Source organism: Nocardioides sp. REDSEA-S30_B4 (genome assembly GCF_001627265.1).
Taxonomy (GTDB): domain Bacteria; phylum Actinomycetota; class Actinomycetes; order Propionibacteriales; family Nocardioidaceae; genus Nocardioides.
This window is the reverse complement of record NZ_LUPI01000001.1, coordinates 1-56,861: the sequence shown is the minus strand read 5'-3', so window position 1 is coordinate 56,861 and position 56,861 is coordinate 1. Positions and strand designations below refer to the sequence as shown.

Below are 56,861 nucleotides of genomic sequence, written 5' to 3'. Positions count from 1 at the left end.
GGTGGCCTCCCGCAACCGCATGATCGTCGCCGCCAACCGGGGCATCTCCGGCTCACGTTCCTACGGCATCCTCGCCAGCATCCAGAGCAACTGGACGCCCAACAGCATCGGCATGGTCGGCCTCGGCGACATCGTCATCAACGACGTTCGGAACTACGCCGACGACCACGGTCGCACCACCTCCCGCGAGGTGTTCCGCGCCATGCTCGACCACCTCTCGGCCTGGGCGGTCGAGACGAGTAGCTCGGCTTCCCTGATCTACGGCCCCGGGTGGACCGCAGGTCTCAGCGACGGCACCGCTGGGCGCACGTCGACATCGCCTGGACGGGCGACGCCTGCGCCATCCGGGTGAGGTGTGTGAACGGCGCCGGGGCCAACGTCACCGTCACCGACACGGGCACCGGCACCGGCACCGGCACCGGCACGACGGTCGCAACGTTCTCCACGGGCGGCTTCCGCGACACCTTCACTGGCGCCATTGTGATGTCGGGCTACGGCGACGGGGACCACACCGTCCGTGTCTCCGTCTCGGCGGCAGCCACCGTCGCAGGCGTGAACCCGCTCATGGAGTCGCCACCGCTCATCGCTTGGATGAAGCCCGGCCCCTACGTCAACGGCGGCGCCGACCAGCAGGCCCGCCTCGCCCTCTACCTCGCCGAGCTCCAGACGGTCGCCGACGACTGGGCGAACGTGGTGTCCATCGGTCACGACGCCGACTGGGACATGGACACCATGCTCTACACCGACGGCTTCCACCCCAACGACCTCGGCAACGCCTACTACGCCGACCGCATCAACACGGTGCTGGCCGCGCGGCTGGGCGACGACTTCGAGCAGGGCCTGAACGCCGTGGTCGGCACCTCAGCAGGCACCTATACGCCGCCCGTCCCGGTCTACACCGCCCCAGGCGCGACAGTGCCCGCTCAGGTCACCGGACTTGCTGCTACCGGCCAGCAGGGCGCGGCCGTGCTCACCTGGACACGGGCGAGCGACGGCGGCTCCACCCTCACCGGCTACTCCGTGCAGTACCGCGTCAGCGGGGCAGGCTCGTGGGTGGATGCTCCTGATGCCACCGGCACCGCCACCGGGGCCCTGACTCGTGCCACTTGGAGCGGGATCGCTGATCGAATCGATGTTTGTGCAGGTCACGGGGTTGCCGGCGATGTGTTTGACACACCCCGCTGGCCGATAGGGTCCGCCGGTGGTGTTCGTGCGGAAGGCTCCGGGTCGCACGGGCAGTACAAAGGTCCAGCTCGCTGAACGCCGCGACGGGCGCGATGTGGTCCTCGAGCATGTGGGCACGGCTCGCGACGAGGCCGAACTCGCGGTGCTGATGTCGGTGGCACGACGACGCATGCACGAGGGCCAAGAGGCTCTCGACCTCGAGATCGTCGGGCTCGAGGATGAGGGTGTGCCAGCCCGGCCAGCCCCGATCACCAGCAAGCGTTCAGCGCTGCTGTGGCAGGTCCTCACCGAGGCCTACACGCGGCTGGGATTCGGCGCCGTCGATGACGAGGCCTTCGCTCAACTGGTGCTGGCCCGGGTCATCGAGCCGACCTCGAAGGCCGACTCGGTCAGGGTGCTTCACGAGATCGGAGCCCCGGCGGTCTCGCTGCGCACGATGTTCCGTGCGCTGCAGCGCGCCCAGGAGCGTGACTACCGAGCCACGATCGCGACCGCGTGCTTCCAGCACGCCATGACCAACGGCGATGTCTCCCTGGTCCTCTACGACGTCACCACGCTGTACTTCGAAGCAGAGGACGAAGACGCCCTACGCAAGGTGGGCTACAGCAAGGAACGCCGCGTCGACCCCCAGATCGTGGTCGGACTGCTGGTCGACCGGCGAGGGTTCCCCCTCGAGATCGGCTGCTTCGAAGGCAACAAGGCAGAGACCCTCACGATCATCCCCATCGTCAAGCAGTTCCAAGACCGTCACGGCATCGCCGACATGGTCGTGGTCGCCGATGCCGGGATGCTCAGCTCGAAGAACCTGCGCGAGCTCGACGAGGCGGGCTTGAGGTTCATCGTCGGGTCGCGGGTAACGAAGGCGCCCAAGGATCTGGAGTCCCACTTCCGATGGCACGGCACCGCCTTCACTGACGGCCAGGTCATCGACACCATCACCCCACGCGACCAGCGCGGCATCCTGGTCAAGTCATCGGACCCCAAGACCAAGGCCGAGCCGGTCTGGGACCCCGCGGTGCACGCGAAGTCGTGGCGTGCGGTGTGGGCGTACTCGACGAAGCGAGCCGTACGTGACAACAAGACGCTGACGCTGCAGGAGAACAAGGCCCGCGCGGTCGTCGCGGGCGAGAAGGCCGCCAGGACGCCACGGTTCGTCAAGACCCGCAACGGCTCCACCGTTCTCGATGAGGCCTCCCTCGGTCGGGCGCGTGAACTGGTCGGCCTGAAGGGCTACGTCACGAACATCCCCGCCACCGTGATGCCCCCAAGCGAGGTCATCAGCAGCTACCACGACCTATGGCACGTGGAGCAGTCGTTCCGAATGTCCAAGACCGACCTGGCCGCACGGCCGATCTTCCACCACACCCGCGACGCCATCGAGGCTCACCTCACCATCGTGTTCGCGGCGCTCGCGATCGCTCGCGACCTGCAGAACACCACTGGGATGAGCATCAAGAAGATCATCACGACCCTGCGACCGCTCCAGCAGATCACCGTCCGCATCGCCGGCCACGATCACCTCGCCGCCGACCCACTCACCCCGACCGCCAAGACGATCCTGGACTCGCTACAAACCGGCCCTCACTGACACACCCCGGTGGCACGAGTCAGGTCGAACGCCCTGTCCTGCATCGCCATCTCCGGGTCCCAGCAGCATCTGCTCGTCAACTCCGGCGCAGCCTATGGCACGTTCCGCTGGGTCCGGGGCTCCTCCGAGATGATCCAGGTCGGCATCTCCTACGGCTTCTCCTCCGGCACCGGCACCACCGGCTACATCCTGTACCGCACCAGCACGTTCTACCGGCTGGTCAAGCAGACCGCCAGCGGCTCCTACACCACCCTCGCCGACACCACCGGCGTCACGCCCGCCGCTGGTGACGTGGTCGAGGTCGTGTGGAACGGCAACTCGCACAAGGTGCGCGTCAACGGCACCGAACGCGCCAGCGCCACCGACTCGGCTTACAGCGGCACCTGGAACGGCGCGTTCAACATCAGTGCCACCCACGCTGGCGCGTGGGACGAACTATCTCACACGAGCGCGACCGCTTGAGAGAAGCGACTGTCTGAGATCACGCCGACTCCGATGCCGGAGCGACCGCATTGGCTGGCGCGCGCTGAAATCTGCTCTTCAACGCCAGGAACGGCGCTTCGATGAAGCGGTAACTAGCTGCAGCCACCAAGAGCGCAGCGATGGGGGCAAACACTGTTTCGCCGATGACCGGTAAGGCGTCGGAGCCACTCGCAAGCAGTGGCTCTTGCCAGAGATACAGGCTGTACGAGATCAAGCCAACGTAGACAAGCGGCGGCCATTCCAACGGCCTGCGCAACGGGCTCTTCCTATTTTGCAGGACGGCAACTAGGACGGCTGCGGCGGCGAGATTGTGTACCGTGTACCCAAACGGCAGAAGCCAGATTCCTCCGAGGTATATTCCCGCCGCCGAAGATGCCAAGATGACAGGCAGCGCGACCAGCTCCAGGCGATACCGGATGACGGCGGTGACGGTGTACGACCACGCTTTCGGGTATGCGATAGGCAGAAGAGCGACCGCGCAGCCGATCAGAAGCGAGTCGGCTCGTGTGTGAAACATGATACCGATCCTCGGCTGAAGATCGGGCGTCAAGACATAAGTTGCGACACGCAGTATCGGGAGAACGACGATCGCGGCGACAGCGACCTTACATGCGAGCCGCGTGTTCAATGCGAGGAGCGTCAGCGGCCAGAAAATGTAGAATTGTTCCTCTACAGACAGTGACCATGTGTGTCCCAGGTGCCAGCCGGTCGGAAGGTAGTCCGAGACTAGTAGGCTGGCTCTCAGAAAGTCTGCTCGTGGAATTTCAGCCGCGCCCACCGCCGTCAGGACGCCCATAGCCATTAAGAAAAAGGCAAAGGCTGGAATGATTCGCAGAAAGCGGCGTACATAGAAGTTGTAGATACTAATCGTTCGAGTGCGCTCTCGTTCTCTAGTCAGAATTCCCGTGATAAGGAAACCGCTGAGGACGAAGAACACCAGCACGCCGAATCCGCCGTCGAAGAAGACGTGGCCCACGTCGTTCCATCGAGTTGAATCGATCGCCATCGTCATGCTGTGAGAGATGACGACGAGTAGGACCGCCACCCCTCTGAGACCTTGCAGCGCAGCGATCCGACTCTCAGACATGGCGTGATCCTAGGCTGCAGACGCCAGAACTAGGATGCGAAACATGGGCGCCGTAGCGTGTTGGTGTGGGGATCAGAGTAGCCGCCGCCGTCGTCCTCTCCCTTCTACCGGCTCTTGTTGCCTGTTCGACAGTCGATGACGCTGCGCAGCCGGTGGCGACTCGACACGGAATCGCCGTGTGGGGCGACTCGATGTCGAGCCGATACCCGCGTTACCTGCAGGAAATGATGCCTGAGAGCACGATCTACAACGGTGGGGTCAGCGGCGAGTTCTCGGGCTCGGTCGCGGTGCGCCAGGGCGGCGTTGTGGCCGCGTTCCGCGTCGAGTCTGGAGCCCTCCCCACTAGCGGCGAAGCCGGCCTGGCGTTCACAAATGAGGATCGCGGCTGGGCAAGTGAGTATCCCGGCATCCGGCTGGGTTGGCAGCCCAACGAAGCGTCGCCGATGCCCGGGACCTTAGCTGGGGTGCACGGAACCCTCACCGCCTACGCGGAGGGAACCGAAGAGTCCATTCGCTTCGGATTCACTCCGGATAAGCCGGGGGAAGCAGCGCCGGTGGGCGAAGACGTCACATTCGTCCCTGACTCCGCCGAGGCGCAGGCCGAGGCGGTCCACATCATCATGGTTGGCCGCAACAATCCGCAGAACGTCGGCGATGTCCTCGAAGACATCGCCTCAATGGTCGCGGCGACCTCCGATGACCGCTACCTGATTCTGTCTACGATCAACGCCACCGATGAGGGCGAAGGCAGTGGGGCCACCTACTCCCGGATCGTCGAGGGCATCAACCAGGGGCTGGCCGAGACCTACGGCGAGCAATACCTCGACGTGCGACGGCTCCTCATCCAGGAAGGCCTGGACCGAGCCGGCATATCGCCAACGCCCGCGGATCGGGCGGACATCGCGGCTGACACTGTCCCGACATCACTGCGCGTGCCGAACGACGTCGTGCATCTGAGCTTCGCCGACCCGCCGCAGATTGGACAGAAGTCCGGTGATGAGGTGCTTGCCGAACTAGTGCACGAGAAGCTAATCGATCTCGGATGGGCCGAACCGGCCTGAGCTCAGACGATCAGCCGGCGCCTTGATTGGGCTGTGCAAAGGACCGAACGAGGTTCTCAGGCTGATTGAGCATCGGCCTGAGCCATTTGGACGGGAATGACCCGTCGAGCAACTCGACTACCGCTGTGCCACCCTGATCGCGAGCCCACACAAGGGCAGCGCCACGAGCACGACGGCCACCTGCCCGACCCAAGCCGGCCCAGCCACGAACGCCAGCGACACCACGTGCCCGAGCAGCGCGATCGGCACCCACCGCGCAATGACGTCGGTGCCGGCGCGCCACAGCGCGATCGCGAGCAGCAGCTCCCCGAGGTAGAACGCCCCGACCCAGGCGAAGACGAAGGTCATCAGCCCGTTCTCCTCCGCGGCCGCCTCCAGCGCCGTCGCAGTCAGCGCCTCGGTGACGACGAGCGCCCGGAAGAAGATCAGCAGCGCGGCATAGCCCGCCGTCCCGAGATATCCCACCGCCAGCACCACGCACGCCGCCATCGCCGTACGCCGCCCCCGGCCCTGCACCAACACGATGATCGCCGGGAGCCCCAGGATCAGCCCGACGGAGGCGAGGAAGTACATGAACGCCCCGCCTAGCCACCGCCCGCCCTGCGCCTGCACGGTGCGGAACATGTCCTGGGTCGTGGCGCCGTCGGTCGTCAGCACCGTGGCCAGCAGCAGCGCCATCGCGCCGGCCACCAACGAGGCCGCGCTGACGGGCAGCCAGTCGTCGTTCCGCATGGGCGGACTGTGGCAGATCGCGGCCCCGCCCACGAGACCCGACGGGTATGGACCGGGTGACGAGCGTCCCAGCGCGGAAGCGTCACCACCTTTACACTCGCGGCCGTGCGCCGTGCTCCCGGTTCGTCCTCCCCCGGCTTCTCCCCCGCTGTCGTCCTGGTCGTCCTCCTGGCGATCGTGGTCGTGGGTGGCACCGCCTACGGCTACCAGCAGTGGCAGGACGACATCGCCGCTGCCACGGCGACCGACACCACGAACCCCGGCGCGTCCTCAGGCGGCGGTCTGCCCAGCGCCCCGTCGAGTGACGAGGCCAGCAAGGACGCAAAGGGCGGCAAGGGTGACGACGACAAGGCGGACCCTTACGAGCCGCCAACCTTCGACGTGCTGGAGCCGACCGACAACCGGCCGCAGCCGGTCGTGCTGCTGGTGGGCGACGGGTACGCCGACGGACGCGGCGCCTCTAGTCCCAGCAACTCCTACGCCAGCTTGATCAGCAAGGAGCTCGGCTGGGACGTCCGGCTCGCCACCGCCCCGGGCGCCGGTTACCTGTCCGGCAACTCGCTGCTCGACCTGTTCACCGACTCGCCCGACTCGGTCGACCCGGACCTGGTGATCATCCAGGGCGGGTACGGCGGCGACGGCTCGAACGACGCCGCCAAGACAGCCATCGAGGAGCTCGACGCGGCCATCGCCGAGCGCTATCCCGACGCCGACGTCGTCGCAGTCAGCCCGTTCTGGCCGGGCACGCCCAACAAGCAGGCCGAGACCCGCGAGCGCACCGTCGCCCGCGCATGGCGGGAGGACCCCGACGTCCTGGTCCTGCGCCCCCAACCCGACGGCTGGTCCACCTTCGACACGGTCAACGGCGCACCAGACGACGCCGGCCACGAGCTCATCGCCACCTCGATGATCGAGTCCTTCCGCGACTCAGGTCTGGCACCGACGAGGTAGAACCTGGACCTCGTTCGGGCCTCGAGGTCTTACCTCTTGGGCTTCACAGCGAGGTGAACCGGGGCGGTGTATCCAGCAAGTCGGAGACTTACCGAGATTCCTCTACGCCCCAAGTGCCTCGCAGCCCTCTTCGTCAACCGAACGCGCCCCTTCCAGACATGGTTGGCTGTCAATTCGATTCGCCCGGTCTTCAGCCGCATTTCCTTGACATCACCCCCCTCGCTCGACAGCAACAGTGTGGGCCACCCGCGGACTGGGGCATGAACGGACAGGCGCAGTTTGACCGTTCTCGTCCCACGACGAAGGACGGCAGATGGGACGACCGCTTGCGTGAAGCCGCGGACAGTGACGAACGACGTCCGATTTTCAGCCCCTAGCCCGAGGACCACTGCTTGCCGATCCTGCAACTCGTGCCCGAGATGAATCGAGTCAGCCTCACCCTGCCATCCGGCGCCGATGATGCTGTGGCGGTCCGGAGCAACGAACGTCGAAGAGTGGGGGCTCTCGCTTGCTGGACGCGTGTTCACGAAGTTGCCGACGACAAGCCTTGAGGTGGCGCCAGTGGTCGCTTGCAAACAGGCAAGTCCCACCACCCGCGGCGTCGATGTCGGCGACGCGAACCCGAAGTCCCACGACCTGCCATCCGCCACAGGCCGTGCCATGACCGGAGCGCCGTCCTCCGACTTCCACGATGGGGCGAGTCCGATCGTCCCGACGGGGCAGGCCACACTGCGGCTCGTCTCGCCTGGCTCCAGTCGCTGGTTCGGACCGGCGGTCACCTCGAGGTTGCCGCCACCAGATGTCTCACGGCGCAGACAGGTAGCTAGCAACTTGACTTGCGCCTGTCCTGAGGTGTTGTTGCGAACAGTCACTCGACGCTCACCAGGCAGCATCAGCGGGTCACCCACCACTTCAGTCACGACGACTTTGCGAAGGTCTTCGCCTTGGTCGACGTGCTGGACAAGGGGGCTGACGTCGCTCAGCAAGGCACCCTGAGGGCAGGTGATCGCCTCCGTCAAGGTTTGGCCTGCCTGCAGAGTCACGTGACGATCCGCGCGCTGGTAATGGATGTGATCGTCGACTTGGTCGGCGGCCGCTTCCTCCGTGGGCCCGCGCTCGAACTGCAACACGACGCTGATCGGACGGTCCACGCGAGCGATCTCAGAGGTGACGCTTTGTGCAAGCGATCCGATTGTTGCTGTGACCTGAACAGATGTGCTGTCTTGTTCCAGCAGGCTCGTCACCAGCCACCCATCAGGACCAGTAGTCCCACCCAAACCGTTCGCCGACGACGAGGACGTCACCACACCAGGCGCCAAGGTGATCGGACCCAACGAGGTATACAACCCAGAACTCACCTGCGCCCCCGCCACCGGACCACCCGCACCATCCACCACCCGCACGGCCACCCGATGCAACGGCACGGTCAAGTCGAGCACCACACCACCGCCAGAACTCGGCACCAACTCCACCGGCGCCGACAAACTGAAGAAACCCGCCTGCTCCCCCACCGGAGTCGACTGACCACGACTCACCCCCAAAAACCGCGCGTCAGCAGGCACCACAGCCGAATACCGTCCCAACTCATCAGTAGAGGCGCCCCCAGCATCCGTCCCGTCGGAAAAACCAACCGACACCCCCACCAACGGAACCCCATCACCATCACGCACCACACCCGAGACAGCCACGAAGCCGTTGATGGGCACCAAAGTCACGTCCACAGTTGGATTTGCGGATGTATCCACTCCTTCGACCCGGATCGGATTCCATCGCGAACCCTCGGGCGGGGTGAAGACGACATCGACGACCGACGAGGCCACCATGAGTGAGTAGGTCCCATCGGCAGTCACCGTCGACGAGCCCACCAGAGAGTTCCCATCAAGCGCTTGCACTTCGGTACCCGGCACGGTCCCTGTTTCACTCGGTGCGAAGATTCTGCCTGTCACCTGGTGCCAGGCCTGAGCACTGGCCGCAGGCGCCACGAGACCAAGCACCAACAACGCAGTCGCCGCCAGAGTGATTGATCGCCTGGCGGCAGAATCGAAAACACGCGCACGCGTGAAGAACATGGCTGGCCCCCCAATGCCATCGCTGATCTGTCAGCGGTTTCATCATGGGTGGGCTTACGCAACTCGCGAAAGCAGTTCCTGAGAAAATGCTTTACTGTCTAGAGCGCCTCTCCCATCCCAAACGCTCGGTCGGAGGGATTCACCATGCGTGGTTGAGACTCGCACGCCTACTCGCGTCCGCTAAGTAGACAAGCGAGCAGGGACGACGCCTAACCGACCTCGCGCAGGTCAGCCGCGTGCTCGCGGTACCACGCGACGGTGGACTCCAGTCCCTCTCGCATGCCGATCGAGGCCTCCCAGCCGGCGTCCCGAAGCTTGCTGACGTCGAGCAGCTTCTGCGGGGTGCCGTCGGGCTTCGAGGTGTCCCAGTGGGTCTCACCCTCGAACCCCACGACGGAGGCGACGGTCTCGGCGATCTCCTTGATCGTCGAGTCGCGGCCGGTGCCGACGTTGACCTGCTGCGGCCCGTCGAAGTGCTCCATCAGGTGCAGACACGCAGCGGCCATGTCGTCGACATGTAGGAACTCCCGCCGGGGGGAGCCGGTCCCCCAGTTCGTCACTGACTCCGCGCCCGAGGCACGGGCCTCGTCGTAGCGCCGGATCAACGCCGGCAGCACGTGGCTGCCGGTGGGCGAGAAGTTGTCGCCGGGGCCGTAGAGGTTGGTCGGCATCGCCGAGATCCACGGAAGCCCGTACTGGCGTCGCACGGCTTGGACCCCGAGGATGCCGGCGATCTTCGCGATCGCGTAGGCGTCGTTCGTCGGCTCAAGGTGTCCCGTGAGCAGAGAGTCCTCGTGAATCGGCTGAGGCGCCATGCGTGGATAGATGCACGATGACCCGAGGAAAAGCAGCCGCTCGGTCCGCACTTCCAACGCCGCATCCATGACGTTGGTCTGGATGCGCAGGTTGTCGGACAGGAAGTCGACCGGGTAGGTGTTGTTGGCCAAAATGCCGCCGACCTTAGCTGCGGCGAGCACGACGTAGCGCGGTCGCGTCTCGGCGAAGAAGTCGAAGACCGCCTCGCGGTCACGCAGGTCCAGCTCGCCGGAGCGACGGCCGACGAGAGAGTTGAAGCCCTCGCCCTCCAGCTTGCGCCAAATCGCGGAGCCGACCAGACCACGGTGCCCAGCGATGAACGTTGTGGCGTCGCGGTCCAGCGGACGGGGCTCGAAGGCCCCCTCAGACACCGGTGATCCCCGGGTTGCCGACCTTCGGCCAGCCCTCGAGCGCCACCTGGTCGTACCACGGCCGGCCCTCGTGCTCGAGCGCGGCGATATCGGCGTCCACCATGATCCGAGCCAGTTCGTCGGTCTGGACGCTCGCCTTCCAACCGAGCTTGGCCTCGGCCTTCGACGCGTCACCGATGAGGGCGTCGACCTCGGTGGGGCGCAGGTAGCGCTCGTCGAAGCGGACGTGCTTCTCCCAGTCCAGACCGGCGTGCTCGAACGCGGTGACCACGAAGTCGCGTACGGTGAAGTTGCCGCCGGTGGCCAGCACGAAGTCATCCGGCTCGTCGGCCTGCAGCATCCGCCACATGCCCTCGACGTACTCGGGCGCGTAGCCCCAGTCGCGGACGGCGTCGAGGTTGCCGAGGTAGACGTGGTCCTCCAAGCCGGCCTTGATACGGGCGACCGCGCGGGTGATCTTGCGAGTCACGAAGGTCTCGCCGCGGCGGGGGGACTCGTGGTTGAAGAGGATGCCGTTGACGGCGAAGGTGCCGTAGCCCTCGCGATAGTTCTTGGTCACCCAGTAGGCGTAGACCTTGGCCGCACCGTAGGGCGAACGCGGGTAGAACGGCGTCTCCTCATTCTGAGGCGGCGGCGTCGCGCCGAACATCTCCGAGCTCGAGGCCTGGTAGTAGCGGCAGTCGACGCCAGCCAGGCGAACCGCCTCGAGGAGACGCATGGCACCGACCCCGGTGGTGTCACCCGTGTGCTCCGGCTCGTCGAAGCTGACCCGGACGTGTGACTGGGCTGCGAGGTTGTAGACCTCGGTGGGCTGGATCTCGTGCATCAGGGTGACGAGGCGGGCGCCGTCCGAGAGGTCGCCGTAGTGCAGGAACAATTTCGCCTCATCGGAGTGCGGGTCCTGGTAAAGGTGGTCGATCCGCGAGGTGTTGAACGTGGAGGCCCGGCGGATGAGCCCGTGCACCTCGTAGCCCTTGCCGAGCAGCAGCTCGGCCAGGTAGGAGCCGTCCTGGCCGGTGATGCCGGTGATGAGTGCGCGTCGCATCGATGTTCCCTTCAGAGTTTCCGAACTGCCCGGAGGCTATCGGACCTCTTTAACGTCACCCACCGGCCGGGTGTCCGCCGTGTAACGATCCGCTGCCTCCCGCCGGTCGAGACGCGAGCGGATGAGCCACCCCCACCGGTCGAGGTGCGAGCGAGGGGCGCCTCGACGCTCAGCGGATCTTGAACGGCGTGTCACTGACGTCGTAGAAGTAGTTCCCCCGCGCCTCGACCATCACCCACGCCGCGTCGGCGGTGATGCCGGCCGGCAACCGGACCTTCTTCTTCCCGTCGTTGCGGGTGTTGTTGGCCAGCACGGTGCCCCAGGTCTGTCCGTCGTCGGTGGACAACCGGATGCGGACCTTGCGGGCCAACTCCTTGGTTCCGTTGACCTTCCAGCGCACGCCGATCTTCTGCCCAGCGTGCTCGGTGCGACCGCTGTACTGCGAGCGCAGGAGGAAGGGGCCGGCCGAGCGCTGCACCTTGATGGCGACGTCGGCGTAGGACGTGCCCCCGCCGACCGGGTTCCCGTCGCGCGACGTGAGCCGGAAGTGCATGGTCCGTCGGCCGATGTGCGCGGCCCCTCGGTACTGCCCGGTCGGGAGGAACTCCGAGTAGCAGTCCAGCACCTTGTCCCGGGCGGAGCTCCCGGAGACCCCGGGGCACTTGCCGGTCTTGGCGTTGGTGCGACCGCGCAGTACCTGCTCGAGGTCGGGGAACCATCGGGTGGGCTCGGTCGAAGCGGTGTTCTGCCCGGGCGAGGGGCTTTCGAGGGCACCGCTGCCGGTGACGCGCGCGTTGTCGCCGAACTGGCGGAACAACGGGCCGAACACCTTGCTGTTGTTGAACAGTGCCGTGCCGATGCCTGGGTCGTCCTGCTCCCAGGAGTAGGTCATCGGGTCGCCGTCAGGGTCGGTGGCCGACCCGCGGAGCGTGAAGGGCGTGCGAACCGGGATCGTCTTCCGCGCAGGCGCCGCGACGACAGGCCGCAGGTTGCCGGAGGCCTCCGCCTCGCCACCGTTCCGGGCCGGGCCACCCCGTGCGACCTCGACGACCTCGGCTTCCACTCCGGGTCCACCCGTGGCGACCAGCTCCGGGCGGTCCTGTCGGACTCCGCCCACATCCGGCTCGAGGCTGGAGGCGTAGACGATCTGGAACCCAGCGTCCGAGGGCTGTCCCGGGGCGGCCGCGGACGAGGAGACCTGCCCGAGGTAGGGGTCGTAGTCCCATCGGGCGACCCGGACATCACTGCCCACCAGGTCGCCGACCGCGGACTGGACGGCCGCCCGGGTGTAGCCCGTCCCACGGGTGAGGGTCGTGCTCTTCTCACCCAGGCTCAGGGTCACGGTGTCCCCGTCGGTGACGAAACCGCTGAGCGAGACCTGCTGGACCTCGACCACGTCCACTTGGTCGCCGCCTACGTAGCTCCCGATCTCCTCGATGGAGTGCTGGGAGAAGTACGGGTCGGTGTGCGGCTGCAGGTCGTCGGCTCCGCAGATGCCGGCGTAGGCCATGACCGAGGAACCGGAGCCGGGCTCGACGGAGGCGTCGGAGCCGTTGGCGCCGCAGAAGTCGCCCGCCCCGTTGAACGTGTGCTCGGCGGAGAACTGGTGACCGATCTCGTGGGCGACGTAGTCGATGTAGAAGACATCACCGCGCGGCTGGGTGAGCCCGGTGCAGCCACCGCCGGCGTAGTCGCGCCCGGCGACGCCCAGCCACGCCACTCCTCCGCCGTCGACGCCCAGCGTCAGGTGACCCACGTCGTACGCCGAAGCGCCGATGAGGTTCGCCAGCACGAGCCTCGTCCGCCCGAGCGTGTCGGTCCCGCACCGGCCGAGCATCCCCTCGCTGTCCTCGATGGCGTCGTCGAAGCAGGGCGCGGACCCACAGGGCCCGTCAGGGCCAATCGCCTTCGCGTCGGAGTCGAGGTTGAGCTCCTCGGAGTCCTCGACCAGCAGGAAGCGGATGGCGTGGTCGTCGTTGTAGATTTGGTTGAGCCGGGTGACGAGCGCGACCTTCGCCGCCAGCACGTTCTCGCTGCCCCAGTAGTCGGCGTACGTCGGGTCGTTCAGCAACGCCAGCCGGTACGTCCGACGCACCACCTGCCCCTGAGGTGGTCGAGCAGCCGAACTGGGCTGGTCGAGGTGCGAGCGAAGCGAGCCACGAGACCCCTCGGGCACCAGAACATCGACCGGTGGTCGAGCAGCGACGGCCGTCTGACGGCCCGAGCGAGCGTCGAGACCACCCACCGCAACGACATGCCGAGCGCCACCGGACGTCCCAGCCGGCTCGACCACCCACTCCTGGGCCCCGCGCACGGACGCCGACACTCCAAGTGGCGTCACCGCCACGGAGACCGTGGTGGTCGGGTCGCCCACCGATCGCCCGGCATAGGCGGCGAGTTCCGGGTGACGCTCAGCCAGTCGCGGCTCCATCACCTCGACCGGCTGGACCTCGAACTCCACGACGTCACCACCTGGGGCGGGCAGCTCCAGTAGATCCCCGCGCAGGTCGCGCTTCACCACCCGTTGATCGACGCGCACCACCTCACCGTCCCCGAGGCCGGTCGAGTCCGACAGCCCGGATGGTCGAGCAGCAAGGAGCGCCAGCGACGAGCGAGCGTCGAGACCATCCTCCGCGAGTTCAGCGGCGACGGCCACCGAGGCCTGAGCGTCATCGAGACCCGGTGACGCAGGCACGGCCGCAACCGCCGGCGCCCCGACAACGGACGCGGCCAGGACAGCGACAACCAGTCGCCGCACGCTCAGCCCCCGAGCGCCCAGCGCCCGAAGAGGGTGCCGGAGTCTTCCAGCAGCATGGTCAGCTCGAGCGGCACGTTGATGGGCGCACCCTCGGTCGTCCGCGGATAGGCGCCAGCCACGAGGCGCGGCACCGTGGTGGCGGCGACCTCGTCGACGCAGCCTTGGAAGACCATGTCCCGCGACAGGTGCGGCCCGCCCTCGCAGAGCTGAGACATCCAGCCGCGCTCGGCGAGTGTGGCCTTCAGTTGCGGCAGGTCGACCCGGTGGGAGCCGAGCTCCAGGATGTGGTCGTCGCCCAGGATTTCCCGTGCCGCCGGCAGCCCGTCGGAACGAGAGCAGGTAGCCAGGTGGACCGACCCGGCCGGCGCCCCTTGGAGCGACTCGGGCACCTGGGCCTTGCGTGACACCAGCACGATCGGCACGTCGGTGGGTGCGTACTTCTCTGCCTTGGCGGTGCCGGCTCCCACGATGATCACGTCGGCCAGCGAGCGCAGCGCCTGGAAGACGCGCTGGTCGGCCGCGTTGTTGATCGAGGCAGTACGTGCGTCGTCGCCGGTGGCAGAGCCGTCCACGGTGCTCACCATGCCCACCCTCAGCCAGGGCTGCCCTGCCGGCGGAGCGTAGAGCTCGGCCAGGTCCGCGTCGGTGATGTTCTCGTTCGGCGTTGCGCCGGTCAGGACTCGCATCGTTACCTCGTCACCCGGTTGAAGACGGCGGGGTCTCCCGCTGGCCCCTAGGTTCGCACCCCGGTGTCACGCCGCGCGGCACCACCCCCGCTCGAATCGGTACAGACCAGCGGACGAGCCCTTCGGGAGGACGAGGACCCAGTGCTGCCAGGACTCGCGAGGCTGCACCCTCAGTGTTCAATCACGCGTAACACGGACGAGATGCACCGCAGAGTGAAGAGAAGTAAAGTCAGGCGTCGCGTCCGGTCGGGCGGACCACAATCCAGCCCCTCATCGTCGAGGGGGTAGCAATACCACGCCGCACGCGCGGAAGCATGGGACCAGCAGCGATGACCCTTCTGTCGGAAACCACGAGCCGGTGGTCTGGCGCCCGCAGTCGCTATCTCCGCGCCCTGCCGCTCACGGCTCTGGCCATCGACGTCGCCCTCATGGTTGGCATCGGGCTGATCGCAATAGTCGGGCGGCGCGAGCTCGACATCTTTACCTCTTCGGCCAGTGTTGAGAGTAGCGCGAGTGTTGCGGGACCGATGATCATCGCAGGATGGATCGCCACAATCGCGCTCGCAGGCGGCTACAAGAAGGATGTCTTCGGCGCAGGCACCGACGAGTACCGTCGAGTTTTCAACGCCAGCATCATTGCCGCCGGGCTGTCGGGCGTCGGTTGCTACCTCGCGAAGTACGACCTCTCACGGGGGTTTTTCCTGCTCGCGTTCGGCGCGGGCATCCCCACGCTGCTCGTCGGCCGGCTTCTACTCCGCCGTGCGGTACAGCAAGCGCGCAAGCACGGCTCACTGCGCCAGCGAGTACTTATCGCTGGCAGCCGCTCGCATGTCGACGAGATCGCAGCTGTCCTTCGACGGGAGACCTGGCTCGGCTATGAGGTGATCGGGGCCCTGACCCCCGAGTACGACCTCGCGGAGGAGACTTCGTCCGGAGTTCCAGTCCTAGGGAATACGAGCGACGCCACCCAATTGGTAGCGGCAGCCCGAGCCGATGTCATCTTCTACGCGGGTGGCTCAGTAGGCGCGTCAAGCCAGTTCCGTTGCTCATTATGGGACCTGGAACTGCACGACGTCCAAGTGGTTGTCGCCCCTAGTGTCACCGACATCTCGGCCGAGAGAATTAGGATTCGTCCCGTAGCGGGGTTACCGCTGATCCATGTGGACCCGCCGACCTGGTCCGACGCGAGTCGATGGGGAAAGCGCCTATTCGACATCATAGGCTCGTCTCTGTTGCTGATCGTCTTCTGCCCACTTATGGCCGCCATTGCAACTCAAATCAAAGTCAACGACCAGGGTCCGGCGCTTTTTCGACAGACACGCACCGGCAGGGAAGGGCGCGAGTTCTCTTGCTTGAAGTTTCGCACCATGGTCGTCGACGCCGAAACTAAATTGGCAGCCCTACACCAGCAGGCCGGATATTCGGAAGGCCTGTTTAAGATTCATGACGACCCCCGGGTGACTTCACCGGGGAGGTGGCTGCGCCGATTTTCGCTGGATGAACTGCCACAATTGATCAACGTCTTGCGCGGCGAGATGAGTTTGGTCGGCCCACGGCCACCTCTCCCGCACGAAGTCGCAGCCTATGACGACTACACATCCCGCCGACTGCGTGTACGGCCAGGAATGACCGGCCTCTGGCAGGTATCGGGACGATCCGACCTGACCTGGTCAGAGACCATCCGACTGGACCTGTACTATGTGGATAACTGGTCAATGCTGCAGGATCTGACAATTCTGTTTCGGACGTTAGGCGCTGTCCTCGGGGCCCGCGGCGCGTACTGACGCCGCCGACCTGAATCCCTCATGCCGGCGCAACACAACCTCCGAACAACTCAGTGGGAGACCAGCATTCTCAAAGCGCATCAGAATTAGATCTACTAAGCGGCTTTGCAGGACTTATGGCTAGTAAGTCACGTCAAGGACTCCAACATGGTCCTTAGTTAGAAGCAAGCGAGGAGTAGCAGTCATTGAGCCTTCGTCACAATATTCGCCGCGCGATTCACCGCCTTTTGGGCCTCATGGCTTCAGTGCGCTTTGCAGGCGCCGAAGGACTGCGCTCAGAGGGATTTCCCCGAATCGTTAGGTTGCGAGGAGGAACTGTTCGCCTTGGCCGCAACGTAAAACTGCACCGCAAGCTACTGCTTCACTTGTACACCCCGTTCGCATTGGTTGAGATCGGGGATGACACTTACCTAAATGAGGACTGTAGGCTTTATTGCTTCGACAGAATTTCAATTGGAAAGTCGTGTGCGATCGCCTGGGGTGTGCATATGACTGACAGCAACCATCACGAACTCGATGACGTGCCGAAGACTCTTCCTATAACGATTGGCGACGGCGTTTGGATTGGCGCTCGCGTCACCATTCTCCCAGGTGTCACTATCGGCGATGGAGCCATCGTCGGTGCAGGTAGTGTTGTTGCGAATGACATCCCGCCCCGTTCGCTGTGCTTGGGTACCCCTGCGCGAGTCGTACGCCAAGGTGTCGAATGGAGGTAGAAGCGGATGCGGTGCCGAGATTCGCCTTCAAGGTGTTGACGATGAGTCCGCCTGACGGCACGCCTCGGAGAAGCCACTTGTAAGTACGCATCCTCGGCGATACCGGAGCGTCGACGGGCTCCAGTAGTCGAAGCGACACCGAGGAGAGGGTGTCGTGGCAAGACGGACGTATGACCCGTTGGTAGTCGAAGAGTACCTAGCGCTGATCGCGCGGGGCGTGGGCTACACCGACGCCAACGCACGTCATTCGGGCCGGGGCTGCGGTGGTGGGCCAAGTTCGCTCCCATCGACTTCCCCGAGGTCGCCTTCCACCACGGCCGGCCGGCCGGGCTTCGCGGGGCACCGGCCCCGGCCGGGACTGGCAGATTTCCTGTGTAACTGGCCTCTGGCGTTCCTGGTTGTCCGAGGGGTTGATGCGTCCCCCGAAGGTGATGGCGAAGGCGTTGAGTGCTGACTCCCATCGGATGACCCATCGTGCCTTGCCGGTGCCGGTGGGGTCGAGTGATCGGGTCACCAGGTAGAGGCACTTCAAGGCGGCCTGGTGCTGGCACAGGCAGAAGCGAGCAGTGGTCGATGATCGCGACTCTGGAGCATCTGCTGGCGCGTGAGGTCGAGGCCACCGAAGCCCGCAAACTCGCCGGTCGACTGCGGTTCGCCTCGTTGCCGACACCCGCCACCTTAGCGGACTTCGACTTCGACGCCGCCCCCGGCGTCGACAAGAAGCTCCTCGACGAGCTCGCGGCCTGTCGCTACCTCGAGTCCGCCACCAACGTGCTCCTCATCGGCCCGCCCAGGGTCGGGAAGACCCACTTGGCTGTCGGCCTCAGCCGAGCCGCAGCCGAAGCGGGCTACCGGACCTACTTCACCACCGCCGCCGACCTCGCCGCCCGCTGCCACCGCGCCGCGATCGATGGACGGTGGTCGACCACCATGCGGTTCTTCGCCGGCCCCACTCTGCTGATCATCGACGAGCTCGGCTACCTCCCGCTGCCCGGCGAGGCAGCGTCCGCGCTGTTCCAGGACGTGTCCCAGCGCTACCTGAAGACCAGCATCGTCCTGACCACCAACCGCGGCGTCGCCTCCTGGGGCGAGGCCCTCGGCGACACCACCGACGCCGCCGCCGCCATGCTCGACCGACTCCTGCACCGCTCCTTCGTGCTCAACCTCGACGGCGACTCCTACCGCCTACGCGACCACCACGCCGAGAACGAAGCACTCCGAGTTACCGCGTCCGGCACCCGCCGACCGCTACAGTGACCACCGCCCAGGGTGGGGACTTTCGATGAGCATCCCTGGGGAACTTCGGCGAGCGCCATCAATCAACGCAGTCGTTTGCTCGCCACCGGCGTCACCAACGAGGGCCACCATGAGGTCCTCGGCATGCGTTTGGCCATCGCCGAGAGCGGTCGGCGTGGAACGAGTTCCTCGCCGACCTGGTGGCCCGCGGCCTGCCCGGCGTGCGGCTGGTGACCACCGACGCGCACCGCGGCCTGGTCGAGGCGGTCGCCGCGAACCTGCCCGGCGCGGCCTGGCAGCGCTGCCGCACCCACTACGCCTTCAACCTGATGGGAGTGACACCCAAAGGCATGTGGCCGGCAGGCATGGCGATGCTGCACAGCGTCTACGACCAGCCCGACACCGCCGCGGTCTACGCCCAGTTTGACCGGCTCCTGGACTGCGTCGACCAAAAGCTGCCCGAGGTCCACGACCACCTCGACCGTGCTCGAGCCGACCTGCTGTCCTTCACCGGCTTCCCGAAGGAGATCTGGACCCAGATCTGGTCCAACAGCCCCACCGAGGGACCCAACAAGGAGATCCGACGCCGCACAGACCCGGTCGGGATCTTCCCCACCCGCGAAGCCATCGTGCGCGTGGTCGGTGCCGTGTTGGCCGAGCAGACCGACGAATGGGCCGAGGGCCGCTACCTCGGACTCGAAGTCCTTACCCGCTCGCGCGTCAACATTGTCCCCACCAACGACACCGAGATCGGAGCAGAATACCTACCCGCCCTGACCGCCTGACCCATCAGCGAAGGAACGCAGCGCTACACCACTCCCGGGGACTTAATCCCCACTACTCGACCCTGATGATTAAGAACTTAGCATCATACTGGTCTACAGTTCCACGGCCGCCCTAGATCGCAATGCCCGTGAATTCACACACTTCAAACTTCTTACCCGACCCAACCCTAGGTCTTTGACTTGGACGACTCATCATTTGATCGGCCCATTTCCCACAGGTACATCTCTATCAGGCCATCGTAGAATCCCAGCAAAGATGCCACAACCAAACCGCGACTGCCGTCCAGAACCCCGCCCCTTACGGTAAGCTTCCACACGGTGCGGAGAAATGGGCGTAGCAGAAGACGCCACACCTTAAAGCGACGACCCATAGCGTATCGCTCTTGCGCTTCTTGACGCGCATACCGCATCAAGCTGCGTTCCACGAATTCAGATACTTCATCATAGTCAAGATGGATCATAACCCCATCTCTAGGCGTAATCGTCGCGACGGGGCCGACCACTGCCACCTGTTGGTGGATTGTGTTGCCCCAGGAACGATCCCAACTGTCCGCACGAAACAGGCCCACCTGCCTCGCCTCCAGCCAGCCGCCGTGACGCACTGCTCCACCGAACAACACGTTCAACCGGGCGAAGCGTACAGCGGACACTTCCCCCGTCGAGATGAACGACCGGAGCGATCGCGCCAAGTCGTCAGTGACGCGCTCGTCCGCATCCATACGAAGAATCCACCCATGCCGAACCAGTGAGAACCCTTGCTTAAACAGACGCTCTACGTTGCCCGAAGCCTCAGGCTGGGCCTGGACGACCCATGCCCCGGCGCGACGGGCGTACTCGGCGGTCTCATCGGTACTGAAATCGTCGATCACGATAACTCTGGTCGCAAGGCTGGCCGCAGAACGGATAGCATCAGCTATCTGCGCAGCCTCGTTTCTCGCGGCAATTACTGCAACTACCTCGTCATCCGACATATTTAAGACCTTATCACTCGATTGCGGAGACTTCGTAGAACCATGCGCAACACTGCACCCACGCGGGCTGCCGCGGAGAAGCCGTGACCGCGAGTTCCCAACATCCAGACATAACCAACGCCAGACGATATGGACCTGAGTTCGGTCATTTCTTCGGGTGCCGTGTTCGCGATCTGCATGATGGCTTCCCCATATTCGCGCACAGGCCGTCGTGAACTGCCGACTGACTTTGAACTGAACTCAAACCGCGAGAGGCTTGTGTCAGCATTTTTAAGCAGCCAGCCACGGCTCGCGAACAAGAATGAAGATTGAGGCAGATACTCCACCGGTGCGCAGTCCCAGCCTAGGCTGGCAGCGAAGATCACCGGCAGACCCGTTTCCTGCGCCTCGAAGACCGTATTTCCAAACGTTTCGCCAATACGCGAATAATGCACGTACAGATCGGCACCTCTATAAATCTCTGAGAGGTCGTCCTGATATGGCAGATCCTCAACCCTCACGCCAGCCACACTTGTCACAGCGTGGGGACCTGGATAGCCGACGCGCACAAGACGTACGGGCCTGCGTGTCTTTCGATGGAGCGCAACAGCATACTCAAGTTCAAAGTTCGACCACTTGATGGGGTCGGGCCTACCTATCCTGAGAAGAGTTAACTCCCCTCTGTCAGGCAGCGACCTAATTGTAGAAGTTCTACCAGAACCCCACCTGGGATTAGGGAGCACAAAGCAGGACGACGTTTGTTTCAGCCCCTCGAGCCGTGACCGGAGCTGGTATCTCATTTGTCCGTCCCTACTCATCAGGCATATTCGGTAGTTCCGGTGCACCGGGCGATTCACACTTGGCATGGCGAAGACGTTCTTTTCAACAATCACGGCCCCCAGTTCAAGACAGTGCTCGAGAGTCCGCCTCTCAGACATAGATATCTCTGCGGAAGATTGCCAAAAGATGACACAATCCGACACGTCCATGGCGTTGAGTTCTTCCAATTGGGCAACAGAGACTGAGTAGGCGAGAGATGTACCTGACTCGGCAATCGCCTCAACAAGCAATTGCGTTCCTCCTCGTCCGTAGGCCCCAGCAGCGGACGTAACCAGAATGAGTTTCTTCACCATTGCGACTCTCTCTCGTAATCTTGAGGCAGTAGACTGGGGTACGTGCCCCGTGAGACCCGTCCCCCCGTCCTAGTCGCAGGCACTCTCTCCGTGGCTCTCCTGCTGGGAGGAACACGATGGGGAGCCTACGTCGGAGTGGGTCCTCTCTACCTGTCTGATCTATTGCTGGCGTTCGCGGGCCTCGGAGTTCTCATTCGGGCGCAGTTGCCAGCCTACCGCGAACTTCGCAAAGGGCATGCTCCTGCTCACGGGCGGGACAGTCAGGTGACATCACTTGCCTTAGTTTGCTGGCTATTGTTGGCCTACACGATCGCCAGGCTGATCATAGGGTCGTCCTTGTCCATTGATGTACTTCGGGATGCCGCTCCTTATGGTTACGTTGTAGTCGCCCTCTTAGCTGGCAGCAGAGTTGGCGGCGCCGACGCGAGAAGCACGTTGGACCGCACCGGCCGCGCACTCACTTGCGTCCTGAAATTTCACGCAGTTTGGGTCCTGGCGGCAACAACTAGCCAAGTTTTCGCGAACTGGCACTTCCCCGTGAACCCAGCGGCTGTACACATCTGGCTGTTCCAGACCCGGAATGATATGGATACCATGCTACTCGGCGTGCTTGCGTCTATTCTGGTTTTTCGGGTTCTGAGTGGGCGTCGATCCGGGTACCCGTTGCTCTGGCTTGCAGTCTGCTTGATCGGCACATTGAGCACTGGATCGAGAGCAGGACTTGCATCAGCCATCTTGCTCTGTTGTCTCTCAGTCGTTCTCGCGTACAGACGAGGTCTAACCCGCAACGCCGGCTTGATCTCCGCGGCCTTAGTGCCCATGTTTCTCATCGGCATGATGGCCGTGCTTCCCCAAACCGACATCGGTCAGCGACTCGCAGGCACACTCGGCGCGTCGGCGGACGGCAGTGAACTCGGTTTGGGGGCTGCCGGCACGACCGAAGCCAGAAAGGAAGCATGGGTCGCTCTGTATAACTACTCAGTCGATGACGCATTCCGGGCAGTTGCTGGAGTTGGGTTCGGCCCCGACGTTCTCTTCGATTCAGGCGCCCGGAGGCTTTTGGTTGGCGCAGATCCCTCCGAAGAGACAATACCGCGAGCACCCCACAACTTCTGGTTAAACACGCTCGCGCGACTTGGCGTCATAGGCCTCATGCTGTACTTTTGGCTGATATTTTTGGCATTGCGGGAGGCGATTCGAGCATGGCCACGCGGAAACGAACTCGATCTCCTAGTCGGTTCTTTGATTCTAGGAACGTTGATCATCGCAACTCTGGGTGTTGTTATGGAGTCACCTTTCGGCGCCGTGCCGTTTTACTACTGCGTAGGCCTACTGATGGCGCAGCAGCGAGCACAGCGGCACACACGACGTAAATACCCTCACTTAGAGAGCGCGATAGCATGACTACCAGTCTGGAAGTATTGACCCCATCATTCGGCTACGGGCGCTACATCACCGAGGCAGGGTGCAGCATCGCTGGTCAAGGCAACTGGGGCGTCACGTGGCGCGTTCAAGATGCTGGCTCCACGGATGAAACATTGTCGGAACTCGCGAACTTTGAGCGCCCAGACCCCGTTTTGGACTTACACGTGCAGCGGGATAATGGGCAGTCTCACGCATTGAACTTGGCTCTCGCCCGTGCTTCGTCGGAGTTCATAGGTTGGCTGAATGCAGACGAATTCTATCTCCCCGGCGCTTTTGACAAGTTTCAGCGCACCGCCGCTGACGATTCGGCCGCGGATGTGATTTACGGTGATTGCGCCTTCGTGGACGCCGATGGCGCGCTTCTTCGCCTCGTCCCTGGTCACACATTCGACATCAGCGTCCTGCGCTACTACGGATGCTTTATCAGTTCATGTACCACGTTCGTCCGAGTAAGTGCGATAGAAGCTGTAGGCGGATGGAATGAAGATCTGCGCCGAAGCATGGATTGGGACTTATGGCTACGACTAGCCGCAAATGGAGCTCGATTCAGATACATCCCCGCACCACTTAGCGCCTTTCGAGTCCATGAGGCACAGGTGACAGCAACTCCGGAAAGTGCCGACGCCGACGAATTCTCGACACTAGATGGTATGCATAACATCACGAGGAGTAGGCGGAGCGCGCGAGCTGCCAAACTTCGACACAGACGTCTTAAGTTGGCTGAGGGCGCATATGTACGAGAGTTGCGAGCAAAGAGGTTAAGGCCGGAGCGCGTGGCATGGACTTCTGATGGGCTCCCTACTGCAGCGGCTACGGCCTTGGCGCACCTCTGAGAATGCGGATCTGGCCGCGCAGTGCTGCAGCTCCTGCACTCATTTCAGATCAACTGCTGTTTTCTGCAGGAAACTTTGGTTGCTCTCTTGTCGCTCTTCATGCTCTAGATAAGGGCAACTTCGGGATCTTCGCATTTGTTTGGGGCGTGTCTTGGGGCAGCTTCGCCGTCCTCTCGGAGGCAACGATCACCCGCTCGCGGATCGCGGATGACCAAACCGGCAGTTCACAATTGGCCGTCCTGAAGAACGCGTATCAAAAGTGCTATCTACTCTTACTAGCACTACTCCTCCCTGTGGTCCTTCTCGGCGGCGCAGGGGCGGCACACGCGTCGGCGGCACTACTCCTGACGGTTTCAGCGTGCTGTATGGGTGCCTCCCGCCAACTCCGCGCGCAACAGCGAGATTGGCGACGCTTAGTCGAAGGATCATGCCTTTACGCCGCCCTGAGCCTTAGTATTCTCATCGGAGTCGCATGGAGCTTCGAAGCGAGCCCAGAAGCGCTAATCGCTGTGTCATCGTTGACACTGTTCGCTGCCTCGGGAGCTAGGGGGGTCGTCGCTTCGCGATTGCGAAATGGCTATTGGGAGGCACTAGGCACTGTCATTTTTCGCGTCGCCTCGGGAGTTGCTTTCGCAACTTCAACAGCGGCCCGAGTTCTGCTCTACACATACTTGCTCACATCTGCTGCCGTTTTGTTGCGGGGGGCTGAAGAATATGCTTACTACGCACAGCTTCTCCTCCTCGTTGCCCCAGCGCAGATTCTATCCGCCAGCCTCCCCTGGCTGTCTATTGGCCGCTGGGGAGCTAGTTCCAGCAGGCCTGAAACGCTCCGAGCAGAGACCCGAACGCAACTCTTCTGGTACTTATCTGCTTCGTTGGTCCTAGCAGTCCTCTACGCTTCATGCGGTGGCTGGGTAGCCGGTCTCGTCGGAATGGAGTTCTCGGGCGATGGCGCCTACCCGTATTACGCTGGGTTGTTGGTTTTTGGCATAGTGATGAGCGTTTGGTCCTCACTACTTAGCCAGGTTGCGAACTGTCCTCGTCGGCAGCTTATTTCCGTTATCGTGGCCGGAGTCGTCGCCACTGCCGCACTCTTTCTGGGCGCGCCTATTGGTCTTGTTGCTGGGTTGCCGTACCTTGCCGCCGGTACCTCCGCTTACATATTGTATGGTCGTCACATCGTGATGTGGGGCGGCTTGGATCATGGAAGGCGGATTCTCGATGCCTGAATACATCTGGCTAGCCGACATTCCTTTCCTGCGCTTTCCTAGCGCGGACAATGCGGCGGACGACATAGTAAAGTCCGCTGCAAGACGCTCGTTTGGGCGAAACGTTCATTTAGCAAATGCGTACACGAGCGTCTGCGCTGCCAAGGACCCGGCTTTTCTTTCGATTCTGCAGCATGCTTGGAGGGTCTTGCCTGACGGTCGCTCGGTGGTTTTGGCCGGGAAGCTACTCCGGGCAATGCGCTTGACTCAGGTGCCGGGACCTTCTCTCTTCGAGGATGTGCTGGACTTTGGTCGTGGCGGGGGGGTTCGACACTTCATGTTAGGGACAACACCAGAGACTCTTGTTAGGCTGCGTGAGAGTCTCGAAAAGAAGTTCCCAGGGGTGCTTATAGTGGGACAACTGGCTCCACCCTATCGAGACGACTGGGACCGGATGGAAGTGCAGGACTGGATTGTACAGTTTGAGGCGGTTAACGCCGACATCGTTTGGATCGGCCTGGGGACCCCGAAACAGGACCGTGTCGCTGGACTCCTCGCTCAACAGTCGGACAGGATCTTCATTGCAGTGGGGGCTGCGTTTGACTTCAGCAGCGGTACGAAGCGTCGCGGTCCACGCATTCTACGAAGGCTCGGGTTGGAGTGGCTCTTCCGCCTGTTAAGCGAACCAAAGCGGCTGTGGCGTAGATATCTGCTCGGGCTTCCGGAATTTGCGTGGGTTCTGCTTCGCGCGGAAAGGAGATGTCGCCAGAGATGAAGATCCTTGTGGCGCATAGCCGCTATTCAGGGAGTCAGCCGAGCGGTGAGAACATCGTTGTCGATGCACAGGTTGCGGTGTTGCGGACTCGGTTTGATGTTGTCACCTATACGAGCCAGACGCCTACTCGTCCTACCTTGAGCAACCGGCTCATTGCCGCGCATTCTATGATGACAAATGGCAGCAACTCGGATATTACGGAATGCATCGCGGACGAAAAGCCCGACTTGGTTCACGTACATAATGTCGTGCCAAATTTGGGTTTGGGGTGGCTAGATGACGTTTCAGTCCCGATTGTCGCCACTCTGCACAACTTCAGGACTATGTGCATGAAGGGAACCATGATGCTCAATGGGAAACCCTGCGCCAAGTGCCGAGCTACGTCGCTGCACGGCGTAGTCAACGGATGTTATCGAAATTCAAGAGTACAGTCGGTGCCGATGAGTGTTCATCTTAGTGGGCCTGTGGCTGATTATCTCTTGGTGCAGCGAGCAACTTGCCTTCTTGCTTTGTCCGAGCGCGCCCTACGTATGCACGTGGAGAACGGGATTCCGCGGGCCAAGATCGAACTTCTGCCGAATTTTGGGCCGGCTAGCACGGTTGTTGACGACGCGGCATCTGGTAGTTGGATCTACACTGGTCGACTGTCCGAGGAAAAGGGACTTCGTCGGTTGATGGAGTATTGGCCACTTGAGGCACCGCTTCAGATCGTTGGCGACGGCCCAATGCGTCGTGAGATCGAGTGGTGGAGCAGCTCGTCCGAAGCGGTCGACTACTTAGGCGTGCGCACGCATGAGGAGGTCCTTGAACTCCTGACTAGTAGTAGAGGGGTCGTCGTTCCCAGTATCTGGGCAGAGGGAGCTGTGCCACAGGTGTATCTTGAGGCGATTGCAGCTGGACTACCGGTGCTAGCACAGCAGGGAAACGCAGCTGCGGATGACATCCATGCGTCTGGCACCGGGGCTACTTACACGGACGCTGCTTCATTGAAGATGGGTCTGGATTACATCCATCGTAACCAACTTACCCTTAGGCGAGCCTCCCGTGCGCGCTATGCAGAGCGGTACACGCCGGCAAAGTGGCTTGAGAGTATTTCCGGACTGTACACAGGAGTTTTGGGAGGCGCTGGGCGGTGAATCACCTGAAAAGTTTCACCTGCGACTGGCATGCGAACCGCGGAAATCCAAAGGCGATATTGATTTTGACGTTGTTCAGAATGGCCTCCACCGCTAGGCAACCGCGCGACTTGCCGCCTCGAGTGGCCGCCATTCCTATCGGGGTATTCTATCGCCTGTTGGTTGATTGGCTACTTGGGGCGGAAATTCCCTGGCGACTTAGGGTTGGACCTGGCCTACGAATTCCTCACGCGAACGGAATAGTTGTCCACGACGACGCTGTGCTTGGCTCCGGGGTCACGCTGCGCCAGCAGGTGACTATCGGGAAACGAACAGATAACGGATTGCCGCCAACTATTGGTGACGACGTTGATTTCGGGGCGGGTGTCCGAGTGCTTGGAGAGGTGCATGTTGGCGCAGGTGCCAAGTTGGCTGCTGGCGCTATTGTCCTCAGTGACGTGCCGGCGGGGGCTACGGTCGCGGGGGTCCCCGCCAAAGTGGTGTCACAGGCAGTTTAGCCTGATATTGCATCTGTGAGAGTGAATCGCCTGTAAGTCTTCGTCGCGGCTGGCCTGGGGCTGGCTGTCAGGGTTAGCGCTGGTCCGCCGGTGCGCGATGTGACTTCTGAATCGCCTGACCCCCTCGGGGGTATCAGCCTGGGATCTGTCCAGCGGACACAGGGTGCCGGCGCCGACCCTGGCCACAACGATGGCCTGATCAGACCTGACTCGTGCCACCGAGGTGTGTCGCGGCGGAGTACCTGGCCTTCACCGCAAGATCGATCTTCTTCGGCATGGCTGCATCCTCCTAGACTCAAACAGGAGCGACGTCGAAACTGGGGTGGTTCAGATACTTCCACATCGTCCGACTTGCCGGCCACTCGCTGAACCGGTCTCCCGCCGGGACCCACCGGCCACCCCCGGGCCGCCGGGCCCCGAAGGGCGACCCGCTACACCTCACGACGCATCCGGTTGACTGCCAAGCGCCTGTCTACAGGCCAGGGAGTGGCTCACAGAATCATTCCCGCTCCCACCGTCACGCCCGTTGCCTCGTCAATGAGGATGAATGAGCCGGTCGTGCGATTCTTCGAGTAGGAGTCGCAGAGGAGGGGGACGGTCGTGCGCAGTTGGACTCGCCCGATCTCATTAACTGCGAGTTCGTGGGTGTCCTGGTCGCGGTGAAGTGTGTTGACATCCAATCGGTACTGAATGTCCTTCACCAGTGCGCGAGCGAGCCGCGTGGTGTGCTTGATGGCCAACTTCTGCCTCGGTTTGAGCGGAGCAGTAGTCATCCAGCACACCATGGCGTCAAGGTCTTGCGTAGGCTGTGGTGCATTCTTGACGCGGGCGATCATGTCCCCACGAGAGACGTCCACGTCATCGGCCAGGCTGATGGTGACGCTCATGGGGGGAAATGCCTCGGGCACCTCCTGGTGGAAGAGATCGATCTTGGAGATAGTCGAGGTCATCCCACTAGGAAGTACGACGACCTCGTCGCCTGGCTTGAGTACGCCCCCGGCCACCTGGCCGGCGTACCCACGGTAGTCGTGGAATTCGTCCGACTTGGGACGCACCACGTACTGGACAGGGAAACGTGCGTCAATCAGATCGCGATCCGAGGCAACGTGGACGTGCTCGAGATGGTGCATCAGCGTGGGGCCGGAGTACCACGGCATGTTCTCGCTGCGGTTGACCACGTTGTCACCCTGGAGCGCCGAGATCGGAATGACCTCGAGGTCGGGGATCGATAGCTTGGTCGCGAACTGGGTGAACTCGTCGTGGATCTTCTCGTAGATTTTCTCGTCGAAGTCAACGAGGTCCATCTTGTTGATGGCGAGCACCAGGTGGGGGACGCGCAGCAGCGAGAGGATCACCGCGTGCCGGCGCGACTGCTCGGTCAGGCCCTGACGGGCGTCGACGAGCACGAGACCCAGGTCGGCCGTAGAGGCGCCGGTCACCATGTTACGGGTGTACTGCACGTGACCCGGGGTGTCGGCGATGATGAACTTGCGGTTCGGCGTCGCGAAGTAGCGGTAGGCCACGTCGATGGTGATGCCCTGCTCGCGCTCGGAGCGCAGACCGTCGGTCAGCAGGGCCAGGTCGGTGTAATCGTAGCCCTTGCCCTTCGAGGTCGCCTCGACGGCCTCGAGTTGGTCCTCGAAGATCGACTTCGAGTCCAGCAACAGGCGTCCGATGAGCGTGGACTTGCCGTCGTCGACCGAGCCGGCTGTCGCGAAGCGCAGCAGGTCCATGTTCGTGGTGACGTTCTCGACGGCCTGCTCGCCGGCGGTGGGCGTCTCGACAGGCTCGACGTGCGAATTGGTGGCCATCAGAAGTAGCCCTCCTTCTTGCGGTCTTCCATGGCGGCCTCAGAGAACTTGTCGTCACCGCGAGTGGCGCCGCGCTCGGTGACGCGGGCGACGGCGATCTCCTCGATGATCTCCTCCACCGTGCTGGCGGTGGACTCCACGCAGCCGGTCAGGGTGATGTCGCCGCAGGTGCGGAAACGGACGGTGCGCTCCTCGGCGACCTCGCCGTCTTTGCACGGGTTGAGCGGCGTCTCGGTCATGAGCATCCCACCGCGCTCGAAGACCCGACGCTGGTGGGCGAAGTAGATCGAGGGGATCTCGATGCCCTCGCGGGCGATGTAGGACCACACGTCGAGCTCGGTCCAGTTCGAGATCGGGAAGATCCGCATGTGCTCGCCCTCGTGGAGGCGGCCGTTGTAGAGACTCCACAGCTCCGGCCGCTGATTCTTCGGGTCCCACTGGCCGAACTCGTCGCGGTGGGAGTAGACACGCTCCTTGGCGCGGGCCTTCTCCTCATCGCGGCGCCCGCCGCCGAACGCGGCGGTGAAGCCATTCTCCTCGATGACGTTGAGGAGGGTGCCGATCTGCAGACGGTTGCGCGAGGTCTTGCCGTCGTCGACGACCACGCCGTTGGCGATCGCGTCGTCGATGCTGGCGACCACGATGTTGACGCCCAGGCGGTTGACCCAGTTGTCACGGGTCTGGAGCACCTCGGGGAAGTCCAGGCCGGTGTCGACCTGCAGCATCGGGAAGGGGATCTTCGCCGGGTAGAAGGCCTTCTCGGCCAGTCGGAGCATCACGATGGAGTCCTTGCCGCCGCTGAACATCAGCACCGGCTTCTCGAACTCCGCCGCGACCTCGCGGAAGATGTGGATCGACTCCGCTTCCAGCTGGTCGAGTTGACTCAGCCGGTAGTCGGCGTGGGTGTCGGGCATGCGAAACAGACCTCTCCTGTGGGAAGCAGGCCTCATCGTAGCCATGAGCATCCATCGTGAGACATCACCGAGCGCTGGACAGCCGCCAGCGTGCCGTGCGCCACGATCACATACGTCTCAGATGTCGTGCGCGTTGCGCACCGGTGACGATCCCGTGCGAGGTCTGTAAGTCGGCTCGGGTCGCCCTAGAGTGCCAGGGTGAAGATCGCAGTCGCCGGACTCGGGTACGTAGGGCTCTCCAACGCTGTCGTCCTAGCCCAGCACCACCAGGTGTGGGCTGTGGACCTCGACGAGACCCGGGTGGAGATGGTGAACCGGGGTGAGTCCCCGCTAGTGGACCCCGAGCTCACCGACTACCTCGCCCGTGGCTCACTCGACCTGACCGCCACCACGGACTCGCACGCGGCCTACGCCGGAGCCAAGTTCGTCGTCGTTGCCACGCCCACCGACTACGACCCCGAGAGCAACTACTTCGACACCACCTCGGTGGAGTCGGTCATCAAGACCGTTCGCCAGGTGAATCCCACGGCGGTGATCATCATCAAGTCCACGGTCCCGGTGGGCTTCACCGCACGGATGCGGGGAGAGCACCTAGGGGCCCACATCGTCTTCAGCCCCGAGTTCCTCCGCGAAGGTCGCGCGCTCTACGACAACCTGCACCCCTCGCGCATCGTGGTGGGCGATCGAACCGAGGACGGCCGCGCCTTCGCGCACCTCATGCTGGAGGGGGCGATCGAGAAGGACGTGCCCGTCCTGCTCACCGACTCCGCCGAGGCAGAGGCGATCAAGCTATTCGCCAACACCTACCTTGCGCTGCGGGTCGCCTACTTCAACGAACTTGACACCTACGCGGCCCGGCACGGTCTGTCGACGGCGCAGATCATCGAGGGTGTCGGGCTCGACCCCCGCATCGGTTCCCACTACAACAACCCGAGCTTCGGCTACGGCGGCTACTGCCTACCCAAGGACACCCGCCAGCTTCAGGCCAACTACCAGGACGTACCGCAGAACCTCATCAGCGCCATCGTCTCGGCCAACACGACCCGCAAGGACTTCGTCGCCGACGACATCCTCAGGCGCCAGCCACGTACGGTCGGCGTCTACCGACTGGTGATGAAGGAAGGGTCTGACAACTTCCGGATGTCCTCCATCCAGGGCGTGATGAAGCGGATCAAGGCCAAGGGCGTCGAGGTCGTCATCTACGAGCCGACGCTCGAGGACGACCTGTTCTTCAACTCCGAGGTCGTGCGCGACCTCGACGAGTTCAAGAAGCGCAGCGACGTGATCATCGCCAACCGGCGCGCCGAGGAGCTCGACGACGTCGAGGACCGCGTCTACACCAGGGACATCTACGGGCGGGACTGATCCGTAGGGCGAGGGGGTCTCGACGCCCGCTCGCTGGCACTCGCTGCTCGACCACCTCAGCGCGGATGAGACGGCGCTCACCCATGCCTGGGACACGACTGGTTTGATGTCCTGAACCCCGATCGTGGAGGCAGGACACGTGGTTCCCAGCAGCACCGACCGGCGCAGGCGCGCACTCATCACCGGCATCACCGGCCAGGACGGTTCGTACCTCGCCGAGCTGCTGCTCGGCAAGGGCTACGAGGTGCACGGTCTGATGCGCCGCTCCTCGTCGTTCAATACCTCGCGCATCGACCACCTCTACCAGGACGCCCACGACCCCGATGCGCGGCTGTTCCTCCACCACGGCGACATCACCGACACCAGCCGACTGACCAGCCTGATCCAGTTCGTGCAGCCCGATGAGGTCTACAATCTCGCGGCCCAGTCGCACGTGCGAGTCTCCTTCACCGAGCCCGAGCACACGACTCAGGTCACGGCGATCGGCGCGGCACGCATCCTGGAGGCGCTGCGCCTCTCCGAGGTGCCCGCACGCTTCTACCAGGCCTCGAGCTCCGAGATGTTCGGCGCCACGCCGCCTCCGCAGCGGGAGGACACCGCACTGCACCCGCGCTCGCCGTACGGCGTGTCGAAGGTCTTCGCCCACTGGATGACGAAGAACTATCGCGAGGGCTTCGGCATGCACGCGGTGAGCGGCATCCTCTTCAACCACGAGTCACCTCGCCGGGGTGTGACCTTCCTGACCCGCAAGGTCACCCGCGCCGTGGCCCGCATCAAGGCCGGGATCGAGTCGGAGCTCTGGCTGGGCAACCCGACTGGGGCTACGCCCCGGAGTACGTCGAGGGCATGTGGCGGATGATGCAGGCCGACTCCCCCGATGACTACGTACTGTCCACCGGCACCGCCTGTTCGGTGCGCGACTTCGTCGAGGCCTCGTTCACCCACGTCGGCCTGGACTGGGAGAAGCACGTCCGGTTCGACGAGCGCTACCTGCGCCCCACCGAGGTCGACGAGCTGATCGGTGACGCGAGCAAAGCCGCGCACGACCTCGGATGGAAGGCCACGGTCACTGCGCTGGACCTCGCCCGGCTGATGGTCGACGCCGACATCGCCGCGCTCGAGCACGGCGCCGGGTGGATCGACCGGCCCCAACTAGCCGACTGGCCGGTCCTGCCCTTTTGAGTCGCCGGACGGCGTGGTGCGCCGGCCGGCATAGTTCCAGGTGTCGAGCTCGCTCACCGTCGGCGCACCCATGAAGGGTAGCCCCTGCTCCTTGCGCAGGAAGCCCCAGATGATCGGCAGCAGCAAGAGCACCACCAGTCCGACGACGGCGATTAGCACCGGGTGGGTCTCCTCGCGCCCGAGAGGTGCCCAGCCCGCCTTGTCCAGCAGCGCGACCCCGGACATCGTCAACACCACAACGATGCCTCGGCGGATGTAGGACTGCGGCACGCGGGGGGCGATCTTCGCACCCAGCAGCGTGCCCGGCACCGAGCCGAGGATCAGGGGGATCGCGATACCCCAGTCAAGACCGTGAATGGCAATGTTCGCGACCGCAGCGGCCAGCACCAGCGGAACGGCCTGCACCAGGTCGGTGCCGACCAGCTTCACCGCCGAGAGCCCCGGGTAGAGCATCAGCAGGGCGATCATGATGACTGAGCCCGATCCCACGCTCGTGACGCCCACCAACAAGCCACCCAGCATGCCGACCAGCAGCGTGGGGATCGGCCGCACCGGCGGGTTCGGGTCGCCCGGGTCGCCTCCGGAGCGGACGCGGCGCAGGTTGATGTAGAGCCGCAGCGCATAGGTTGCCGCCGCGAACAGCAGCGCGAACCCGATGCTCAGCTTGAGCACCCGGTCGAGCTCCTCGGCATCGGTGGTGAACGCCTTGACGGCGTACGGGCCGACGAACGCCATGGGGACCGAGCCGATGATCAACCACATCGCGAGCTTGAGGTTGGGCGAGCCCTCCTTGGCGTGCACGGCCGCGCCGCCGGTCTTGTAGACCGCAGCGGCGGTCAGGTCCGCCGTCACCACGGTTGCGGCTTCGCCCCCACCGACGCCGAGGAAAATCAAGGCCGGCGTCATCAGGGCGCCTCCGCCCATGCCGGTGAGGCCGACGACGACCCCGACGACGAATCCGGCGACCGCGATCGACAGGGCGGTGAGGGTGAGGATGTCGGTCACACGGACACCTTGGGGGCGAGGGCGGCCAGGGCCGCGCGGAGGAGGGACTCGATGTGGGCCGCGGCGCGCTCGCACGCCTCCGGGCCACGGCGGTAGGGGTCAGCCACGTCCAGGTCGGGGGACGCCGTCGCGCGGTGTGCGCCGACCGCTGCGAGGAGCTCGAGGCCGTGGAGGCCCTCTTGCCCGGCGAGGGAGTCGACGAACTGACCGAGGGTGAAGACCTTGCGGAAGAGCGCCGGGTGGTCGTCGAGGATGAACTGGCGGTGGTCGGCCTCTGCCGTCAGCACCACGTCGGCCCAGTCGAGCTCGGCCTTCGTCAGGGGGCGGCTGCGGAAGTCCTGCTCCCCGGTGACACCACGAGGCTCAAGGGTGACCGCCATCTCGGGGTTCATCGGGTGGTCGCTGAAGCCGTGAGTGCCGGCCGATCGGAACTCGATCGCCGCGTCGCCGGCCAGGTGGCGGGCGGTGAGCTCCATGAAGGGGCTGCGGCAGATGTTGGCGGTGCAGACGAAGAGGACCTTGAGGGGTTCGTCCGGAGCCTGGGTGGTCTCGGGGGCCTCGGTTCCGAGACGGCGCTGGCGCGCCTCCTCAACCGGTGGCTTGTCGGTGGTCTCGACGCCCGCTCCTCGCTGGCGCTCGTCGCTGCTCGACCACCTGTCAGGGGTGCTGAGCGGGAGGTCGAGGTAGCCGGCTTCCTGGAGCGCCACGATCACGTCGTCGAGGGCGTCGGGGATGGTGCGGCCGGTGGTGTCGACGCGGACGTCGGCGTCTCCCGGGACCTCGTAGGGGCTGGAGATGCCGGTGAACTCCGGGATCTCACCCGCGCGGGCCTTCGCATAGAGCCCCTTGCGGTCGCGGCGCTCGCACTCCTCCAGGGGGGTCGCAACGTGGACGAGGAAGAACGCACCTCCAGCATCCTCGACCATCGCGCGGACCTGCTGCCGCGTCTCGTCGAACGGGGCGATCGGGCTGACGACCGCCAGGCCGCCGTGACGGCTGATCTCGGCCGCGACCCAGCCGATCCGGCGGATGTTGGTCTCGCGGTCGGCCTTGGAAAAGGTCAGGCCGGCCGACAGGTTGCGGCGGACCACGTCGCCGTCGAGGCTGGTGATGGTGCGTCCGCCCTGCTCGAGAATCTTGTCCATCAGCGCGCGCGCCAGGGTCGACTTGCCGCTGCCGGAGAGACCGGTGAAGAACAGGACGAGCCCCTGCTCGTCGGGCGCCGGACGGTCTGCGGCCACCACAGGGGCGGCCACCTCGGCGTAGTCACCCTCGGGGTCGTCGGCCAGCGCCACGACAGGGTCGTCGCCGGCGTACGTACCCAGCACCTGCACGCCGAGAGCGTGGTCGGTGTTTGGGTCTTCGTGCGCGGCCAGCGGGACCGCGACGACCGCGGCTTCAGGCAGGGTCTGCGCCACCAGGCGGGTGGCGCGGATGAGGGCCACGGGCGAAAGGTCCGGGGTGCCGGTGCCGACCAGCGCCACCAGCACGACGGCCCCGAGGCCGCGTACCTGCTCGGCCTGGGTCTCGGTCAGGGCGTCGGTGACGGGGACCCAGGTGCGACCGGCGTACTGCTCCCGGGCCTGGGCGGGGGTGAGGTAGAGCTCGCGGAACGGGCCGTACTGCGCGTGGGTGAGCGCGTCCACGCTGCCGCCGGGCACGGTCACGCGGGCGAGAGGGAGACCCTCAGGGTCGACCAGCTCCACGCCGCCCGCGGTGACGGCGGCTGCGTACACGTCCTCCGGAAGAACAAGCGAGATGAGGCTCTCGAGGCTCGCTTCGCTCGCACCTCGACCACCGGCGGCGCGCACCGAGAACGAGGTGAGGGGGGCGAGGGCACCGGTCGCGAGGAGCTCGAGGTCGTCGAGCTCGCGCGGAGTCGGACAGAACTGCGGGAGGGCACTCACCCGAGTATCTTGACAGAACTAGTCGAGTTTCAGGGGATGCAGGTGCCGGGACTACGTTCGCGGTCATGACGTCGCTCCCCCACTCCGCTCAGGCCGTGGTCGCCGAGATCGTGCGCTCCGGCTTCGTCGAGGGGCATCACTACGGCTCAGTGGTCGCGCTCTCGCCCGACGGACGCGTGGAGTGGTCGGTCGGAGACGTGGACTCCCTGGTGCTGCCGCGGTCGTGCAACAAGCCGCTGCAGGCCGTAGCGCTGCTCGAGGCAGGGCTCGTCCTCCCGCCTGACCTGCTGGCGCTGGCCAGCGCGTCGCACTCGGGAGAGCAGATGCACCTTGACGGCGTGCGGCGCCTGCTGGAGCGGGTCGGTCTGACCGAGGACGACCTGCAGTGCCCGGTCGACTGGCCGATGATCGACGCGGTTCGCTACGAGGCGCTGCGGGCCGGAGCAGAACCCTCACGGCTCTTCATGAACTGCTCCGGCAAGCACGCGGCGATGCTGGCCACCTGCGCCGCCAACGGATGGGACACCGCGACGTACCTGGACCCCACCCATCCGCTGCAGCAGCAGATCGTCGAGACGTTCTCGCGACTCACCGGAGAGACAGTCGACACGATCGCCGTGGACGGCTGCGGCGCCCCTCTGCTCTCCACCTCGCTCACCGGGCTGGCGCGCGCGTTCCGCACGCTCGCGGTCGCCACTGAGGGGCCGGAGACGGCCGTTGCTGAGGCGATCCGTTCGCACCCGGAGCTGGTGTCCGGATCGACGCGGGACGAGCTGGCGCTGCTGCGGGCGATCCCGGGCGCGATCGGCAAGGCCGGGGCGGAGGCGTGCTACGCCGTAGCACTGCCCGACGGGCGGGCGTCCGCGTTGAAGATCGACGACGGGGGTGCCCGGGCGCGGCCTGTCGTGATGGCGGCTGCGCTGGAGCGCTCCGGGGTGCTCGATCTGCCGGGTGTCGATGCTGCTGCTGTGCGGCGCACCGGGGAGCACGTGCTTCTGGGTGGCCGCGTGCCGGTCGGGGAGATCAGGGCTGCTTTGTAGGTCACCGGGTTTCGAGGCTCGTCGCTGGCGCTCCTCGCACCTCAACCGGCGGTGGGGCATCGCCGCCGGCGATCCTCGCGCCTCGACCGGCGGGAGCGGCGTCGCAGCGACCGCGTGCGTCCCAGCACTCCGGGGCATCTCGTAGGCTGCACGTGTGCTGGACGTGCGATCGCTGGACCTGAACTTCTACCTCGTCGTGGCCTTCGTGCTGCTGGTGGTGAAGATCTTCGCGTTCGTGAACTCGCTGATGCACTCCAATGAGGAGTACGAGGCGGCCGGCAAGCTAACCAAGACGGCCTGGTCGCTCATCCTCGGGCTCGGGGTCGTGGTGCAGCTGCTGCTCGGCGGTCCGCTGGGGCTGCTCAACATCGTGTTCACCATCGCGGCGTTCGTATACCTAGCGGACGTGCGGCCGGCGATCGGTGGGCTGCGCCGACGTTGAGCGTCGGGCAAGTGGTCTCGACGCCCGCTCCTCGCTAGCGCTCGTCACTGCTCGACCACCTGAGTGCGCGGGGTCTCGAGAGGCTCGCTCCGCTCGCACCTCGACCGCCGGAGAGCCCGCTGGCTGAGCGGGTCGCTTGCTGAAACATCCGTCGGTTAGGGTTTTCGGCAGACGCGCAGGCTCGGCGCGCCGACGAACGGAGTCTCTGTGGAACTGCGTGATTACCTGCGCATCCTTCGGCGGCGGTGGCTGCTGATCGCGACGCTGACCCTCCTGGTGGTCGGGGCCGCTGCTGCGTGGACCTTCACCTCTACCCCGCAGTACCAGTCGACGGCACGCGTCTTCGTCTCCACCACCTCCTCGAGCTCCGGCGACTCAGTCGGGGAAGCCTTCACCGGCGCTCAGTTCTCGGGCCAGCGGGTGAAGTCGTACGCGGACCTCGTCACCAAGAGCACAGAACTCGCTGGATGGGTGATCGACGATCTCGGCGCCGACATGACCGAGGGCGAGCTGCTCGGAGAGGTCGCGGCGTCCGTCGTGCCAGACACGGTCATCATCGACCTCTCGGTCACCGACCCTTCTCCGACGATGGCCCAGGCCTTGGCCCAGTCCTACGCCACCGGGCTGAGCGATCTCGTGCGCCGACTGGAGACGTACCCGGGCAACAGCGACTCACTCATCCGGGCGAGCATCGTGGACTCAGCGTCCCTGCCGACGTCCCCGGTGGCGCCTCAGCCGGTGCGCAATCTCGGGCTCGCCGTCGTCCTCGGCCTGCTGCTCGGCTTCGGCATCGCGGTACTCCGTGAGCTGCTCGACACCACGATCAAGTCCCCCGAAGACGTGCGTGAGTCCTCCGACGCACCGCTGCTCGGCACGATCGGTTATGACCCCTCGATCCGCACCCAGCCGCTGGTCACCTCGCTGGGCTCGCACGCACCGCGGGTCGAAGCGTTCCGCGTCCTGCGAACCAATCTCCAGTTCGTCGACGTGGACGCGACCACCAAGGTCTTCGTGGTCACCTCCGCGCTCCCTGGAGAGGGCAAGACAACCACCGCGGTCAACCTGGCCATCACCCTGGCCCAGGCCGGCCAGAAGACGCTGCTCGTCGAGTGCGACCTGCGCCGTCCGAAGGCATCGCTCGCTCTGGGCCTGGACAACTCCGTCGGCGTCACCACCGTCCTGGTCGGCAAGGTCGCCTTCGAGGACGCCCTGCAGGAGCACTCGGTCTCTGGACTGACCGTCATGGGCAGCGGCGCTGTGCCGCCCAACCCGGCAGAGCTGTTGCAGTCCAACGCGATGGCCGACATGCTCACGAAGGCGAAGGGTCGATTCGACACCATCATCATCGACGCACCCCCGCTACTCCCCGTCACGGACGCCGCACTGCTCGCCGTGCAGGCCGACGGCGCGATCGTCGTCGCGGCCCACGGCAAGACCACGCGCGAACAGCTCTCGCAGGCCCAGGACCGGCTCGCGCAGGTCGACGCCGATCTGGTGGGGCTCATCCTCAACATGACGCCGTCCCGCCGCCGTGGTGGCTACGGCTACGGCTACGGCTACGGCTACGGCTACGGCTACGGCTACGGCTACGCTCCCGAGGACGTCGACAAGCCCACGCGCGGCGCTCGTCGCGCGGACACCGGGTCGTAAGGTCCACTCCATGACTCGACCTGGACGGCTCCGTCTGGCCTCGCTGGCTCTCCCCTCACTGCTGGTCCTCAGCGTGGCAACCGGCTGCAGCGACGACTCGAGCCGTCCCGACGATCCCGAGCCCACCGGGGTTTTCCTCTCCGAGGCAGCGACGCCCGACGCAGAGGACGGGCTCCCCGCCGACTTCCCCCGCGACGTCGTTCCGGTGCTCGACGGAGAAGTCGCCTCCACCGACGGCGACGCCGACGCAGGGTTCTCCATCACCACGAACATCTACTCCGCGGAAGCGGAGCCGGTCCTCGACGCGGCGATCGCAGCACTGGAGGACGCCGGCTGGGAGCTCACCGACCGGACGGACGAGCTCGGCTTCCCGAGCGCGACCTTGCGCCTTCCGGCTGGGGGACTTGTGATCCTGCAGGCGTTCCCGTCGGACGACGACGTCAACCTGACCTATTTCGCGCGCGTCGACTCCTGATCAGCTGATCGGCGGCCGCCCAGCTCCGGCCTCGGGCGGTTCGGGTGCTCAACAGGCCGAGCGCACCGCGCCCAACTCCCCTGAGTCCAGGGTCGGAGTCACCCACAACTGGTGGTCAGCACTCTCTCCCGAGGCGCCCAGCGCTCGCCATGACAGGTCGACCACCTGACCGGGGTCGAGCCGCACGTCGACGCTGGACACCGTGTAGCCCTGGAGCTCCTGCGTCGCCGTCGGGACCGGGTCCTCGGACTGCCTGACGTCGCCGATCTGTGCGCCCGGGGGTGCGTAGACGTTCACCGTCACGGCGAGCTGACCGGGCTCGTTGTTGCTGCTGCCCGGCCCAGTGACGTAGCTCGGCAGTGAGGCAGCATCGTCGGGCGCCGTGGACTGCAGCCGCATCGACAGCTCGAAGGCTTGGCGGCCGCCCACACAGTAGCGAGGCATCAGACGCGTCCGAGCGCGGAGGAAGTAGGTCATCTTGTCGGCGCCTTTGTCATCCAGGGTCACGACGAACTGAGGAGCATCGCTCGCCGCGAGATCGGGACCGGTGATCCGCTCGTCCGTCAGCGGCGCCGCGAGCTGGCTGTTCCGGCCCTGGGCCGCAAAGAGCATCCGCCCCTCCCGCGTGGCCCGCGCCAACACCGTGAAGAGGTCCTCCACATCGAAGGCGCCGGCTCGGACGCGGTCGAAGACTGCAGCGGACACTGCCGCGAAAAACCGATCCTGGGCGGCAGGCTCCTCGAGGCGGAGGTAGGTGCGGTGGAGCAGTTCGTCGACCACCGACGACTCGTCGAGGACGACCCCGTCCACCTCGACCGGCTCGTCGAGGGCGGCGACCACGTAGCTCAGCGCCACGGTGTCGAGGCTCAACACACCATCGACATCGCCAGGGAAGCGCTCCTGCCACCGGGCGCTCCACAGTTCCGAGGCACGGGAGAAGTCGGGAGTGAACCCGGCGTTGAGGAAGAACGTACCGAACTGGACGCCGTAGAGGTTCAGCTCGCCCGGCGTAAGGGGCAGCACCGGCGTCTCCCGTCGACCGAAGCTGTTCCCGGCCACCTGCTGCTCCAGGGAGATCGCACCGTCGTCGGCAGACACCAGAGCGACCGACCCCGGGAGGCCACCTGTGGCCCGGACCTCCGCGTTGTTCTGGAAGACCAGCAGGTAGTTGCGCTGACCGTCGCCCCCCAGGATCTCGGGAAGGACGTCCAGAGCCGCATCAGCGGCGCCCAGTGCCTGGTCGGCCTCCTCGATCTCACCCACCAGGTCGCGGAAGGGAGTGCGCAGCGGCGCGACCAGACGTGTGGTATCGACGTCGTTCAGACGGTCGGCCGCCGACTCGAGGGAGGCGGCTGCCTGGGAGGTCGGGTCGGCGATCGTTTCCAGCGCGGACAAATCGATGCGGCCGTCGCGAGGTGCGAGGTCGCCGAGCCCGTCGGCCGCCTGCACGGCTGCCTCGAGGCCTCCACCAGCCAGGTCGTGCACCACCTCGGACACCATGGCGACCGCGCCGGCGTCGTCGCCGACGTACGGCAGCAGACCCAGGACCCGCCAGGTGGGGCCGTGGGTGCGCTCGTCCGCCTGCCCACTGGCCTGCTCCAAGTCGTCAAGGAGATCAGGGAGCGCGTCAGTCTCTCGCGAGGTGGCTGCCACCCGGACCCGCTCAGCCGCATCGACGGTGTCGAGGAGCGCCGCCTGCACCGTCCACGCACGGTAGGCCGTCCACGCCGATGCCACGACAACGACCGCGATCACCGCCGCCACGACGAGAAGAACACGACGGCGACGAGAGCCAGGCATGGAGAGCACCTTAATGAACGGCAGAGAGCGGACGCGTGCGGACACGACAAAGGGCGGCTTCCCACACCCACGACCGTGGGAAGGGAAGCCGCCCTGTCGCGACTACTCGGTCAGACGGTGACCGTGAAGCTGGAGCTCGACGAGCCGTCGAGCTTCGGGCGGTTCGGGACGAAGGTCACGACGCAGGTCCACTCGCCCTCGACCGGGAAGCGGAAGTTGACCTTGCGCGGCTTGCCGTTCTTCTTGGACTTGCGGCCGTAGTTCTTCACCGCGTCGCCGGGGCCGGTGCAGGAGAACAGGAAGGTGCCGCGCGGAGCGTCACCCTTGCCCTCGGCGCCCTTCTTGGGCGCGACGTCGACCTTGACCTTGACGCGCGTGACGCCCTTGCCGTTGGTCTTCTTGCGGACATCCTCGACCTGGGTCTTCGTGTCGTCGCAGCGGTTGTAGGACGGGTCGCAGGCAGCGGACGCCGGGCTCGCGACGGACACCAGGCCCATGGCGGACATGGCGGCTACGGCGATGCCGGCAGCAAACTTCTTCATGATGAGACTCCCCATGTGGCGCCTGGGCACCTAGCGGACTGGGTCTGGACGGGTAAAAGACAACCACACCCGGGGGTGGTTGGCGAGTCGATCTCGGAGATCGGGCAGTCCCGGAGGCAAAGTTCACCGGAACCACCGCAGCGTAACTCGGATGTAACGCGAGGGCGGGCTGGCCTGGACGCGAGATCGCCGATGCCTGGTCGCGCGCCCGCCGCCTCTCACTAGGTCTCCACGACGGCTCGCTGGCGCTCGCCTGCTCGACCATCAACGCACGAGGCCCGGACCTCATGGTCCGGGCCTCGCTAGTGGCGCTGGGTCTCGGGGCTCGCTTCGCTCGCGCCTCGACCGGCGCAGGGCATCAACCGACGGAGATCTCGACCTCCGCGACGCTGCCGGTCTGGGCCTGGACGACCCGGTCGACCGGGTCGGCCTTGGGTGCCAGGGTGCGCAGGGTCCACTCGCCGTCGCCGGCGAAGAAGCGGAAGTGGCCGGTGGCCGAGGTGGGGACCTCGGCGGTGAACTCACCGGTGCGGTCGAGGAGACGCACGTAGGCGTTGCCGACCGGCTCGCCGCCGCGGACGACGCGGCCCTGGACCACGGCCTCCTTGGCGACGTTCACGCCGTCGAGGGACAGGCCGCCCTCAGTCGCGCCGCACATCAGGCCTCACCCTTCTCGTCACCCAGGGAGACCGGGACGCCGACGAGCGAGCCGTACTCGGTCCACGAGCCGTCGTAGTTCTTCACGTTCTCCTGGCCGAGCAGCTCCTTGAGCACGAACCAGGTGTGGCTCGAGCGCTCGCCGATGCGGCAGTAGGCGATGGTGTCCTTGCTCCAGTCGACGCCGGCCTCGGTGTAGATCTCGCGCAGCTCGTCGTCGGACTTGAAGGTGCCGTCGTCGTTCGCGGCCTTGCTCCACGGCACGTTGGCGGCGGTGGGGATGTGACCGGCGCGCTGGGCCTGCTCCTGCGGGAGGTGGGCCGGGGCGAGGAGACGACCGGCGTACTCGTCGGGGCTGCGCACGTCGACGAGGTTCTGCGTGCCGATCGCGGCCACGACCTCGTCGCGGAACGCGCGGATCGAGGAGTCCTGCTCGGTCGCGGTGTAGGAGGTCTTCTCGCGGCTGGGCAGCTCGTCGGTCAGCTCGCGGGAGTCCAGCTCCCACTTCTTGCGGCCGCCGTCGAGCAGCTTGACGTCCTGGTGGCCGTAGAGCTTGAAGTACCAGTAGGCGTAGGCGGCGAACCAGTTGTTGTTGCCGCCGTACAGGACGACGGTGTCGTCGTTGGCGACACCGCGGTCCGAGAGCAGCGCCTCGAACTGCGCCTTGTTGACGAAGTCACGACGGACCTGGTCCTGCAGGTCCGTGGTCCAGTCGAGCTTGATGGCGCCCTTGATGTGGCCCTTGTCGTAGGCGGCGGTGTCCTCGTCGACCTCGACCAGCACCACCTTCGGGTCGTCCAGGTGCTCCTCCACCCACTGGGCGGAGACGAGGGTGTTCTCGCGGGTCATGGTTGATGCCTTTCGATCGAGTACAGCGGTGTGGTTGCGGTTGCTTGCGGGGTGGTCTCGACGCGCGTTTCGGCGCTGGCGCGCCTCACTGCTCGACCACCGACGCCGGTCGAGCAGCGAGCGGGCGTCGAGACCGGCGGACGGGTGCCCTCAGGAGGTGGCGCGGCGGAACAGCAGGTACATCTCGCAGCCGAGGCAGAAGCGGAACACGGCGTTGAGCAGGGCGGCGACGAGCGCGAAGCCGATCGCCGTCTGGGCCACGACCACGCCGCCGGCGGCGTAGGCGACGAGGGCGACGACGGTGAAGCCGAGGCCCACGGCCTGGGCGAAGCGCGGCGGCTCAGGAGCCTCGAGCTCGGTCGGGGCGGAGAGCCGCGGCCGGACGAGGGTCTTGAACAGCCAGGCGTGCGGGGTGCGCTGCACGCCGCGGGCGGCGCCCAGCGCGAACAGCGCGGCCTGGACCGCGGTCAGGGCCAGCGCCGCGGTCGGCGGCAGCAGCAGCACCGCGATCAGCACGACCGCGGTGAGCGACGCCGCGAACTGCGGGCCGCGCGGGTCGATGCCGGCCGGAGCGTCCGCCTCGGGGGCGAGCGGCGCGGTGCTGGGGTTGAGCGTGGTGGACATGTCTCTCCTGGGAGGCACCTCGGTCGAGGCGTCCGGTGGACGCGGCGAGGCGGTCGAGCGGCTGGGACGGGGAAGGGTCAGCGCATCGACGTGCGACACAGGCTGGAGCGGGTGCGGCAGTGGTCGACTGCGCGCCGCTTCGTGAGCCAGGTCGTGGACATGACAGGAACAGTAAGCGCGGGTCCGGATCTATTCCCAATCTAGATCTCATCATGTGGTCACCGCGTCCACCATGTGGGAAATGTCGACTCCGCTACGCTGCGCCCGTGGCTTCAACAGGCGCGTCGCGACGTACGGCGCTCATCACCGGCGTCGCCGGGCAGGACGGCGTCTACCTCGCGCGGCACCTGCTGTCGCTGGGCTACCACGTGGTCGGCACGCTGCGCCCCGGCTCACGCTGGGCCCCCACCACCCTCGGCCGCGCGTACGCCTACCTCGACGGCGTCACCCTGGTCGACCTCGACCAGCGTGACCACGAGGGCTGGGCCGCCGTCCTCGAGGGGCTGCGCCCCGACGAGGTCTACAACCTCGCCGGCTTCACCTCCGTCGGCGCCTCCTGGGGCGCCGCCGAGACCGTCGCCGAGGCCAACGGCATGGCCGTGCTGCGGATGCTCGAGGAGCTCATCCGCTTCCGCGACCGGCACGGCTGGGCCCCACGCTTCTTCCAGCCCTCGAGCTCGGAGATGTTCGGCGTCACCGACCAGCAGCCGCAGACGGAGAACACCCCGCACCACCCGCGCTCGCCGTACGCCGCCACCAAGTCCTTCGCCCACCACCTCACGGTCAACTACCGCGAGTCCTACGGGCTCTTCACCGCCACCGGGACGCTCTACAACCACGAGTCCCCGCTGCGCCCGCCGCACTTCGTGACCCGCAAGATCTCCGCCGCCGTCGCCGCGATCTCCCTGGGCCAGGCGGAGTCGGTGACGCTGGGCAACCTCGACGTACGCCGTGACTGGGGCTTCGCCGGCGACTACGCCCGCGCCATGCACCTGGTGCTGCAGCAGGACGAGCCGGGCGACTTCATCATCGCCACCGGCGTCTCCCGCTCGCTGGCCGACGTGCTCGAGCTGGCCTTCGCCTCCGTCGGGATCTCCGACCTCGACGCCGTGGTCCGCCAGGACCCCTCCCTGATGCGGCCCGCCGACGTCGCCGAACTCGTCGGCGACCCCGCCAAGGCGCGCGAGCAGCTCGGCTGGGAGCCGAGCGTGGCGTTCGAGGACGTCATCGCGCACATGGTGCGCGTCGACGTCGAGCGGTTGCGCTCAGAACGCGAGGAGTCGGCGGGGTACCTGCTGCCCTGATCTGGGCCTTTTCGCTCCTCAGGTCGGCGTGCGGGGTGACGATGGGAGGGCTGCGCCGTCCCCCCGTGGCGCTCTGTTCCTGAGGAGTCCCCGTGACTGCTGCGTCCCCCTCCGTCCCCCGCGCCCTGCTCGGCCTGGCCGCTGCCGCCTCGCTGCTGGCGCTCTGCTTCTCCGACGCGCTCGTGGTCGAGGGGTCGGGTGCGCCGGTGCCCGACGTCGCCGGCGCTTCAGTGTCGAGGTAGTTCTCCACAGGCTGCCGGGTTCGCGCTCGCCCGATCGGGGGTAAGCACCTAGCGTGAAGCCGCGCCCGCTGCCGGGGCGCACACTCTCGGGAAGGCAGCAGCAGTGAGACAGATCCATCGGCACGCCCTCGCACTCGGGCTGGTCCTCGCGCTCTCCGCGTGCGGAGGGGACCCGGAGCCGCAGTTCGAGGCGGACCCCTCCCCCACGCCCAGCCAGGTCGCCACCTCGGCGCCCGCCAAGGAGGCGTGGCAGGAGAAGAGCCCGGAGGGCGCGGTCGCCTTTGCTGAGCATTGGACGGCGACCTTCAGTGAGGCTTTTCAGACTGGCAACACAGAGGACTTCGCGGCTCTGAATGACGCTAACTGCGAGAGTTGTGACTTCCTGACCGCGACAGTCGATGACATTTACGCCGACGGCGGCACCGCGAGAGGGGACGCGTGGCGACTGCGAGAGGCTGCTTGGGCGCCGCCCACTGAGAATGGCCGACGGATCGTGGTCACAGGGATGATGGAGATCCCGGCTCTCGAAATTCGCCGTCCTGATGAGCGCCCCGATCGAGAGAAGCCGACCACAGCCCGCTTCAACTTCCATCTGGCATGGGAGTCCGGCTGGCGCGTTGAGAAGCTTGTGCGCCAGGCATGAAGCCGCTTGCACCACTAGTCGCCATCTTCCTGGCCATCACGCCCACAGCCGCTGCAGAAGACCCGGAAGTCGGCGCCGGAGATCACGCATTCTTGGCTGGCATCGAGACAGTGTCGGCCCCCGAGCCCGCGGGGACGAGCTCTCAGGCCACGTCCTCCCCTGTCGAGTACATCTACGAACCAGCCTGCGAACGAGGGTCGGGAGCGGCATCCGACTCCTTCTACGGCTGCGGGTCTCAGCAGTCGTGCGGCACGGACGGATTGCTCTTTAGCGTCGTTGCCGTCTCCTCGGAAGGCAGCAACCCGTTGGGCTTCACCTGTATCGAGCCTGGTCAGGCCACGCCCGTTGACATTCTCACTCCGGGCCGCATCCTGGAGGCGTTCGAGCGCATCCCGCTGCCCGAGGCGCCGCTGGAGGTGCAGCCGCCGGGCGGGGTGACGCTGGTCAACTTCGACACGATCCTGCACACCGACGCGCAGCCGTTCACTGAGACCGTGCAGCTGCTCAACCGGCAGATCACCTTCGACATCGAGCCCAGCGAGTTCACCTGGACCCTCGGCGACGGCCGCACCCTCACCACCACCGACCCGGGGCGGGCGTGGCGGGCGGGGCTGCCGATGAACGAGTACGTCTCGCACCGCTACGCCGAGGCCGGCACCGTCCAGCTCCAGCTGACCACCACCTGGTCCGCACGCTGGCGCCTGCCCAACGGCCCGTGGCGACCCGTCGCCGGCACCGTCGACATCACCTCTCCCCCGCAGGACCTCGAGATCACCACCGCGCGGCCGCAGCTCGTCTCCTACGACTGAGCCGCGGCACCCACGGGGAGTTCTCCACAGATTTCCGCAGATCCGACTTCACCTCTGGCGCCTGTCGGCGGCGAGAGGTAAGATTCGAACATGAGTTCGAAGCAGACGGATCGAGGCGCGGAGGCCAGCTCCGCGCTCGACTCGCTGCGCGAGCTCGACCTCAGCACCATCGATGTCAGCGCCATCCCGGAGCAGCTGCTGGGCGACCTGCTCGCCACCGCCACCCGGGTCGAGTCCCAGGCCGCCGCGCTCCGTGGCGCCGTGCTCGCGGAAGCCGACCGTCGCAAGACCGCGCTGCGCACGGCCGCGAGCGGCACGGACGCATGGGCGGTCGAGTTCACCGGCGACACCCGCGAGATGAACGCGGGCGGGCTACGGATCGCCCGGCTGCTGGAGGAGAAGTACCACGCGACCCGCGACGCCTTCGCCGCCGGCCGAGTCACGAAGGCTCAGGTCCGCGTCATCGTCAACGCCGCCGAGCAGTCCCCCACCCGCGCCACCGCGCTGCAGGTCGCCCAGGCCGAGGAGCTCATCCTCGGCAAGGCCACCGGCGACGGTCGCCGCAACGGCAAGCCGATGGACCCCAAGCGGCTGCGTCAGGCCGCTCGACGGATGTACGACCGGATCGACCACGACCTGGCCGACGAGCACGAGGCGATCATGCTCGGCCGGGAGTCCAAGCACGCCCAGCGCGACACCTACCTCATGCTCAGCGACAACGGCGACGGCACCTGGTCGGGCCGCTTCACGATCCCCGAGATGCACGGGCACCTCCTCACCTGGGCCCTCGACAAGATGACCGCCCCACGCCGCCAGTCCAAGGGCCCCCTCGGCCAGCAGGTCACCGACGAGGCCGCGGCCGACGGGAACGGCTGGCTCCCGGGTCCGCTGGAGAAGCGGGGCAACGCCCTGTGCGAGCTCATCGAGCACCTCCCCACCACCGGCTGGCAGCTCACCGGCGGCGGCAACGCGACGACCCTGCTGGTGCGGGTCGAGTTCGACGACCTCGTACGCCGCGTCTCCGACGACATGGAGCAGCTCGGCGTCGGGCGGCTCGACAACGGCGTCAAGCTCACCGCGGCCCACGTCCAGCGGCTCGCTTGCGAGGCCGAGATCGTCCCGACCATCCTCGACAGCGAGGAGGCGGTGATGTTCCACGGTCGCGGACAGCGGCTCCACGACCGCCACCAGCGCAACGCCCTCGGCCAGATCCACGACTCCTGCGCGATCAGCGGCTGCGAGCGGCCCTTCGCCTGGTGCGAGATCCACCATCCGTACCCCTGGGCGGCCGGCGGCGGCACCGACATCACCAACGCGGTCCCCCTCTGCGGCTGGCACCACCAACGAGCCCACGACGGCGACTTCGACCTCAGACGAGACCCACCCAACGGGCCGCACGCCTGGAAGCTCGCCCGCCGCCGACCACCCCGCGACTGGCGCGACCGGGCCGAGGCAGCTCAAGCCGCCGGCTACACCATCGTGCGCAGCTGAGCCGACCGTGCATGCCTCACCACCAGCCGGCTCGCCCTGCCAGACCGCTCCGTCAGTTCGACCTGCCAGTCCGCCCTGCCAGCGACGCCGTCGTCGCTGCGCCGGTCAGGCCTCGACGATGCCGTCGAGCGCGGAGAGGACCGCCTCCTTGCGCGGGGCGCCGCTGGCGCGCGTCGCCTCGCTGCCCGAGGCGTCGAGGATCAACGTGGTCGGCGTGCGCAGCACGTCCAGCGCACGGACCAGCTCCAGGTGGTGCTCGGCATCCACCTCGAGGTGGACCACGCCTGGCACCACGCCGGCGACGTCACTGAGGATCGTGCGGGTCGCACGGCACGGCGCGCAGAACGCCGAGGAGAACTGCAGCAGCGTCGCCCGCTCGCCCAGCTGGGCCTCCGGCAGGGCCTCCAGGACGGCGGTCCAGGCGGCGCCGGTGGGTGCTGCGGTGGAGTGGTCTCGCGAGTGGTCTCGACGCCCGCTCGTCGCTGGCGCTCCTCGCTGCTCGACCACCTCGGCGGAGCCGTCACCGGTCTGCTCGACCACCTGGGGGCGCGGCGCAGAGGCGCTCTTGAAGCGGCCGTCCGTGCGGGCGCGGTAGAGGCCGAAGCCGAGGGCCAGCACGACGGCGATCACGACGATGGTCAGACCGGTGCCCATAGAGGGATCAACCTACTGATCCGGGCGCGCATTCCCCGTGCGGGCGTCGTCGGAGCGGGCCAGCTCGCCGCGCAGCCGCTCGACCTCGGCCTCCAGCTCCAGGACCCGGGCGATGCCGGCGATGTTGAGCCCCTCGGCGAGCAGCTCGCGGATGCGGTGGAGGACCTCGATGTCGGCCTGGGAGTAGAGCCGCGTCCCGCCGGACGTGCGGTCGGGGGTGAGCAGTCCGCGCCGCTCGTACACCCGCAGGTTCTGCACCTCCATCCGCACCATGTCGGCCGCCACCGAGATCGCGAAGACCCACCGAGTGCCCATCCCGCACCCGAGATCCAGACAGAGGAGGAATCCCCATGCTGCTCCGTACCGCTGACCCCTTCCGTGACTTCGACCGCCTGACCCAGCAGCTGCTGGGGACCACCAACCGCCCGGCCGTCATGCCGATGGACGCGTGGCGCGAGGGCGAGCGGTTCGTCATCGAGTTCGACCTGCCCGGCGTCTCCCCCGAGTCCATCGACCTCGACGTCGAGCGCAACGTCCTGACCGTCCGCGCCGAGCGCGTCGCCCGCAACGGCGACTGGGAGCGTCTGGCCTCCGAGCGCCCGACGGGCCAGTTCAGCCGCCAGCTCGTCCTCGGCGACAACCTCGACCTCGACCGGATCGAGGCGTCGTACGACGCCGGCGTGCTGCGCCTGGTCGTGCCGGTCGCCGAGAAGGCCAAGCCGCGCAAGATCGAGATCTCCGGCGTGACGCCGGAGAAGGAGACCGCCGCGATCGAGTCCTGATCACCACAGCACCAACACAGCGCCGCGCAGCGCGAACCAGCGCGACGAAGGGCCCGGGAGCAAGTGCTCCCGGGCCCTTCGTCACGTCTGCGCCGGGCGGCCACTGGTCCAGACCACCTCGAGAGCGACCCATCCGGGCCGATTGGCAGGATCGAACGTGGGGTAATCGGACTCGGGAGAGATCGTGGAGGCCCTGATGGAGACAACCCTCGTGGTGACGCTGGCCGTGCTGGCGTGGTTGCTCCTGCCTCTTCCTCTCGCCGTCGCCTGCGGGCGGGCCTTCGACAGCGGGAGCTCCTCCCGCGAGCGACTCAGCCCCCCGCGAACGGCGGCAGGAACTCCACGGTCTCCCCGGGTCTGACCAGCACCGAGGCCGGATCGGCCTTGCCCACCGGCTGCTCGCCGATCAACGCCGAGCACGCCGCCAGGACCTCCCCCAGACGCGTGCCGGGGTGCAGGTCCACCGCTCTCTCGCGGATCTCCGCCAGCGTCAACGGCGCCGGAGTCTCGACCAGGTCACGATCCGTGCCGGCTGCGTGCTTGGCGCCCGCCCAGTAGCGAATCTCGATGATCTGCGTCTCATTCACCCTTGGAACCTTCCAATATGACGCTCGGATTTCTGTAAGGTGCATGAACTATCAACGGCCGGAGCCCAACGTTGCGTTTCGGTCCCCACCCACACCCATGGGAGGAGACCAGTATGAGCACCCTTCTGCTGCTGACCAGCGCGCTCCAGCCGTCCGCCGAGGTCCTGCCCGGTCTCGCGCTGCTCGGCCACCACGTCAAGATCCTGCCCGCCGAGGGAAGCGCCCTCCTCGAGGCGCCCGAGGCCGACCTCCTCCTCGTCGACGGTCGCCAGGACCTCGCCCACGCCCGTGACCTCTGCCGACTGATCCGCACCACCGGCACCGAGGTCCCCGTCATCCTCGTCACCACCGAGGGCGGCCTCGCCGTCGTCTCCCACGACTGGGGCATGGACGACGTCGTGCTGCACACCTGCGGCCCCGCCGAGCTCGAGGCCCGCATCAAGCTCGCCATCGGCCGCCTCAGCGCAGCCCGCGACGCCGCCGACCCCGACGCCCATGTCATCCGCTCCGGCGAGGTCGTCGTCGACGACGCGACGTACACCGCCAAGGTCGGCAAGCGCCCGCTGGACCTGACGTTCAAGGAGTTCGAGCTCCTGAAGTTCCTGGCCCAGCACCCCGGCCGCGTCTTCAGCCGCCAGCAGCTGCTGCAGGAGGTGTGGGGCTACGACTACTTCGGCGGCACCCGCACCGTCGACGTCCACGTACGTCGCCTCCGCGCCAAGCTCGGCCCCGAGAACGAGACCCTCATCGGCACCGTCCGCAACGTCGGCTACCGCTTCGTGCTCCCCACCAAGGAGTCCAAGCAGGCCGAGGCCGACGCACGCGCCGCTGAGGCCTCGGTCGACCGGGCCAGCGCGTCCGCCTGACGCCGCCGGGCCCAGTCGCCGGGCCCCAGTCGCCGGGCTCAGTCGCCGGGCTCAGTCGCCGGGCCACTCCCCGGTCGCGCGCTGGAAGGCGCGCGCACCCCCGCGGTCGACCATCGCCTTCACCACCGCGAAGATCGCCCCGTGGACGGCGGCGGCCGCCGCCACCTCGCGCCAGGAGTACTCCGACTCCAGCGCCTTGGGCGCATCGGCGTCGGGATGCCTGCTGACCCGCGTCCACACCTGTTGGAAGACCTGGCCGGCGAGGACGCCGGCCACGATCGAGCCGACCAGGCCGACCGGGCGGTACAGGATGCGGGCCGACCTGCTGGTGGGCTCCTCGTGCTTGCTCATCTGGTGACCCCCTGGGTCTCTCGTCGTGCGGGGCGCTCGTCGGGCTCCGACGAGTCGCCCTCCTCGTCGTCGTCACGACCACGGGACTCGCGCAGGGCGCGACCGCGGCGTACGTCCTCGCGGTGCTTGGCCTCGGCCTTCTCGATCCCCGTCGTGTCGCGCGGCGGCAGCTGCAGCTCCTCCTCGGCCGACAGGCCCGCCTGGAGCTCGCGCCCCCGCTCGAGTTCGGAGTCGAGCTCGGCGCCGAACAGCAGCGCCAGGTTGGTCAGCCACAGCCAGAGCAGGAACACGACCACGCCGGCCAGCGAGCCGTAGGTCTGGTCGTAGCTGGAGAAGTTGCCGACGTAGAAGCCGAACGCGGCCGACGCCGCCACCCACACCACGATCGCCATCGCTGCGCCCACCGAGATCCAGCGGAACTTCGGCTGCTGCACGTTGGGGGTGGCGTAGTAGAGGATCGCGACCATCAGCACCACGGCACCCAGCAGCACCGGCCACTTCGCGATGCTCCAGACCAGGACCGTGGAGTCCTCCAGCCCCAGCTGGGCACCGACGGCCTCGGCGGCCGGACCGGTCACGACCAGCGCCGTGAGCACCGCCGCGGCCAGGACCACCTCGACCAGAGTGACCACGAGCATCCACGGGCGCAGCTTCCAGAACGGGCGCCCCTCGGTGACCTCGTGGATGCGGTTCATCGCGCGGCCGAAGGAGCCGACGTACCCCGAGGCCGACCACAGCGCGGCCGCGAGCCCGGTCGCCAGGGCGAGCCCGGCTCCCGGTCCACTGCTCAGCTCCAGCAGTGTCGGCTCGAGGGTGTCGGCCACCGACCCCACACCGGTGTCACGCAGCACCTCGAGCACGGTGCGCGCCGCCTGGTCGCCCTGCCCCACCAGACCGACGAGGCTGAGCAGCGCGATGAGGCCGGGGAAGAGCGCCAGCACCGCGTAGTAGGTGAGCGCGGCGGCGTTGTCGGTGCACTGGTCCTTGCCGAACTCCCGGGCGGTCTTGCGCAGGACGTACTTCCACGACCGAGCGGTCAGGTCGTCCGGGGAGTCGGGCTTCACCTCGGCGTCGGGGGCCGGTGCGCTCATCGACGCCTCCTCCACACCGCCAGCGCCACGAGCCCCGCCGCCACGACGCCCGCGCCGACGGCGATCTCGGTGCCGTGCTGCTCGCGCAGCTCGCCGATGCGACGCCGGGCCCGGCTGCGGACGTCCAGCCGCTCCCCCAGCGCACCCACGGTCTCCGCGAGGTCGGCGCGCGTCTGCTCGATCTCCTCCTGGACCCGCGCCGGGTCCTCCCGCTCCCCGGCGGTGTCGTCGTGCTGCTCAGCCACGGCGTGCTCCCTTCACGGCCTCGAGGTCCTGCTGGACGCTCTGCGCGGACTCCTGCAGCGGCGGCGGCGCCTGCTGCACCTGGCTCCTCCCCGTCAGGGCGGCGACGCCGACGGCGACGAGGAGGGCGCCGCCCACGACCAGGGCGGCCAGCCACGCGGGCCACACCACGGCGAGCCCGAGGATGGCCGCCGCGACCAGGACGCCGACGGCGTACAGGCTCAGCACGCCGGCGGTCCCGAACAGGCCGAGACCCAGTCCGGCGTGCCGGGCGCTGTCCTTCACCTCGGCGCGCGCGAGCCTCAGCTCCGCGCTCACCAGCTCCGACACCTGGTGGGACAGCCGGTCCATCAGCTCCGGCGTGGACAGCCCCATGGGGTCGCTCTCCGAGCTCTCTCGTCTGTGCTCCATGCCGACGACGGTGCCCGGTGAGCGCCGGCCCAACCACTCCCTTCGGGTGACCTGGCACCTCCCCGCCCCGCCCCCCACGTAACGTGGAGTGGTGACCCCCGAGGAGACCCGTCAGGTCCTGCACGTCGCCGCCCGCGCGGAGGCCGCGGACGGCACCGGCCCGCTCGACGAGGCCACCCTGCTCGAGATCCGGATGCGTCCCGACGACGTCCGCGGCTGGGTGCGAGCCGAGGGCTTCGGGCTGCTCATCGAGGACCAGATCCACCTCTGCGTCGACCCCGATCAGCGCGACTCCGGCGTCGGCGGCGAGCTGCTGGAGGCGCTGCTCACCGACGTCTGGCCCCGCCGCTCGCTCGAGGCCTGGTCGCACGCCGACCACCCGGCCGCCCGGCGGCTGGCCGCGCGGCACGACTTCGAGGTCGTGCGCGAGCTGTGGGTGATGCGCCGGCCCGCCGACCAGCCGCTGCCGCCGGTCGAGCTGCCCGACGGCGTACGGATCCGGGGGTTCGAGCCCGGCGACACCGACGCCCTGCTGGCCCTCAACGCCGCCTCCTTCGCCTCGCACCCCGAGCAGGGGGCGATGGACGCCGAGGGGTTCGCCGAGCGGTGCGCGGAGCCGTGGTTCGACCCGGCCGGGCTGCTCATCGCCGTCGACACCTCCTCGGGGGACGACGGCGGCACAGAGGGGGCGATGCTCGGCTTCCACTGGACGAAGGTCCACGACCGCGACCACGGCGAGGTGTACGTCGTCGGCGTCTCCCCCGCCTCCCAGGGGCTCGGATTGGGCCGGCTGCTCACCCTCGCCGGGCTGCACCACCTGCACGATCGCGGGGTGCGCGAGGTGCTGCTCTACGTCGAGTCCGACAACGCCCCGGCGATCAGAATTTACCGCGACAAGCTGGGCTTCACGCACGCCCAGAGCGACACCCACGTGATGTATCGCCGCTGAGCGGACGAGGGTCGTCCCCGGCTGGGGATCTGGCCGCCGACCCACTCATCTCCCCAGGTCAGACACCCCCAGGGGTACGTGGTCTAGATCACCCATCCGTCACTACGAACCAATAGTGCTTTCGGGGCTACCGCTAAGTAAAGTTCTCGACGAACGGCAGTTCCCCGCCCTCCCCTCGGGATCGAACAGCGCCGTCCGATCCCACACCCCTCTGTCCCTGCCCTCCCGGTGGAGAACCAGTGCTCAAGAAACTCCGGCGGCGCATCCGATGCCGCATGAAGTACGGCCACGCCTGTCCCCACGTCGCGTCGTTCCACTGAGGACGACGCGTCCTCCGACCGGGCCCTCCTGGGCCCGCCGCGAACGACTCCCGGGGTGGTCCTGAGACTCCCACTCCGGGAGTCTCGTGCTTTCCGGGCCTGTCCTACCCGGTGGGCGCTCCGGAGTCGCGACTGCGCGTCAGCGCAGCTTCGGGCGGACGTGCAGGCCCACCTCGGGGTCCACGACGACCTCCTGGGCCGCCGGCATCCCGTCGACCTCGAGGGTCACCTCGAGCGGCACGTTGCGCTTGACCAGCGCCAGCGCGATCGGGCCCAGCTCGTGGTGGCGCGCCGAGGACCCGACGAAGCCGACCGTCTTGGTGGCCTCGCCCGAGCCCATGAGCAGCTCGGTGCCGGGGGCAGGCAGACGGTTCTCGGTGCCGTCGAGGTGCAGCAGCGTCAGCCGCCGCGGCGGGCGACCCAGGGTGTGCACGCGGGCGACGGTCTCCTGGCCGCGGTAGCAGCCCTTGTCCAGGTGCACAGCCGGGCCGACCCAGCCGACCTCGTTGGGGATCGTGCGGGCATCGGTGTCGACCAGGTGGCGCGGCTCGCCGCGCGCGATCCGCAGCGCCTCGAAGGCCCACAGGCCGCACGCGGGCCCGGCGGCCTCGGCGTAGGCCGCGAGCTCGCTGCGCGGGACCAGGTCGTACGTCGGAGCGTCGGCGCGCGAGCGCCAGGCCACGGCCCAGTCGTCGGTGACGTCGGCGAGCTCCACGCGGGTCATGAAGACCATCCGGCCGAGCCAGTCGAGCAGCGGGCCGGCAGCACCGGGCTCGGTGTGCGCCCAGAACGACTCGCCGTCGTCGTACCCGGTGAACGCGTGCTCCACGTGCCCCTGCGGGCTCAGGATCAGCGCGGTCGTCCACTCCTTGGGGGCCAGCTGCAGGAAGTGCTGGGTGGTCAGCGAGTGCAGCCAGGTCAGCCGCTCGGGGCCGCTGATGCGGATCACGTCGCGGTGCGAGAGGTCGACGAAGCCCTCGCCGGACTCCAGGGTGCGCTGCTCGGCGTTGAACGAGCCGTAGTGCGCGGCGACCGGGGCGTCGACGCCGTCGCCGGCGACCGCGCCGGGCAGCGAGAGCAGGGGGCTGGGTGCCTTGCTGGGGCTCGTGGCGGGGTCGGTCATGTCAGGCCCTCTTCAGCCGCGCCCACAGGTGGGGCTGCAGCTCCTGGCCGACCGCGGCCATGTCGTAGGCGTAGAGCAGGTCACCCTCGACGTTGCCGTAGAGACGGTGGCCGGCGGTGACCTCCTTGGCGGTCTCGGTGTAGCCGACGCCCGCGGTGCGCAGCTCGAGCTTGCCGTCGGCGGCCTCGCCGTACCAGATCTCGGAGAAGCCGATGTTGTGCGCGAGCACCAGCTCGACCTTGCCCGGCTCCGGGCAGCGCAGGTAGCCGGTCTCCTGGGCGGCGTCACGGACCTTCTCGCCGTTCTCGTCGATCACCCACGAGCGCGCGAAGTAGTGCAGGAAGGGACGGCCGTCCTGCTGGAAGACCACCTCCTGGCCGTACTGGAACGGCTCGATCGTCGGGTAGTCACCGTGGCCGTTGCCGATCCAGCTGCCGAGCAGCCAGGCGACGGGTCCACAGTTCGGGTGCAGGTTGGGAGGAAGCTCGAACGCCACCACGCCAGCGTAACGACCACCTGCTCCTAGGCTGGAGCCCATGACGTCTCGGCTGCTGCTGAAGGTGACCTGCGCCGCGGAGGCGCCCGAGCGGGCCAACCAGGCCTTCACCGTCGCCGCGGCGGCCTGCGCGGCCGGCGCGGGGGTCTCGCTGTGGCTGACCGGCGAGGCCGCCTGGTGGGCCGTGCCCGGCAAGGGGCCCGACCTCGGGCTCGAGCACGCGCGGCCGGTCGAGGACCTGCTCGCGATCATCCTCGACATGGGCGAGGTGACGCTGTGCAGCCAGTGCGCGGAGCGGCGCGGGATCACCGTCGACGACGTGCGCGACGGGGTGCAGATCGCCGGTGCGGCGTCGTTCGTCGAGGAGGCGCTCACCGAGGGCGTGCAGGCGCTGGTCTACTAGGTGCTGTGAGCGCGGCCGCACCTCCCCGGTGAGGAGGCGTCTTCTCGGTAGGCTGCCGCCACGATGAGCTCCCCCGGCCTCCCCCCTGACTCCTCGGCCGGGTCCCCCACCGGCGGGGACCCCGGCCGACGCTGGCTGCGCCGCAAGGACACCGGCCCCTCCCTCGAGGAGCTCGAGGCCCGGATCGCGGAGCAGACCGCAGCGGCCGAGCGCTTCGCCACCCTGCGCGCCGCGGCCGAGAAGGCCGCCACCGAGCAGGCCGCCGAGCGGATGATCGCCGAGGAGACCGCGGCCACCGCGCTGCGCGGGCGCAGCGAGTCCGACACCCGCCTGGCCGAGGCGCAGGCCCGGCTCGAGGAGGCGCTCCAGGCGCGTGCCGACGCGGAGGCCGCCCTGGCCGAGGCCGTCAGCGCGCGGGAGGCTGCCGAGGCGACGCTGAACGAGGCGTACGCCGCCCGCGAGGCCGCCGAGACCGTCGCCCAGGAGGCACAGGAGGCCGCCAGCGAGCAGGCCCGTCGCCGCG

Annotated in this window: 55 protein-coding genes and 2 pseudogenes (1 of these 57 running past the window's edge); 30 read left to right on the top strand and 27 right to left on the bottom strand. The window is 66.6% G+C overall.

What is annotated here, in order from left to right; translation table 11 throughout:
* The 4 genes in view from A6R01_RS00275 to A6R01_RS00260 are tightly spaced (at most 9 nt apart) and all read left to right on the top strand, a layout consistent with a single transcriptional unit that may run on beyond the window.
* Positions 1-352, top strand: partial view of a hypothetical protein gene (locus A6R01_RS00275; RefSeq protein WP_292602139.1) — the 3' portion only. Its footprint begins 167 nt before the window's first position; only the last 352 of its 519 coding nucleotides appear in the window; its start codon lies beyond the left edge, outside the window; its stop codon occupies positions 350-352.
* A 5-nt stretch (positions 353-357) separates the two neighbouring features.
* Positions 358-1,260: a fibronectin type III domain-containing protein gene (locus A6R01_RS00270; protein ID WP_292602136.1), complete on the top strand. Its 903-nt coding sequence runs from the start codon at positions 358-360 to the stop codon at positions 1,258-1,260.
* On the top strand, positions 1,202-2,773 hold the full coding sequence (locus A6R01_RS00265; RefSeq protein WP_292602133.1) for an IS1634 family transposase: 1,572 nt from the start codon (positions 1,202-1,204) through the stop codon (positions 2,771-2,773). Before A6R01_RS00270 ends, A6R01_RS00265 begins: the two co-directional genes overlap by 59 nt.
* 9 nt (positions 2,774-2,782) lie before the next feature.
* Complete coding sequence (locus tag A6R01_RS00260) at positions 2,783-3,235, top strand: hypothetical protein (RefSeq protein ID WP_292602130.1); 453 nt, start codon at positions 2,783-2,785, stop codon at positions 3,233-3,235.
* A gap of 19 nt (positions 3,236-3,254) precedes the next feature.
* Here A6R01_RS00260 and A6R01_RS00255 read toward each other — a convergent pair whose 3' ends face one another.
* A complete protein-coding gene (locus tag A6R01_RS00255) occupies positions 3,255-4,343 on the bottom strand; it encodes an acyltransferase (protein WP_292602127.1) in 1,089 nt (362 codons plus the stop codon).
* Positions 4,344-4,495: 152 nt separating this feature from the next.
* Between A6R01_RS00255 and A6R01_RS00250 the strand changes: the two genes are divergently transcribed.
* Positions 4,496-5,404: a hypothetical protein gene (locus A6R01_RS00250; RefSeq protein ID WP_292602124.1), complete on the top strand. Its 909-nt coding sequence runs from the start codon at positions 4,496-4,498 to the stop codon at positions 5,402-5,404.
* Positions 5,405-5,521: 117 nt separating this feature from the next.
* Here the strand turns inward: A6R01_RS00250 and A6R01_RS00245 are convergent, their stop codons facing one another.
* A complete protein-coding gene (locus tag A6R01_RS00245) occupies positions 5,522-6,136 on the bottom strand; it encodes a hypothetical protein (protein WP_292602121.1) in 615 nt (204 codons plus the stop codon).
* A gap of 105 nt (positions 6,137-6,241) precedes the next feature.
* Here A6R01_RS00245 and A6R01_RS00240 point away from each other — a divergent pair, with 105 nt between their 5' ends.
* Complete coding sequence (locus A6R01_RS00240; RefSeq protein WP_292602118.1) at positions 6,242-7,087, top strand: SGNH/GDSL hydrolase family protein; 846 nt, start codon at positions 6,242-6,244, stop codon at positions 7,085-7,087.
* Positions 7,088-7,116: 29 nt separating this feature from the next.
* Here the strand turns inward: A6R01_RS00240 and A6R01_RS00235 are convergent, their stop codons facing one another.
* The 5 genes from A6R01_RS00235 to A6R01_RS00215 form a co-directional block, all read right to left on the bottom strand.
* Positions 7,117-9,156, bottom strand: a complete 2,040-nt coding sequence (locus A6R01_RS00235) for a hypothetical protein (protein ID WP_292602115.1) — start codon at positions 9,154-9,156, stop codon at positions 7,117-7,119.
* A gap of 209 nt (positions 9,157-9,365) precedes the next feature.
* On the bottom strand, positions 9,366-10,343 hold the full coding sequence (locus A6R01_RS00230) for a GDP-L-fucose synthase (protein WP_292602112.1): 978 nt from the start codon (positions 10,341-10,343) through the stop codon (positions 9,366-9,368).
* Positions 10,336-11,388, bottom strand: a complete 1,053-nt coding sequence (gmd, locus tag A6R01_RS00225) for a GDP-mannose 4,6-dehydratase (protein WP_292602109.1) — start codon at positions 11,386-11,388, stop codon at positions 10,336-10,338. Before gmd (A6R01_RS00225) ends, A6R01_RS00230 begins: the two co-directional genes overlap by 8 nt.
* Before the next feature lie 169 nt (positions 11,389-11,557).
* Positions 11,558-13,483: a M12 family metallo-peptidase gene (locus A6R01_RS00220; RefSeq protein WP_292602107.1), complete on the bottom strand. Its 1,926-nt coding sequence runs from the start codon at positions 13,481-13,483 to the stop codon at positions 11,558-11,560.
* A gap of 665 nt (positions 13,484-14,148) precedes the next feature.
* Positions 14,149-14,832 carry a dihydrofolate reductase family protein gene (locus A6R01_RS00215; RefSeq protein ID WP_292602104.1) on the bottom strand — a complete coding sequence of 228 codons (684 nt, stop codon included), beginning with the start codon at positions 14,830-14,832 and terminating at the stop codon, positions 14,149-14,151.
* A gap of 329 nt (positions 14,833-15,161) precedes the next feature.
* Between A6R01_RS00215 and A6R01_RS00210 the strand changes: the two genes are divergently transcribed.
* From A6R01_RS00210 to A6R01_RS00195, 4 genes and pseudogenes are all read left to right on the top strand, one after another.
* Positions 15,162-16,616: a sugar transferase gene (locus tag A6R01_RS00210; protein ID WP_292602101.1), complete on the top strand. Its 1,455-nt coding sequence runs from the start codon at positions 15,162-15,164 to the stop codon at positions 16,614-16,616.
* A 236-nt stretch (positions 16,617-16,852) separates the two neighbouring features.
* Positions 16,853-17,332, top strand: coding sequence for an acyltransferase (locus A6R01_RS18220; RefSeq protein WP_366925083.1), 480 nt, complete (start codon positions 16,853-16,855; stop codon positions 17,330-17,332).
* A 501-nt stretch (positions 17,333-17,833) separates the two neighbouring features.
* Positions 17,834-18,589 (top strand): IS21-like element helper ATPase IstB, encoded by a 756-nt coding sequence (istB, locus tag A6R01_RS00200; protein ID WP_292602094.1) that lies wholly within the window; start codon positions 17,834-17,836, stop codon positions 18,587-18,589.
* A 75-nt stretch (positions 18,590-18,664) separates the two neighbouring features.
* Positions 18,665-19,353: pseudogene (locus A6R01_RS00195) on the top strand (transposase); the annotation flags it as partial.
* Between the two features lie 167 nt (positions 19,354-19,520).
* Here A6R01_RS00195 and A6R01_RS00190 read toward each other — a convergent pair.
* Both A6R01_RS00190 and A6R01_RS00185 read right to left on the bottom strand, forming a co-directional pair.
* Positions 19,521-20,324 carry a glycosyltransferase family 2 protein gene (locus A6R01_RS00190; protein WP_292602091.1) on the bottom strand — a complete coding sequence of 268 codons (804 nt, stop codon included), beginning with the start codon at positions 20,322-20,324 and terminating at the stop codon, positions 19,521-19,523.
* A gap of 2 nt (positions 20,325-20,326) precedes the next feature.
* Positions 20,327-21,103, bottom strand: a complete 777-nt coding sequence (locus tag A6R01_RS00185) for a glycosyltransferase family 4 protein (RefSeq protein WP_292602290.1) — start codon at positions 21,101-21,103, stop codon at positions 20,327-20,329.
* A 375-nt stretch (positions 21,104-21,478) separates the two neighbouring features.
* Here A6R01_RS00185 and A6R01_RS00180 point away from each other — a divergent pair, with 375 nt between their 5' ends.
* The 4 genes from A6R01_RS00180 (at position 21,479) to A6R01_RS00175 (ending at position 26,813) form a co-directional block, all read left to right on the top strand.
* Positions 21,479-22,840, top strand: a complete 1,362-nt coding sequence (locus tag A6R01_RS00180; protein WP_292602088.1) for an O-antigen ligase — start codon at positions 21,479-21,481, stop codon at positions 22,838-22,840.
* On the top strand, positions 22,837-23,694 hold the full coding sequence (locus A6R01_RS18215; RefSeq protein ID WP_366925082.1) for a glycosyltransferase: 858 nt from the start codon (positions 22,837-22,839) through the stop codon (positions 23,692-23,694). The genes A6R01_RS00180 and A6R01_RS18215 overlap by 4 nt, the downstream gene beginning before the upstream one ends.
* 1,203 nt (positions 23,695-24,897) lie before the next feature.
* Positions 24,898-25,677 carry a WecB/TagA/CpsF family glycosyltransferase gene (locus tag A6R01_RS18210; RefSeq protein WP_366925081.1) on the top strand — a complete coding sequence of 260 codons (780 nt, stop codon included), beginning with the start codon at positions 24,898-24,900 and terminating at the stop codon, positions 25,675-25,677.
* Positions 25,674-26,813, top strand: a complete 1,140-nt coding sequence (locus A6R01_RS00175; protein WP_292602085.1) for a glycosyltransferase — start codon at positions 25,674-25,676, stop codon at positions 26,811-26,813. Before A6R01_RS18210 ends, A6R01_RS00175 begins: the two co-directional genes overlap by 4 nt.
* A 988-nt stretch (positions 26,814-27,801) precedes the next feature.
* Here A6R01_RS00175 and A6R01_RS00170 read toward each other — a convergent pair.
* Both A6R01_RS00170 and cysD read right to left on the bottom strand, forming a co-directional pair.
* A complete protein-coding gene (locus tag A6R01_RS00170) occupies positions 27,802-29,043 on the bottom strand; it encodes a GTP-binding protein (RefSeq protein WP_292602287.1) in 1,242 nt (413 codons plus the stop codon).
* 77 nt (positions 29,044-29,120) lie between these two features.
* Entirely contained in the window at positions 29,121-30,035 is a 915-nt protein-coding gene (cysD, locus tag A6R01_RS00165; RefSeq protein ID WP_292602080.1) for a sulfate adenylyltransferase subunit CysD, read from the bottom strand.
* Positions 30,036-30,233: 198 nt separating this feature from the next.
* Between cysD and A6R01_RS00160 the strand changes: the two genes are divergently transcribed.
* Positions 30,234-31,400, top strand: coding sequence for a nucleotide sugar dehydrogenase (locus A6R01_RS00160; protein WP_292602077.1), 1,167 nt, complete (start codon positions 30,234-30,236; stop codon positions 31,398-31,400).
* A 124-nt stretch (positions 31,401-31,524) separates the two neighbouring features.
* Positions 31,525-32,582: pseudogene (gene gmd, locus A6R01_RS00155) on the top strand (GDP-mannose 4,6-dehydratase).
* Here the strand turns inward: gmd (A6R01_RS00155) and A6R01_RS00150 are convergent.
* Both A6R01_RS00150 and cysC read right to left on the bottom strand, forming a co-directional pair.
* Positions 32,553-33,587 carry a sulfite exporter TauE/SafE family protein gene (locus A6R01_RS00150; RefSeq protein ID WP_292602074.1) on the bottom strand — a complete coding sequence of 345 codons (1,035 nt, stop codon included), beginning with the start codon at positions 33,585-33,587 and terminating at the stop codon, positions 32,553-32,555. The pseudogene gmd (A6R01_RS00155) and the gene A6R01_RS00150 sit on opposite strands and share 30 nt — an antisense overlap.
* Positions 33,584-35,494, bottom strand: a complete 1,911-nt coding sequence (gene cysC / locus A6R01_RS00145) for an adenylyl-sulfate kinase (protein ID WP_292602071.1) — start codon at positions 35,492-35,494, stop codon at positions 33,584-33,586. The genes A6R01_RS00150 and cysC overlap by 4 nt, the downstream gene beginning before the upstream one ends.
* Before the next feature lie 65 nt (positions 35,495-35,559).
* On the opposite strand from cysC, the gene A6R01_RS00140 reads away from it, so the two are divergent.
* From A6R01_RS00140 to A6R01_RS00125, 4 genes are all read left to right on the top strand, one after another.
* The gene (locus A6R01_RS00140) at positions 35,560-36,534 is read left to right on the top strand and encodes an asparaginase (protein WP_292602068.1); all 975 of its coding nucleotides are present in this window, start codon (positions 35,560-35,562) and stop codon (positions 36,532-36,534) included.
* Positions 36,535-36,688: 154 nt separating this feature from the next.
* Positions 36,689-36,976, top strand: a complete 288-nt coding sequence (locus A6R01_RS00135) for a DUF2516 family protein (RefSeq protein ID WP_292602066.1) — start codon at positions 36,689-36,691, stop codon at positions 36,974-36,976.
* A 207-nt stretch (positions 36,977-37,183) separates the two neighbouring features.
* Positions 37,184-38,626 carry a polysaccharide biosynthesis tyrosine autokinase gene (locus tag A6R01_RS00130; RefSeq protein WP_292602063.1) on the top strand — a complete coding sequence of 481 codons (1,443 nt, stop codon included), beginning with the start codon at positions 37,184-37,186 and terminating at the stop codon, positions 38,624-38,626.
* Between the two features lie 10 nt (positions 38,627-38,636).
* Positions 38,637-39,101 carry a hypothetical protein gene (locus tag A6R01_RS00125; protein ID WP_292602060.1) on the top strand — a complete coding sequence of 155 codons (465 nt, stop codon included), beginning with the start codon at positions 38,637-38,639 and terminating at the stop codon, positions 39,099-39,101.
* Positions 39,102-39,149: 48 nt separating this feature from the next.
* Here the strand turns inward: A6R01_RS00125 and A6R01_RS00120 are convergent, their stop codons facing one another.
* From A6R01_RS00120 to A6R01_RS00100, 5 genes are all read right to left on the bottom strand, one after another.
* Entirely contained in the window at positions 39,150-40,865 is a 1,716-nt protein-coding gene (locus A6R01_RS00120) for a DUF4012 domain-containing protein (RefSeq protein WP_292602057.1), read from the bottom strand.
* 146 nt (positions 40,866-41,011) lie between these two features.
* The gene (locus tag A6R01_RS00115; RefSeq protein WP_292602055.1) at positions 41,012-41,443 is read right to left on the bottom strand and encodes a hypothetical protein; all 432 of its coding nucleotides are present in this window, start codon (positions 41,441-41,443) and stop codon (positions 41,012-41,014) included.
* Between the two features lie 358 nt (positions 41,444-41,801).
* Positions 41,802-42,101, bottom strand: coding sequence for a DUF1416 domain-containing protein (locus tag A6R01_RS00110; RefSeq protein WP_179532204.1), 300 nt, complete (start codon positions 42,099-42,101; stop codon positions 41,802-41,804).
* Complete coding sequence (locus A6R01_RS00105; protein ID WP_292602052.1) at positions 42,101-42,949, bottom strand: sulfurtransferase; 849 nt, start codon at positions 42,947-42,949, stop codon at positions 42,101-42,103. The genes A6R01_RS00110 and A6R01_RS00105 overlap by 1 nt, the downstream gene beginning before the upstream one ends.
* Positions 42,950-43,099: 150 nt before the next feature.
* A complete protein-coding gene (locus A6R01_RS00100) occupies positions 43,100-43,573 on the bottom strand; it encodes a DUF4395 domain-containing protein (protein WP_292602049.1) in 474 nt (157 codons plus the stop codon).
* 266 nt (positions 43,574-43,839) lie between these two features.
* On the opposite strand from A6R01_RS00100, the gene A6R01_RS00095 reads away from it, so the two are divergent.
* The 5 genes from A6R01_RS00095 (at position 43,840) to A6R01_RS00075 (ending at position 48,062) form a co-directional block, all read left to right on the top strand.
* Entirely contained in the window at positions 43,840-44,877 is a 1,038-nt protein-coding gene (locus A6R01_RS00095) for a GDP-mannose 4,6-dehydratase (RefSeq protein WP_292602046.1), read from the top strand.
* Positions 44,878-44,969: 92 nt separating this feature from the next.
* Positions 44,970-45,119, top strand: a complete 150-nt coding sequence (locus A6R01_RS00090) for a hypothetical protein (protein ID WP_292602043.1) — start codon at positions 44,970-44,972, stop codon at positions 45,117-45,119.
* Between the two features lie 103 nt (positions 45,120-45,222).
* Positions 45,223-45,762 carry a DUF6318 family protein gene (locus tag A6R01_RS00085; protein ID WP_292602039.1) on the top strand — a complete coding sequence of 180 codons (540 nt, stop codon included), beginning with the start codon at positions 45,223-45,225 and terminating at the stop codon, positions 45,760-45,762.
* A gap of 305 nt (positions 45,763-46,067) precedes the next feature.
* Positions 46,068-46,571 (top strand): hypothetical protein, encoded by a 504-nt coding sequence (locus tag A6R01_RS00080; protein ID WP_292602036.1) that lies wholly within the window; start codon positions 46,068-46,070, stop codon positions 46,569-46,571.
* A gap of 90 nt (positions 46,572-46,661) precedes the next feature.
* Complete coding sequence (locus A6R01_RS00075; protein ID WP_292602033.1) at positions 46,662-48,062, top strand: HNH endonuclease signature motif containing protein; 1,401 nt, start codon at positions 46,662-46,664, stop codon at positions 48,060-48,062.
* A 105-nt stretch (positions 48,063-48,167) separates the two neighbouring features.
* On the opposite strand, the gene A6R01_RS00070 is transcribed toward A6R01_RS00075, so the two are convergent.
* Both A6R01_RS00070 and A6R01_RS00065 read right to left on the bottom strand, forming a co-directional pair.
* Positions 48,168-48,716 carry a thioredoxin family protein gene (locus A6R01_RS00070; RefSeq protein ID WP_292602030.1) on the bottom strand — a complete coding sequence of 183 codons (549 nt, stop codon included), beginning with the start codon at positions 48,714-48,716 and terminating at the stop codon, positions 48,168-48,170.
* 12 nt (positions 48,717-48,728) lie between these two features.
* Positions 48,729-49,031, bottom strand: a complete 303-nt coding sequence (locus A6R01_RS00065) for a MerR family transcriptional regulator (protein WP_292602028.1) — start codon at positions 49,029-49,031, stop codon at positions 48,729-48,731.
* 35 nt (positions 49,032-49,066) lie between these two features.
* Between A6R01_RS00065 and A6R01_RS00060 the strand changes: the two genes are divergently transcribed.
* Positions 49,067-49,498 carry an Hsp20 family protein gene (locus tag A6R01_RS00060; protein ID WP_292602025.1) on the top strand — a complete coding sequence of 144 codons (432 nt, stop codon included), beginning with the start codon at positions 49,067-49,069 and terminating at the stop codon, positions 49,496-49,498.
* 311 nt (positions 49,499-49,809) lie between these two features.
* Here A6R01_RS00060 and A6R01_RS00055 read toward each other — a convergent pair whose 3' ends face one another.
* Positions 49,810-50,085, bottom strand: a complete 276-nt coding sequence (locus A6R01_RS00055; protein ID WP_292602022.1) for a MoaD/ThiS family protein — start codon at positions 50,083-50,085, stop codon at positions 49,810-49,812.
* Positions 50,086-50,198: 113 nt separating this feature from the next.
* Here A6R01_RS00055 and A6R01_RS00050 point away from each other — a divergent pair, with 113 nt between their 5' ends.
* Positions 50,199-50,951 (top strand): response regulator transcription factor, encoded by a 753-nt coding sequence (locus A6R01_RS00050; protein WP_292602019.1) that lies wholly within the window; start codon positions 50,199-50,201, stop codon positions 50,949-50,951.
* A 51-nt stretch (positions 50,952-51,002) separates the two neighbouring features.
* On the opposite strand, the gene A6R01_RS00045 is transcribed toward A6R01_RS00050, so the two are convergent.
* From A6R01_RS00045 to A6R01_RS00030, 4 genes are read right to left on the bottom strand one after another with little or no spacing between them, the layout of a single operon-like run.
* Positions 51,003-51,302 carry a DUF4235 domain-containing protein gene (locus tag A6R01_RS00045; RefSeq protein WP_292602016.1) on the bottom strand — a complete coding sequence of 100 codons (300 nt, stop codon included), beginning with the start codon at positions 51,300-51,302 and terminating at the stop codon, positions 51,003-51,005.
* Positions 51,299-52,393 carry a YihY/virulence factor BrkB family protein gene (locus tag A6R01_RS00040; protein ID WP_292602013.1) on the bottom strand — a complete coding sequence of 365 codons (1,095 nt, stop codon included), beginning with the start codon at positions 52,391-52,393 and terminating at the stop codon, positions 51,299-51,301. Before A6R01_RS00040 ends, A6R01_RS00045 begins: the two co-directional genes overlap by 4 nt.
* The gene (locus tag A6R01_RS00035) at positions 52,390-52,638 is read right to left on the bottom strand and encodes a DUF3618 domain-containing protein (RefSeq protein ID WP_292602011.1); all 249 of its coding nucleotides are present in this window, start codon (positions 52,636-52,638) and stop codon (positions 52,390-52,392) included. The genes A6R01_RS00040 and A6R01_RS00035 overlap by 4 nt, the downstream gene beginning before the upstream one ends.
* Positions 52,631-53,047 (bottom strand): phage holin family protein, encoded by a 417-nt coding sequence (locus tag A6R01_RS00030; protein ID WP_292602006.1) that lies wholly within the window; start codon positions 53,045-53,047, stop codon positions 52,631-52,633. The genes A6R01_RS00035 and A6R01_RS00030 overlap by 8 nt, the downstream gene beginning before the upstream one ends.
* A gap of 91 nt (positions 53,048-53,138) precedes the next feature.
* Here A6R01_RS00030 and mshD point away from each other — a divergent pair, with 91 nt between their 5' ends.
* A complete protein-coding gene (gene mshD / locus A6R01_RS00025) occupies positions 53,139-53,996 on the top strand; it encodes a mycothiol synthase (RefSeq protein WP_292602003.1) in 858 nt (285 codons plus the stop codon).
* 459 nt (positions 53,997-54,455) lie between these two features.
* Here the strand turns inward: mshD and A6R01_RS00020 are convergent, their stop codons facing one another.
* Entirely contained in the window at positions 54,456-55,439 is a 984-nt protein-coding gene (locus tag A6R01_RS00020) for a folate-binding protein (protein ID WP_292602000.1), read from the bottom strand.
* 1 nt (position 55,440) lies between these two features.
* Complete coding sequence (locus tag A6R01_RS00015; RefSeq protein WP_292601997.1) at positions 55,441-55,935, bottom strand: FABP family protein; 495 nt, start codon at positions 55,933-55,935, stop codon at positions 55,441-55,443.
* Between the two features lie 40 nt (positions 55,936-55,975).
* On the opposite strand from A6R01_RS00015, the gene A6R01_RS00010 reads away from it, so the two are divergent.
* Together A6R01_RS00010 and A6R01_RS00005 are read left to right on the top strand one after the other, a co-directional pair.
* Positions 55,976-56,338 carry a DsrE family protein gene (locus A6R01_RS00010; protein ID WP_292601994.1) on the top strand — a complete coding sequence of 121 codons (363 nt, stop codon included), beginning with the start codon at positions 55,976-55,978 and terminating at the stop codon, positions 56,336-56,338.
* 63 nt (positions 56,339-56,401) lie between these two features.
* A partial coding sequence (locus A6R01_RS00005; RefSeq protein ID WP_292601989.1) for a hypothetical protein occupies positions 56,402-56,861 on the top strand: 460 nt, incomplete at its 3' end.

What these genes read in the sequence shown, in the direction of transcription:
- A6R01_RS00255 (WP_292602127.1), bottom strand. Translation starts at nt 4,343, where the DNA reads ATGTCTGAGAGTCGGATCGCTGCGCTGCAAGGTCTCAGAGGGGTGGCG.
- A6R01_RS00245 (WP_292602121.1), bottom strand. Translation starts at nt 6,136, where the DNA reads ATGCGGAACGACGACTGGCTGCCCGTCAGCGCGGCCTCGTTGGTGGCC.
- A6R01_RS00235 (WP_292602115.1), bottom strand. Translation starts at nt 9,156, where the DNA reads ATGTTCTTCACGCGTGCGCGTGTTTTCGATTCTGCCGCCAGGCGATCA.
- gmd (WP_292602109.1), bottom strand. Translation starts at nt 11,388, where the DNA reads ATGCGACGCGCACTCATCACCGGCATCACCGGCCAGGACGGCTCCTAC.
- A6R01_RS00215 (WP_292602104.1), bottom strand. Translation starts at nt 14,832, where the DNA reads ATGCGAGTCCTGACCGGCGCAACGCCGAACGAGAACATCACCGACGCG.
- A6R01_RS00210 (WP_292602101.1), top strand. Translation starts at nt 15,162, where the DNA reads ATGACCCTTCTGTCGGAAACCACGAGCCGGTGGTCTGGCGCCCGCAGT.
- A6R01_RS18220 (WP_366925083.1), top strand. Translation starts at nt 16,853, where the DNA reads ATGGCTTCAGTGCGCTTTGCAGGCGCCGAAGGACTGCGCTCAGAGGGA.
- A6R01_RS00190 (WP_292602091.1), bottom strand. Translation starts at nt 20,324, where the DNA reads ATGTCGGATGACGAGGTAGTTGCAGTAATTGCCGCGAGAAACGAGGCT.
- A6R01_RS00185 (WP_292602290.1), bottom strand. Translation starts at nt 21,103, where the DNA reads ATGAGATACCAGCTCCGGTCACGGCTCGAGGGGCTGAAACAAACGTCG.
- A6R01_RS18215 (WP_366925082.1), top strand. Translation starts at nt 22,837, where the DNA reads ATGACTACCAGTCTGGAAGTATTGACCCCATCATTCGGCTACGGGCGC.
- A6R01_RS18210 (WP_366925081.1), top strand. Translation starts at nt 24,898, where the DNA reads ATGGAAGGCGGATTCTCGATGCCTGAATACATCTGGCTAGCCGACATT.
- A6R01_RS00175 (WP_292602085.1), top strand. Translation starts at nt 25,674, where the DNA reads ATGAAGATCCTTGTGGCGCATAGCCGCTATTCAGGGAGTCAGCCGAGC.
- A6R01_RS00170 (WP_292602287.1), bottom strand. Translation starts at nt 29,043, where the DNA reads ATGGACCTGCTGCGCTTCGCGACAGCCGGCTCGGTCGACGACGGCAAG.
- cysD (WP_292602080.1), bottom strand. Translation starts at nt 30,035, where the DNA reads ATGCCCGACACCCACGCCGACTACCGGCTGAGTCAACTCGACCAGCTG.
- A6R01_RS00140 (WP_292602068.1), top strand. Translation starts at nt 35,560, where the DNA reads ATGACGTCGCTCCCCCACTCCGCTCAGGCCGTGGTCGCCGAGATCGTG.
- A6R01_RS00125 (WP_292602060.1), top strand. Translation starts at nt 38,637, where the DNA reads ATGACTCGACCTGGACGGCTCCGTCTGGCCTCGCTGGCTCTCCCCTCA.
- A6R01_RS00115 (WP_292602055.1), bottom strand. Translation starts at nt 41,443, where the DNA reads ATGAAGAAGTTTGCTGCCGGCATCGCCGTAGCCGCCATGTCCGCCATG.
- A6R01_RS00110 (WP_179532204.1), bottom strand. Translation starts at nt 42,101, where the DNA reads ATGTGCGGCGCGACTGAGGGCGGCCTGTCCCTCGACGGCGTGAACGTC.
- A6R01_RS00105 (WP_292602052.1), bottom strand. Translation starts at nt 42,949, where the DNA reads ATGACCCGCGAGAACACCCTCGTCTCCGCCCAGTGGGTGGAGGAGCAC.
- A6R01_RS00100 (WP_292602049.1), bottom strand. Translation starts at nt 43,573, where the DNA reads ATGTCCACCACGCTCAACCCCAGCACCGCGCCGCTCGCCCCCGAGGCG.
- A6R01_RS00075 (WP_292602033.1), top strand. Translation starts at nt 46,662, where the DNA reads ATGAGTTCGAAGCAGACGGATCGAGGCGCGGAGGCCAGCTCCGCGCTC.
- A6R01_RS00070 (WP_292602030.1), bottom strand. Translation starts at nt 48,716, where the DNA reads ATGGGCACCGGTCTGACCATCGTCGTGATCGCCGTCGTGCTGGCCCTC.
- A6R01_RS00065 (WP_292602028.1), bottom strand. Translation starts at nt 49,031, where the DNA reads ATGGGCACTCGGTGGGTCTTCGCGATCTCGGTGGCGGCCGACATGGTG.
- A6R01_RS00060 (WP_292602025.1), top strand. Translation starts at nt 49,067, where the DNA reads ATGCTGCTCCGTACCGCTGACCCCTTCCGTGACTTCGACCGCCTGACC.
- A6R01_RS00050 (WP_292602019.1), top strand. Translation starts at nt 50,199, where the DNA reads ATGAGCACCCTTCTGCTGCTGACCAGCGCGCTCCAGCCGTCCGCCGAG.
- A6R01_RS00045 (WP_292602016.1), bottom strand. Translation starts at nt 51,302, where the DNA reads ATGAGCAAGCACGAGGAGCCCACCAGCAGGTCGGCCCGCATCCTGTAC.
- A6R01_RS00040 (WP_292602013.1), bottom strand. Translation starts at nt 52,393, where the DNA reads ATGAGCGCACCGGCCCCCGACGCCGAGGTGAAGCCCGACTCCCCGGAC.
- A6R01_RS00030 (WP_292602006.1), bottom strand. Translation starts at nt 53,047, where the DNA reads ATGGAGCACAGACGAGAGAGCTCGGAGAGCGACCCCATGGGGCTGTCC.
- A6R01_RS00020 (WP_292602000.1), bottom strand. Translation starts at nt 55,439, where the DNA reads ATGACCGACCCCGCCACGAGCCCCAGCAAGGCACCCAGCCCCCTGCTC.
- A6R01_RS00010 (WP_292601994.1), top strand. Translation starts at nt 55,976, where the DNA reads ATGACGTCTCGGCTGCTGCTGAAGGTGACCTGCGCCGCGGAGGCGCCC.